The 47,171-nt window shown below is 65.3% G+C and carries 47 protein-coding genes (1 of these 47 only partly in view); 25 read left to right on the plus strand and 22 right to left on the minus strand.

Annotated features, from left to right (window positions below; genetic code table 11):
* On the plus strand, window positions 1–649 hold the 3' portion of the coding sequence (locus AAHS21_RS27390) for a phosphotransferase family protein (protein ID WP_342930652.1). Its footprint begins 311 nt before the window's first position; the window shows 649 of its 960 coding nt (coding positions 312–960); its start codon lies off the left edge, out of view; it ends in the stop codon at window positions 647–649.
* Between the two features lie 7 nt (window positions 650–656).
* Here the strand turns inward: AAHS21_RS27390 and AAHS21_RS27395 are convergent, their stop codons facing one another.
* Complete coding sequence (locus AAHS21_RS27395) at window positions 657–914, minus strand: hypothetical protein (RefSeq protein ID WP_342930653.1); 258 nt, start codon at window positions 912–914, stop codon at window positions 657–659.
* 238 nt (window positions 915–1,152) lie between these two features.
* Here AAHS21_RS27395 and AAHS21_RS27400 point away from each other — a divergent pair, with 238 nt between their 5' ends.
* A complete protein-coding gene (locus AAHS21_RS27400; protein ID WP_342930699.1) occupies window positions 1,153–1,797 on the plus strand; it encodes an MspA family porin in 645 nt (214 codons plus the stop codon).
* A 43-nt stretch (window positions 1,798–1,840) separates the two neighbouring features.
* Window positions 1,841–2,263 (plus strand): nitroreductase family deazaflavin-dependent oxidoreductase, encoded by a 423-nt coding sequence (locus AAHS21_RS27405; RefSeq protein WP_342930700.1) that lies wholly within the window; start codon window positions 1,841–1,843, stop codon window positions 2,261–2,263.
* Window positions 2,264–2,281: 18 nt separating this feature from the next.
* Here AAHS21_RS27405 and AAHS21_RS27410 read toward each other — a convergent pair whose 3' ends face one another.
* From AAHS21_RS27410 to AAHS21_RS27430, 5 genes are all read right to left on the minus strand, one after another.
* The gene (locus AAHS21_RS27410) at window positions 2,282–3,574 is read right to left on the minus strand and encodes an acyl-CoA dehydrogenase family protein (RefSeq protein ID WP_342930654.1); all 1,293 of its coding nucleotides are present in this window, start codon (window positions 3,572–3,574) and stop codon (window positions 2,282–2,284) included.
* 3 nt (window positions 3,575–3,577) lie between these two features.
* On the minus strand, window positions 3,578–4,720 hold the full coding sequence (locus tag AAHS21_RS27415) for a CaiB/BaiF CoA-transferase family protein (protein ID WP_342930655.1): 1,143 nt from the start codon (window positions 4,718–4,720) through the stop codon (window positions 3,578–3,580).
* Complete coding sequence (locus tag AAHS21_RS27420; protein ID WP_342930656.1) at window positions 4,717–5,511, minus strand: enoyl-CoA hydratase/isomerase family protein; 795 nt, start codon at window positions 5,509–5,511, stop codon at window positions 4,717–4,719. The genes AAHS21_RS27415 and AAHS21_RS27420 overlap by 4 nt, the downstream gene beginning before the upstream one ends.
* 7 nt (window positions 5,512–5,518) lie before the next feature.
* Window positions 5,519–6,727 (minus strand): acetyl-CoA C-acetyltransferase, encoded by a 1,209-nt coding sequence (locus tag AAHS21_RS27425; protein ID WP_342930701.1) that lies wholly within the window; start codon window positions 6,725–6,727, stop codon window positions 5,519–5,521.
* 149 nt (window positions 6,728–6,876) lie between these two features.
* A complete protein-coding gene (locus AAHS21_RS27430) occupies window positions 6,877–7,896 on the minus strand; it encodes an AraC family transcriptional regulator (RefSeq protein WP_342930657.1) in 1,020 nt (339 codons plus the stop codon).
* Window positions 7,897–8,183: 287 nt separating this feature from the next.
* Between AAHS21_RS27430 and AAHS21_RS27435 the strand changes: the two genes are divergently transcribed.
* The gene (locus tag AAHS21_RS27435; protein WP_342930658.1) at window positions 8,184–9,365 is read left to right on the plus strand and encodes an acyl-CoA dehydrogenase family protein; all 1,182 of its coding nucleotides are present in this window, start codon (window positions 8,184–8,186) and stop codon (window positions 9,363–9,365) included.
* Between the two features lie 46 nt (window positions 9,366–9,411).
* Window positions 9,412–10,995, plus strand: a complete 1,584-nt coding sequence (locus AAHS21_RS27440) for an AMP-binding protein (protein WP_342930659.1) — start codon at window positions 9,412–9,414, stop codon at window positions 10,993–10,995.
* 37 nt (window positions 10,996–11,032) lie between these two features.
* On the opposite strand, the gene AAHS21_RS27445 is transcribed toward AAHS21_RS27440, so the two are convergent.
* The 4 genes from AAHS21_RS27445 to AAHS21_RS27460 form a co-directional block, all read right to left on the minus strand.
* Window positions 11,033–11,860 carry an oxidoreductase gene (locus AAHS21_RS27445; protein WP_342930660.1) on the minus strand — a complete coding sequence of 276 codons (828 nt, stop codon included), beginning with the start codon at window positions 11,858–11,860 and terminating at the stop codon, window positions 11,033–11,035.
* 173 nt (window positions 11,861–12,033) lie between these two features.
* Complete coding sequence (locus tag AAHS21_RS27450; protein WP_342930661.1) at window positions 12,034–13,557, minus strand: Hsp70 family protein; 1,524 nt, start codon at window positions 13,555–13,557, stop codon at window positions 12,034–12,036.
* Between the two features lie 37 nt (window positions 13,558–13,594).
* The gene (locus AAHS21_RS27455; RefSeq protein WP_342930662.1) at window positions 13,595–15,862 is read right to left on the minus strand and encodes a carbon starvation CstA family protein; all 2,268 of its coding nucleotides are present in this window, start codon (window positions 15,860–15,862) and stop codon (window positions 13,595–13,597) included.
* Between the two features lie 36 nt (window positions 15,863–15,898).
* Complete coding sequence (locus AAHS21_RS27460; protein ID WP_342930663.1) at window positions 15,899–17,428, minus strand: ATP-dependent DNA ligase; 1,530 nt, start codon at window positions 17,426–17,428, stop codon at window positions 15,899–15,901.
* A 112-nt stretch (window positions 17,429–17,540) separates the two neighbouring features.
* Between AAHS21_RS27460 and AAHS21_RS27465 the strand changes: the two genes are divergently transcribed.
* Window positions 17,541–18,299 carry an SDR family NAD(P)-dependent oxidoreductase gene (locus AAHS21_RS27465; protein ID WP_096285790.1) on the plus strand — a complete coding sequence of 253 codons (759 nt, stop codon included), beginning with the start codon at window positions 17,541–17,543 and terminating at the stop codon, window positions 18,297–18,299.
* A 137-nt stretch (window positions 18,300–18,436) separates the two neighbouring features.
* On the plus strand, window positions 18,437–20,602 hold the full coding sequence (locus AAHS21_RS27470) for an acyl-CoA dehydrogenase (RefSeq protein WP_342930664.1): 2,166 nt from the start codon (window positions 18,437–18,439) through the stop codon (window positions 20,600–20,602).
* Window positions 20,603–20,610: 8 nt separating this feature from the next.
* On the opposite strand, the gene AAHS21_RS27475 is transcribed toward AAHS21_RS27470, so the two are convergent.
* Window positions 20,611–21,285 (minus strand): helix-turn-helix domain-containing protein, encoded by a 675-nt coding sequence (locus tag AAHS21_RS27475; RefSeq protein ID WP_342930665.1) that lies wholly within the window; start codon window positions 21,283–21,285, stop codon window positions 20,611–20,613.
* A 153-nt stretch (window positions 21,286–21,438) separates the two neighbouring features.
* On the opposite strand from AAHS21_RS27475, the gene AAHS21_RS27480 reads away from it, so the two are divergent.
* On the plus strand, window positions 21,439–22,263 hold the full coding sequence (locus AAHS21_RS27480; protein WP_342930666.1) for a methyltransferase domain-containing protein: 825 nt from the start codon (window positions 21,439–21,441) through the stop codon (window positions 22,261–22,263).
* Between the two features lie 4 nt (window positions 22,264–22,267).
* On the opposite strand, the gene AAHS21_RS27485 is transcribed toward AAHS21_RS27480, so the two are convergent.
* Entirely contained in the window at window positions 22,268–22,612 is a 345-nt protein-coding gene (locus AAHS21_RS27485; RefSeq protein WP_342930667.1) for an OB-fold domain-containing protein, read from the minus strand.
* Window positions 22,613–22,690: 78 nt separating this feature from the next.
* Here AAHS21_RS27485 and AAHS21_RS27490 point away from each other — a divergent pair, with 78 nt between their 5' ends.
* The 3 genes from AAHS21_RS27490 to AAHS21_RS27500 all read left to right on the plus strand — a co-directional run bounded on the left by AAHS21_RS27490 (window position 22,691) and on the right by AAHS21_RS27500 (window position 26,491).
* On the plus strand, window positions 22,691–23,884 hold the full coding sequence (locus tag AAHS21_RS27490; protein WP_342930668.1) for a thiolase family protein: 1,194 nt from the start codon (window positions 22,691–22,693) through the stop codon (window positions 23,882–23,884).
* A 78-nt stretch (window positions 23,885–23,962) separates the two neighbouring features.
* Entirely contained in the window at window positions 23,963–25,369 is a 1,407-nt protein-coding gene (locus AAHS21_RS27495) for an FCD domain-containing protein (RefSeq protein ID WP_342930669.1), read from the plus strand.
* 156 nt (window positions 25,370–25,525) lie between these two features.
* Window positions 25,526–26,491, plus strand: a complete 966-nt coding sequence (locus tag AAHS21_RS27500) for an anti-sigma factor RsbA family regulatory protein (RefSeq protein ID WP_342930670.1) — start codon at window positions 25,526–25,528, stop codon at window positions 26,489–26,491.
* Window positions 26,492–26,978: 487 nt separating this feature from the next.
* Here the strand turns inward: AAHS21_RS27500 and AAHS21_RS27505 are convergent, their stop codons facing one another.
* From AAHS21_RS27505 to AAHS21_RS27515, 3 genes are all read right to left on the minus strand, one after another.
* Entirely contained in the window at window positions 26,979–27,110 is a 132-nt protein-coding gene (locus tag AAHS21_RS27505; protein WP_342930671.1) for a hypothetical protein, read from the minus strand.
* 106 nt (window positions 27,111–27,216) lie between these two features.
* On the minus strand, window positions 27,217–27,342 hold the full coding sequence (locus tag AAHS21_RS27510) for a hypothetical protein (RefSeq protein ID WP_342930672.1): 126 nt from the start codon (window positions 27,340–27,342) through the stop codon (window positions 27,217–27,219).
* A gap of 195 nt (window positions 27,343–27,537) precedes the next feature.
* Entirely contained in the window at window positions 27,538–27,714 is a 177-nt protein-coding gene (locus AAHS21_RS27515; RefSeq protein ID WP_342930673.1) for a hypothetical protein, read from the minus strand.
* Between the two features lie 481 nt (window positions 27,715–28,195).
* Here AAHS21_RS27515 and AAHS21_RS27520 point away from each other — a divergent pair, with 481 nt between their 5' ends.
* Complete coding sequence (locus AAHS21_RS27520) at window positions 28,196–28,705, plus strand: homocitrate synthase (RefSeq protein WP_342930702.1); 510 nt, start codon at window positions 28,196–28,198, stop codon at window positions 28,703–28,705.
* An 18-nt stretch (window positions 28,706–28,723) separates the two neighbouring features.
* Here AAHS21_RS27520 and AAHS21_RS27525 read toward each other — a convergent pair whose 3' ends face one another.
* Window positions 28,724–30,205: a cytochrome P450 gene (locus AAHS21_RS27525; RefSeq protein WP_342930674.1), complete on the minus strand. Its 1,482-nt coding sequence runs from the start codon at window positions 30,203–30,205 to the stop codon at window positions 28,724–28,726.
* 115 nt (window positions 30,206–30,320) lie between these two features.
* Here AAHS21_RS27525 and AAHS21_RS27530 point away from each other — a divergent pair, with 115 nt between their 5' ends.
* Together AAHS21_RS27530 and AAHS21_RS27535 are read left to right on the plus strand one after the other, a co-directional pair.
* Window positions 30,321–30,962: a TetR/AcrR family transcriptional regulator gene (locus tag AAHS21_RS27530; protein WP_342930675.1), complete on the plus strand. Its 642-nt coding sequence runs from the start codon at window positions 30,321–30,323 to the stop codon at window positions 30,960–30,962.
* Window positions 30,963–30,999: 37 nt separating this feature from the next.
* Window positions 31,000–31,905, plus strand: coding sequence for an SDR family oxidoreductase (locus AAHS21_RS27535; protein ID WP_342930676.1), 906 nt, complete (start codon window positions 31,000–31,002; stop codon window positions 31,903–31,905).
* Here the strand turns inward: AAHS21_RS27535 and AAHS21_RS27540 are convergent.
* Window positions 31,867–32,910 carry a DNA polymerase IV gene (locus AAHS21_RS27540; protein ID WP_342930677.1) on the minus strand — a complete coding sequence of 348 codons (1,044 nt, stop codon included), beginning with the start codon at window positions 32,908–32,910 and terminating at the stop codon, window positions 31,867–31,869. The genes AAHS21_RS27535 and AAHS21_RS27540 overlap by 39 nt on opposite strands.
* A 10-nt stretch (window positions 32,911–32,920) precedes the next feature.
* On the minus strand, window positions 32,921–33,535 hold the full coding sequence (locus AAHS21_RS27545; protein WP_342930678.1) for a helix-turn-helix domain-containing protein: 615 nt from the start codon (window positions 33,533–33,535) through the stop codon (window positions 32,921–32,923).
* Window positions 33,536–33,626: 91 nt separating this feature from the next.
* Here AAHS21_RS27545 and AAHS21_RS27550 point away from each other — a divergent pair, with 91 nt between their 5' ends.
* The 7 genes from AAHS21_RS27550 (at window position 33,627) to AAHS21_RS27580 (ending at window position 40,606) form a co-directional block, all read left to right on the plus strand.
* The gene (locus tag AAHS21_RS27550; protein ID WP_342930679.1) at window positions 33,627–34,184 is read left to right on the plus strand and encodes an NAD(P)H-dependent oxidoreductase; all 558 of its coding nucleotides are present in this window, start codon (window positions 33,627–33,629) and stop codon (window positions 34,182–34,184) included.
* A gap of 518 nt (window positions 34,185–34,702) precedes the next feature.
* Window positions 34,703–34,942, plus strand: a complete 240-nt coding sequence (locus AAHS21_RS27555; RefSeq protein WP_342930680.1) for a redoxin NrdH — start codon at window positions 34,703–34,705, stop codon at window positions 34,940–34,942.
* 35 nt (window positions 34,943–34,977) lie between these two features.
* Entirely contained in the window at window positions 34,978–35,430 is a 453-nt protein-coding gene (gene nrdI / locus AAHS21_RS27560; protein ID WP_342930681.1) for a class Ib ribonucleoside-diphosphate reductase assembly flavoprotein NrdI, read from the plus strand.
* Window positions 35,400–37,565 carry a class 1b ribonucleoside-diphosphate reductase subunit alpha gene (nrdE, locus tag AAHS21_RS27565; protein WP_342930682.1) on the plus strand — a complete coding sequence of 722 codons (2,166 nt, stop codon included), beginning with the start codon at window positions 35,400–35,402 and terminating at the stop codon, window positions 37,563–37,565. The genes nrdI and nrdE overlap by 31 nt, the downstream gene beginning before the upstream one ends.
* A gap of 57 nt (window positions 37,566–37,622) precedes the next feature.
* On the plus strand, window positions 37,623–38,369 hold the full coding sequence (locus tag AAHS21_RS27570; protein WP_342930683.1) for a TetR/AcrR family transcriptional regulator: 747 nt from the start codon (window positions 37,623–37,625) through the stop codon (window positions 38,367–38,369).
* Between the two features lie 156 nt (window positions 38,370–38,525).
* A complete protein-coding gene (locus AAHS21_RS27575; RefSeq protein WP_342930684.1) occupies window positions 38,526–40,076 on the plus strand; it encodes an NAD(P)/FAD-dependent oxidoreductase in 1,551 nt (516 codons plus the stop codon).
* Between the two features lie 71 nt (window positions 40,077–40,147).
* Complete coding sequence (locus AAHS21_RS27580; protein ID WP_342930685.1) at window positions 40,148–40,606, plus strand: universal stress protein; 459 nt, start codon at window positions 40,148–40,150, stop codon at window positions 40,604–40,606.
* 14 nt (window positions 40,607–40,620) lie between these two features.
* Here the strand turns inward: AAHS21_RS27580 and AAHS21_RS27585 are convergent, their stop codons facing one another.
* Complete coding sequence (locus AAHS21_RS27585) at window positions 40,621–41,544, minus strand: SDR family oxidoreductase (RefSeq protein ID WP_342930686.1); 924 nt, start codon at window positions 41,542–41,544, stop codon at window positions 40,621–40,623.
* A gap of 101 nt (window positions 41,545–41,645) precedes the next feature.
* Between AAHS21_RS27585 and AAHS21_RS27590 the strand changes: the two genes are divergently transcribed.
* The gene (locus AAHS21_RS27590; protein WP_342930687.1) at window positions 41,646–42,218 is read left to right on the plus strand and encodes a TetR/AcrR family transcriptional regulator; all 573 of its coding nucleotides are present in this window, start codon (window positions 41,646–41,648) and stop codon (window positions 42,216–42,218) included.
* Window positions 42,219–42,225: 7 nt separating this feature from the next.
* Here AAHS21_RS27590 and AAHS21_RS27595 read toward each other — a convergent pair whose 3' ends face one another.
* Together AAHS21_RS27595 and AAHS21_RS27600 are read right to left on the minus strand one after the other, a co-directional pair.
* Window positions 42,226–42,765 (minus strand): helix-turn-helix domain-containing protein, encoded by a 540-nt coding sequence (locus AAHS21_RS27595; protein WP_342930688.1) that lies wholly within the window; start codon window positions 42,763–42,765, stop codon window positions 42,226–42,228.
* Window positions 42,749–43,195 carry an SRPBCC family protein gene (locus tag AAHS21_RS27600; RefSeq protein WP_342930689.1) on the minus strand — a complete coding sequence of 149 codons (447 nt, stop codon included), beginning with the start codon at window positions 43,193–43,195 and terminating at the stop codon, window positions 42,749–42,751. Before AAHS21_RS27600 ends, AAHS21_RS27595 begins: the two co-directional genes overlap by 17 nt.
* A gap of 152 nt (window positions 43,196–43,347) precedes the next feature.
* Between AAHS21_RS27600 and AAHS21_RS27605 the strand changes: the two genes are divergently transcribed.
* Window positions 43,348–43,944, plus strand: a complete 597-nt coding sequence (locus AAHS21_RS27605) for a hypothetical protein (protein WP_342930690.1) — start codon at window positions 43,348–43,350, stop codon at window positions 43,942–43,944.
* Here the strand turns inward: AAHS21_RS27605 and AAHS21_RS27610 are convergent.
* Complete coding sequence (locus AAHS21_RS27610) at window positions 43,931–45,532, minus strand: NAD(P)/FAD-dependent oxidoreductase (RefSeq protein ID WP_342930691.1); 1,602 nt, start codon at window positions 45,530–45,532, stop codon at window positions 43,931–43,933. The genes AAHS21_RS27605 and AAHS21_RS27610 overlap by 14 nt on opposite strands.
* Window positions 45,533–45,625: 93 nt before the next feature.
* Between AAHS21_RS27610 and AAHS21_RS27615 the strand changes: the two genes are divergently transcribed.
* Window positions 45,626–46,237, plus strand: a complete 612-nt coding sequence (locus AAHS21_RS27615) for a TetR/AcrR family transcriptional regulator (protein ID WP_342930692.1) — start codon at window positions 45,626–45,628, stop codon at window positions 46,235–46,237.
* Window positions 46,234–47,082, plus strand: coding sequence for a hypothetical protein (locus AAHS21_RS27620; protein WP_342930693.1), 849 nt, complete (start codon window positions 46,234–46,236; stop codon window positions 47,080–47,082). Before AAHS21_RS27615 ends, AAHS21_RS27620 begins: the two co-directional genes overlap by 4 nt.
* Window positions 47,083–47,171: the final 89 nt, after the last annotated feature.

Raw genomic sequence — 47,171 nt, forward strand, 5'->3', positions numbered from 1 at the left:
CGAGCCGTTGTTCGACGGTTGCCCGCCCGCACCGGAGCTGGCCGAGCGCTACCGCAACGCGTGCCGAGTCATGGCCGCACTGCACAGCCTCTCGCCGGGTGACCTCGGACTGGGTTCCGAACCGGTCATCGATGCGGTCTCGGAAGTCGAACGCTGGTGTCAGACATTGCAGACCGTCGATGCATCACTGGTACCCGGCTGGAAGGGGGTGCGTGACGCGTTATTGCGTTGCACCCCAACGGCTATTGCGTCTGGCGTGGTACACGGTGACTTTCGGTTGGGCAACCTGATGGCGGCCGGGGCGAGTGTCAACGCGGTGATTGACTGGGAGATTTGGTCGATCGGTGACCCGCGGATCGATGCGGGTTGGTTTCTGATCAACTGCGATCCCGGCACCTATCAACGTGTTTCGGACGCCGCCGGCATGGCGCCGCCGATCGACGAACTCGCCGAGATCTATCAGCAGGAGCTGGGGCATCAAGTCGCCGATCTGGCCTGGTTTCGCGCACTGGCATGTTTCAAGTCGGCGGCGACCTGGTCGTTGATCGTCAAACACAACCGCCGACGCAGGACGCCGCGCGACGAATGGGAAGCCATGGCGCCGACGTTGCCGCGGCTGCTGGAGCGGGCGCGGTCGATGGTGGACTGAGCCTCGGTTAGCGGCACTTGATAAAGATGTTCTGGCAATAGTTTCCGACACCGTCCCAGTTTTTCTCACGTGGGACGCCTCGGTTGGCGGGGTTCGTAAAGAACGATGGAGCGTCGACCGTGTTGAATTGGCCGACCTCAGGGAGCATCGGCGGCTCGGGGTCGGGATCGGTATTGTCCGCCCGCGCCAGCCCGGTGCCGGCCCACAAGGCCAGCACGCTGACCGCGCCGGCAACCAGTCCGCGAGCAGACGAACGAACTCTCATCGCCGCCCTTCTGGTCGTTTGCCGTATGCCACTCCCGCGATTCTAGCGACGCGACTGGCCACGTGCGGCAATGCCAGCGTGCCGCAGCCACATCGCGCATCAATTACGAACACGCAACGACTTTGCTAGGGCGGCCAGCAAATGCCCCTGTGCGCACGGTGCGGTACTTACGGTTTCGCCCGTGGGGACAATCGCCGGCATCGTCCGCAACGCTGCGGTCGTCACGATGTGCGTTGTCATGGCGCTGACCATGTCGCCGCCAACGGCCGCCGATCCCGACGTTCAGCCCGCTAGTGCCGCTACGCCACCAAATGACGGGCTGGTGCCCTCGAATCCTCCCCAAATCGTCAATACCCCGGATGGCTGGCGATTGGGCCTTGGTGCGAAGGACGAGGCTCAGACTCCGGTCGCGCCGTTGACGACCGCAGTCTCGTCCCGCGAGTACATCGCGACCGGAACATTCGTGGGCGACCTGAGCGGGCCGGGGCAGCCACAAGGCATTCTCGAGGCGGGTTACGAGATCGGCTGCGGCATCGACATGAGCACGTCCAACGGCGTCGACCTCGGCGGCAACATGGGTATCGCCCCCGGTCTCAGCCCGACATTTGACACCAGCGGCATGTTGCCGCCTCTTCTCCCGTTCATCACCGTACCGGTGAACGGGTCGATCAACGTCGGGCTCAAGCCCGGCTTCGTGATCGTGGTGCCGGTGTCGAAGAAGCAATTCAAGGGCCCGCACCCATGGATCATGATCGCCAACTTCCACGTCAGGATCGACGGTTGTGTGGGCCAATCGTTCATCCGCTCCTACGCCACGTTGACCCGGGTGACTGACCAATCCGACGTGGTGCTGTCCTACGTCGGCGTCACCAAAGCCGTTTAACCGCTTGCCCGGATACAATCGAACAACTCAATGGGTGGGAGGCATCGTGGCCGACGACGATTTCAACCGTCGCAATATCGAAGAGTTCCGCGCCAACCACGGCCGGCTCGGGGGACAGTTCGAGGGCGCACCGGTACTGCTGTTGCACAGCAAGGGAGCTCGCAGCGGCGAGGAACGAGTGAGTCCGATGATGTATCTGGCCGACGGTCAGCGCTATCTGGTGTTCGCGTCCGCGGCGGGTGCCGACCGCAACCCGGCGTGGTACCACAACCTGGTGGCTCACCCCGACGCGCAGATCGAAGTAGGGGACGACCTCATCGACGTTCGGGCCGTCGAACTGCACGGCGACGAACGCGACCAGACGTATGCCATTCAAGCGTCGCGGTATCCGGGCTTTGCCGACTACGAACGTAAAACCACCCGAACGATTCCCGTTCTCGCGCTGATCCCGCAGCAAGCGCAGTAACGGCGCCCGCACGGTGGTTTAGCGGGGGATACCCGCCAGCTTGTCGGCGAACTTGGCCTCGGCGGCCGCGCGCAGCCGCAGCAGGTGCTCGGAGGGAAACAGATCGGGCGCGGGCTTGCGGTCTTTGAGCAGCATGCGGGCCAGCGTCACCTTGTGCACTTCGGTCGGGCCGTCGGCGAGGCCCAGCACGAAGGACTCCACCAGATATTGCACGAACGGCATCTCATGAGTGGTGCCCAGCGATCCGTGTAGTTGCAGCGCCCGCGCCGACACGTCATGCAGCACCTTCTGCATCATCGCCTTGACCGCGGAAATATCGGCGCGCACCGCCTTATAGTCGTTGAATTGGTCGATTTTCCAGGCGGTTTGAAGTGTCAGCAGCCGGAACGCCTCGATCTCCATCCACGAGTCGGCGATCATCTCCTGCACCAATTGCTTGTTGGAGAGCACTTCGCCCTGGGTGTAGCGCGACACGGCCCGCTCGCAGAGCATGTCGAAGATCCGGCGGACTAAGCCGACCGTGCGCATCGCGTGATGGATGCGCCCGCCGCCGAGACGGGTCTGCGCGACCACGAACGCGCCGCCCCGTGGGCCCAGCATATGATCGGCCGGCACCCGGACATTCTCGTAGCGGACGTAGCCCTCGCGCCCGCCGCCCTGGGGCTGATACCCGAGTCCGACGTCGCGCATCACCTTGATCCCGGGGGTGTCGCCGGGGACGACGAACATCGAATAGCGTTGGTACGGCGGCGCATCGGGGTCGGTCATCGCCATCACGATGATGAACGACGCCATCGAGGCGAACGACGAGAACCACTTCTCCCCGTTGATGATCCAATGCTGCCCGTCGGGCACCGCGGAGGTGGTGAAGACTTTTGGGTCCGCGCCGCCTTGGGGTTCGGTCATCGAGAAGCAGGACACGATCCGGTTGTCCAGCAGCGGTTCAAGATAACGCGATTTGAGCTCGGGCGTGCCGTAGTGTGCGAGGATCTCGCTATTGCCGGAATCGGGTGCCTGCGAACCGAATACGATCGGTGCGCACTCCGAGCGGCCCAGAATCTCGTTGAGCAGGGCCAGTTTCACCTGGCCGTAGCCCGGGCCGCCCAGATGTGGACCCAGGTGCGTGGCCCACAGCCCACGCTGCTTCACGATCTCCTGCAGCGGCGGGATCAGCGCCTGGCGCACCGGATCGTCCAGATCGTGCGACTCCTTGACGATCAGATCGATGGGCTCACACTCGGTACGCACGAAGTCCTCGACCCATTCGAGTTGCTGTGCCCACTGTGGATCAGTCGAGAAATCCCACGACATCTGTTACTCCTTCTTGCTCTGTGCCACCACGCCGGCGCTTTCCAGCTCGGTGATGGCTGTTGCGTCCAATCCCAATTCGCGCAGCACGGCACGCGAGTGATCGCCCGGCAATGACGGCGACGAGGGCGTATCGGGCGTGGTGCGCGAGAACCGCGGAGCTGGTGCGGGCTGAATGACGCCGTCAACGGCGATAAAGGTCTCGCGCGCGGCAAGGTGCGGATGTCGCGGCGCTTCCGATAGCGAAAGTACTGGTGTCGCACAACATCCCGGTGAGTCGAGGAGGATTTCCCACTCGCCGCGTGACATCTCGGCGAAACGGGCGGCCAGCGCGGCGCGGTGCGCGGGCCAGGTGGCTGGTTCGTCGTCGTCCTGCGGAACGTCGACGCCGAGACGATCACAGAGTTCGGCGTAGAACTTCGGTTCCATCGCGCCGACCGCGACGTGCTGTTCGTCCGCGGTGGCATAGGCGCCGTAAAAATGTGCCGCGCCGTCGAGCAGGTTGTCCTGGCGGCGGTCGCGCCAGGTGCCGGCGCGCAGCATCCCGAAATACGGCGCCAGCAGGGTCGCGACGCCGTCGACCATCGCGACGTCGAGCACCTGACCTTCGCCCGACTCGCGGGCCTCGAGAATCGCGCTGAGCAGGCCCACCGCCAGCAGCATTGCGCCGCCGCCGTAGTCGCCAACCAAATTGAGTGGCGGAATGGGTGATTCGGCAGTGCCGATAGCGTGCAGGGCACCCGCGAGCGCAAGGTAGTTGATGTCGTGGCCGGCGTGTCCGGCCAGCGGCCCGTCCTGCCCGTAGCCGGTCATGCGGGCGTACACGAGACGAGGATTGTGCGTCCGCAGTGCGTCGGGGCCGATGCCCAGCCGTTCGGCCACTCCCGGTCGGTACACGTCGACAAAGGCGTCGGCGTCGGCGACCAGCCGGTGCACGAGGTCGCGGCCGCGGGCATCCTTGACGTCGACGGCAACGGACCGCTGGCTCCGGCGGACCGTGTAATCGATGGGCTGTGGGCCGTCCACACCTGCCAGAGCATCGACGCGGACGACATCTGCGCCCAAGTCTCCCAACACCATCCCGCAGAATGGAGCCGGCCCCAGGCCGCCCATCATCACGATGCGGACCCCGCGCAGCGGACCGCTCACTGGGTCTGTCCCGAAGACCACTTTTGCCGGGGTGCGTTCGCCTCGTCGCTGGCGTGCGAGATCACCTGATTGCGGTTCTCCAGTTCCAGCGCCGCGGACAAGCTCGCGGCATCGGTGTTGACTTGCAACGCACGCTTGGTCAGCTGCACGCCTAGTGGCGACAGATCCGCGATCAGCGACGCCAACTCAACCCCGCGGTCGGTCAGCCGATCCGGCTCGACAAGCTCGCTAATCAGCCCGCGCCGATCGGCTTCGGTCGCCGACACGGTGCGTCCGGTGAGCATCCAGTCCGCGGCGACACTGGTCCCGACGATGCGGGGCAGGTGGTAGCTCATGCCCATCTCGGCGCCCGATAAGCCGAGCAGGATCGCGGCGTTGCCGAACGATGCTGTCGTCGAACAGATCCGAATGTCGGAAGCCAGACACAAGGCGAATCCCGCGCCGACACACGGGCCATTGATCGCGGCGATCACCGGCGCGGGCAGCGCACGCAGCCCCTCGGCCAGCGCGGCCATCCGCTCCTGAAAGCGCATCCGGTCCAGTGCGGGTGCGGTGGCCTCGAGCATGCCGGGGCCGAAGTCGCGCAGGTCGATCCCGGCGCAGAAGCCCCGACCGGCGCCGGTGAGAACCATGGCGCGTACCGCGCTGTCTTCAGCCAAATCGCTTAGTGTCTGCATCAATTCGGCTTGCATCTCCTCGTTGATCGCGTTGAGCCGCTCGGGTCGATTCAATCGCAAGACGACGACGCCGTCGCGCGGCCGGTCGAGAACGAGCGTGCCGGGCTTAGTCATATCCGGGTCACACCCGCTCGACGATCGTCGCGGTGCCCATGCCGCCACCGGTGCACATGGTCACCAGTCCTGTTGTCAGGTCCCGACGTTCGAGCTCGTCGAGCACGGTCCCGATCAGCATCGCGCCGGTGGCACCGATCGGGTGGCCCAGCGCGATCGCGCCTCCGTTGACATTGACCCGATCCGGATCGAGGTTGAGGTCGCGGATCGTCTTGAGGGGGACGGCGGCGAACGCTTCGTTGATCTCCCAGAGATCGATGTCCGCCACGGTCATGCCGGCGCGCCGCAGGCAGCGCTGCGCGGCCGGCCCGGGCGCGGTGAGCATGATGATCGGTTCGCTGCCGATCGCGGCGGCGGCCCGGATCTGCGCTCGCGGCTTTACACCGTTGGAGCGCGCCCAGTTCGGCGACGCGAGCAACACGGCACCCGCGCCGTCGACCACCCCGGAGGAGTTACCCGCGTGGTGAACGTGGTCGACGTGGTCGATGCTGGGGTAGCGCTGCAGGCAGATCTCGTCGAACGTGCGGTGCTCACCGTCGACACCGGTGGTGCCCATCGCGGCGAACGCCGGCCGCAGCCGTGCCAGCGACTCCGGGGAGGTGCCTGGGCGCGGGTGCTCGTCGCGGGCGACTGGACCCTCGGGCGTGGCGACTTCGACCAGGGAGCGATCGAATCTTCCCTCGTCGATGGCGGCGGCAGCACGGTTCTGGCTGAGTGCGGCGTAGGCGTCGACGACCTCGCGGGTAAAGCCTTCGAGCGTCGCGATGAGATCAGCCGAAATACCTTGCGGTACTGTCGGATACAGTCCGCGAAAGTCGGCGTTGTTGCCATCGATCGTCGGCACTCCGGCCGTGACGTCCCATCGCGACATCGATTCGACTCCGCCCGCGATCACCAAATCTTCGGCGCCCGCGGCGATCGCGGTTGCCGCGACGGTGACGGCTTGCTGACCGGATCCGCAGAAGCGGTTCAGTGTCATCCCGGGCACGGTCTGCGGCCAGCCGGCCAACAGAACCGATAGGCGTGCGATGTCGTCACCGTGGTCACCGGACAGGATGCCGTTGCCGGCGATCACGTCATCGACGTTCGCGGGGTCGAAACCGGTGCGCTTGGCCAGGGCGGTCAGGCAGGTGGCGAGCAGGGTCTGCGGATGTACGTTGTGCAGTCCGCCGTCGGGGCGGCCCCGTCCGCGCGGCGTACGCACCGCGTCGAGAATCCAGGCGTCGATGTTGGGCTCCGATCGTTGGCGAGGGGGTTCGATGCGGCGAATCCATAGTGATCGTAATTCGTCTCTCGGCTTTGGAGAATAACCCTCTCCAAAAAGGCGAAGCCATTCTCGGCGGGCTTCGGCGATCGGTGCCGTGGCTAGGCCGGAGCGGTGTCGCGCTGCGGCGTGGTGGTGGACCGACCGGCCCGACGCAGCGTGGCCGCCGGCGTTTCGCCGTACCGGCTCGCGTGCGCCGCGGCGAACCGCCCAGGGTTCGAGTATCCCCAGCGCTTGGCGATCGAGGCCACGGTTTCGACCGAAGGATCGGACTCGAGCAGCTCCTGATGCGCACGCCGCAGCCGCACCTGGCGCAGGTACGTCATCGGCGACATGCCCATGTGGCGAATGAAACTCTGCTGCAGTGCGCGCGAGCTGACGTGGCATTCGGCGGCCAGGCAAGCAATCGTCAGCGGCAGATGGGGCTCCGACTCGATGATGTCAACAGCAGGCCGAATGGTATGGGGTGCAACATTTTTGGTTCGTTCCGCGAGTGCCTCCCGGTGCGGGTGGTCCGCGGCGAGCAGCAGTGCATGCAGCAGGCTGTCCACGAAAGGCGTTGCGACCAATGGTTGTGTCAGGGCACTGTCGGTTCGAAAGAGCTCCTGGGCGAACACGGTGAACATGTGCATCCAGCTGCGTGCGGGCCCCTTGGTAGTGACCATGGACGGTGTGAATTCAATCTGTGTGGTCAACGTGCGTCCGAGCGCCTCGCTGAGCGTGTCCTCCAGCGCGTTGCGGCTCACCCGCAATGCGATCATTCGGCAGCCCGCTTGCCAGCGGGGAACGATCAGTTCGCCTTCGGGGAGACAAATCGTGGCAAGACCGGGCGCATGGGTAATCGAAGAGCCGCGCTGTAATAACTCCATTTGTCCGGACGCGAGAATATTGACTTGATAAAACGGCCGGTCGTGCGCGCATCGGATGCGGGCGTCGACGTTGAGGGCCAGGTCAAAGACCGTGATTGGCCCAATCGCACCGACCCGCGGGCTCGGCGAAAACGGCTTGCGACGGTCAAGGGGGCCGAGCGTTTGCAGGCACGGAAATAATTTGGCGACTTGCTTGAAGGCGTCGGTTGTCTTGAGTTCCGCAACCGTAGACGGCTGGCTTTTCTCGTCCATTTCCAACTCCGCTTCTCCCGCATCCGCTCGAGCGGACTCCCCGGGCATTCGCGGCGACTGTGTGTACGGATCGCTTAATGTGTCGGACGTCACATTGATGGAAGCTCGGACCACTTCGGGCCCGCCCAATACCGACCTCGGTGGGGCGCGGAACCCAAGTGCGCGCAGCAAAGTGTCTCAAACGTTGCGCGAACTGTACTGATAAGAGGTATCGCGGCTCTAACGGCTCTAGTCTCGCTGTGAAAGCGTTATCCGACAACGGATTTCGCACACGTGATCGGAGTGGCATGACAACATCGTCAGCGCAGTGTCCCACGGCACACGAGGAACTGTTGGCCGATGCGGTGCGATTGCAGCCGCTACTTCGCGAAAGCACGTTGGCAAGTGAGGCGATGCGCAAGCTGCCGGACGAGGCGATCAACGCATTGACTGAGGCCGGCTTCTTCCGCTTGCTTAAGCCCCGTCGATTCGGGGGTGTGCACGCCCCGCAACGGACGGTGCTCGAGATCGTTGAAACACTCGGCCGGGCAAACGCATCGGCGGCCTGGCTGGTGAGCATCGCTGCCACCGCCGCGGTGGTGGCGCGGCATGGCTCGCAGCAGGCGCAATCCGAGATCTTCAGCGTGCCCGACTCGCGGATCGCCGGTGGGCTGGCTCCCGGCAACGCGCGGCGGGTGGACGGCGGATTCTCGATCAGCGGAAGTTGGCCGTACGCGTCGGGCGCCCCGCATGCCGACTGGGCGTCGGTTGGCGTCGCGGTGCCCGATCACGACGACGGCGGGACGGAAGACTATCTGTGCTTCGTACCGGCGTCCGAAGTGCGGTTGCGCGACACCTGGCACACGGCAGGCATGCGCGGCACCGCGAGCCAGACATTGTTGGCTGAGCAGGTTTTCGTTCCGGAACACCGCGCAATTGCATTAGACACTTTGATCAGCGGGCGGATGTCGGGAAATGAACCCGGGCATCGGATGCCATTGGCGCCGATGGCCGCCCTGCTTCTGGTGGGGCCGTTGCTCGGCCTTGGTCAAGCTGCCGCGGACCTAGTGCTTCAGACGGCTCCATCGAAGTCGTTGTCCAACACATCCTTTGCCCACCAAAGCGATTCGGCGGGCGTGCAGATACAGCTCGCCGAGGCAAAACTCAAGCTGCGGACCGCCAGGCTGCACGCCTTCGAGGTCGCCGATGCGTTGGACGAGGGTGAGATCGTGAACGGTGAGTCGGGATACCCGCTTCGCGCTCAAGCGCGAGCGCAGTGTGGCTACGCCGCCCGTCAAGTGCTTGAGGCGATTCAGACGCTGATCAACGTCCACGGCGCGGGCAGCTTCGCCGATTCTAGTGCAATGCAACAATATTGGCGCGACGCCAACGTCGGAGCGCGCCATGCCGCATTGAATGCGTATGTCGGTTATGAGATCTACGGAAAGTCAATGCTGGGTGTGCCCGAACGCATCGCCCCGCTGGTGTGAAGAGGGAGCAGCCGATCGAGACCGGGCACCTCGATATGGAGGAATCATGAGTTTCGTCAGCCCATTTCCCGACGTCGTCATCCCGGTCGCCGGTGTGTACGAGTACGTGTTCGGCGACCTCGCCGAGGCCGACGCCGATCGGGTAGCCCTGGTCGAGACCGCAACCGGAACCGAAGTGAGCTATCGCGCGCTGGTTACAAGGATCAAGTCCTTCGCCGCCGGGTTGGCGAGGCGCGGCATCGGCGTGGGTGACGTGGTGGCGCTGCTCGCGCCGAACAGTGCGGCGTTCGCGGCCGCGTTGCACGGGATCCTGCGGGCCGGCGCGACGGTGACGCCCATCAATGTCTTGTCCACCGCGGACGAGATCGCACGTCAGGTAACGGATTCGGGTGCGCGACTGTTGATCGCGGCCCCGCGATTGCGGGAGCAGGCCGAGCAGGCGGCTTACGCGGCGGGCTTGTCCAGTGGTGATGTGTCGGTGCTCGATGCTGACGATTTCGTAAACTCAACGGCCAGTAGAGGTCCGGAGGTCGAGTTTGATCCCGCAACACATGTCGCGGTGCTTCCGTTCAGTTCTGGAACCACCGGAAAACCCAAGGGCGTGATGCTCACCCATCGCAATCTCGTCGCCAACGTAGCCCAATTGCACCCAGTGTCCGGCGTGGATCCCGATGAGACACTGATCGCGGTGGTTCCGTTCTTTCACAGCTACGGGTTGACCGGGCTCCTGTGCGCCGCGCTGCGTGACCGGGCGCGGCTGATCGCCATGCCGTCGTTCGACCTGGGCGCGTTCCTGGCCGCCATCGAAAAGTACCGCGTCACCCAGGCTTACATCGCACCGCCGGTGGCCGTCGCGTTAGCCAAAGACCCGCTGGTCGATTCCTTTGACCTGTCTTCCCTGCATACCCTGACATCGGCGGCCGCGCCTCTGGACGAGGAACTGGCCAACGCGGTCGCCCAGCGACTCGACTGCCGCATCGTGCAGGCATACGGGATGACCGAATTGAGTCCGGCCAGCCACCTCATTCCGCTGCAAGGCCGGCATCCGGCAGGTGCCGAGGCACCCGTCAGTTCGTGTGGGTGGACGGTGCCGAACTCGGAGAGCAAGCTTGTCGACATTGAGACGGGGGACGAAATACCAGTCCCCCCATCCGGTTTGAGTGAGCCGGGTGAGCTGTGCTTCCGGGGACCGAACGTGATGGCGGGTTATCTCGGAAACGCCGCCGCGACCGCGGAGATCATCGACGCCGACGGGTTTCTGCATACCGGTGATTTGGCGCGGGTCGATGCCGCGGGCTGTGTGTACATCGTGGACCGGCTCAAGGAGCTGATCAAGTACAAGGGATACCAGGTCGCACCCGCCGAACTCGAGGCGCTGCTGTTGACCCACCCGGGGATCGCCGACGTTGCGGTTGTCGGTGTCGTTCATAATGTTTCGGGCGAGGAGATCCCGAAGGCCTTCGTGGTAAGGCAGGTTGGCACCGCACTCTCCAAAGGAGAGGTCATCGACTTCGTCGCGGCGAAAGTGGCTCCCTACAAGAAGATTCGTCAGGTTGAGTTCGTCGAGAAGATTCCGAAGTCGGCAACGGGCAAGATTCTGCGCAGGGATCTGCGAGCGCGCCAACCGTGACGAGGATGCGAAGGGGCACGCCGCGATCGGCGTTGACTCAATCGAAGTCGGTGCCGCCGGTCAGCTGTTCCCACTTCGCGATCTCACTCGCGCGGGCGTCGGTGGTGTAGCGATACAGGGCCAGCGCGTCGGGGCCCAGGAGCAGGAATGCCGGCGGTTCACCGGATTCGACGGCGGTGACGATCGCCGCGCCGGCTTTGGCTGGGTCACCGGCCTGATTGCCGTGCATCGTGTCGTTTTCCTTGCGACGCTGTCCGGCGGTTCCGGCGTAGTCATCGATGACCGTGGCCGACTGCACGAGCGAGCGTCCGGCGAAGTCGGTTCGAAACGCTCCCGGTTCGACCACCGTCACGGAAATTCCGAGCGGGGCCAGCTCGCCGCGAAGCGCGCCACTCATCCCCTCGAGTGCCGCCTTGGCGGCTGAGTAGTAACCCGATCCCACCGGCATCACCTGGGCGCCGATCGAGGAGATGTTCACAATCGCGCCGCTGCGGCGCGCCCGCATGCCCGGCAGGACGGCCTTGATCGTCGCGACGGCACCAAAGAAGTGCGTCTCGAACAGGGCGCGGACTTCGGTGTCCACACCTTCTTCGACTGCGGCTCGATAGCCGTATCCGGCGTTATTGACCAGCACGTCGATGCCGCCGAACCGCCCCTCGGCCTGCCCGACGGCCGAAGCGATCTGGTCGGGTTTGGTGACGTCCAGCGCGACGGGCAGCACCCGATCCGGCGCGATGTCGGCCAGCTCGGCGACCTTCGTGGCGTCGCGTGCGGTGACGACGGCATTGTGGCCGGTGTCGATGACGGCTTCGGCGAGGGCTCTGCCGAGTCCGGTCGAGCAGCCGGTGATGAGCCAGGTGGGCATGGGCGATCCCCTTCGGTGTCGTGGCGCAATCAGCTCCGGCATCGTTTCTAGCTCAGTCGGTCAGCGCGCGACCCACGATCAACGGATCCGGTTCGCCCACCACCTTGTCGTCGTCTGGCGCGCTGAACCATTCGATCGGCGTCTAGTGGCGCGTAGTCCCGGCCGTCACCCTGTCACGACACCGACGCGATACGTCGCTCCAGGCGATAGGTTCGCATGAATCCGCCCGGTTGCGTCGTGAGAGTCACCTCCACCGCGCCGCTGGGCGCCACGACGTAGCGCTCCTCGACATCTGGCCCGTTCGTGCACCGGCCGACCGGCTGGTGCACGAGGTCGTCGCGGTCGTAGAGCGCGGGGTCGAAGGGAAACAGCACCGGATCATACGGCGTCACGTCCCCGTCGGGGCGGCCGTTGACCAGGCGGCTGCACTCCACGAAGCGGAAGTGCCCGATGTTGTGCGCTGCCCGGTAGGTCCGGCGGACGATGAGCGGCGTCTGGCCGTCGGCGGGCAGCGAGACGTCTTTGCCCACGATCGGATCGAAGACGACGCCGGCGCCGGCTTCGGCCTCGCGGAACACCCCGAAGTGTCGCGAAAAGCGTTCCGACAGAGCGAAACCCGACTCTTTGTCCAGGAAGACGGCAAGGCCGATGGCCGTGGCGGCAAATGGATGAGGGGAGCGTTTCACCCGCTTCTCGCCGAAGGTGCTGCGCAGCATCCGGGAGATCAGGGGGAAGCCGCCGGCCCCGCCCACCACGTAGATGCCGGCGACCTCGGACCACGCCACGTCGCCGCTGCCGTCGCGCAGGATGCGGTTGAGGAGTTCGATGGTGGGCTCGACGAGCGGCGCACAGGCCGCGTAGACGTCGTCGATGCCACACGAAAACGGTGACCGGTCGACCCCGTCATCGATCCCGGACATGTCGACCAGGAAGCGCCTTGTTTGCGGCCCGACGGCCTCCTTGCGAAGCGCACACTCCTCACGCAGCAGGTCGAGCGCGGCGGAGTCCACGTCGTGAAGTTTGGCGCCCTCGGTGACGAGTTGCACAATCGCCTCGTCGAAATCGTCGCCGCCGAGTCGCTGAATGCCCTCGCTGATCACGACCTCGTTGGAGTGCCCGGTCATCTTGAGTAGCGACGCGTCGAAGGTGCCGCCGCCCAGGTCGTAGATGAGCACGTATTCGCGTTTGGCAGTGATGGTGGAGCGGTATCGGTGGGCGTATTCGAGGCTGGCCGCGGACGGCTCGTTCAGCAGTGCGACGACGTGAAAACCCGCCGCCACGAAGGCGTCCAGCGTCAACAGGCGCTGGGCACTGGCGGCATTGGCGGGCACGCTGATGGCAGCCTCGATGGTGTCACCCGTCGTCAGGCTGCCATTCGAGCGCTGCAGAAGATCGCTTTTGAGCTGCGTCAAAAATCCGGTGAGCAAGTCGGTCAACCGGTAGCCGCGGCCGGCCAGCGTCACCTCGGTTTGCGGCCCGGCGTCGTTGAGCAGACGTTTGATCGATCGCAGCACCGACCAATCCGGATCGTGGCGAACAGCCGCGGCGTCGACCCCGAAGCGCAGGTCCCCGGCCGCGTTGGCGGCGATGAGTGACGGCCAGGCATCGACGCCGTCGAACGAGACGACCGGGTAGTTACCCCGGTCGACGAGCGCGACGACAGTGTGGGTGGTGCCGAAGTCGATACCGACTCTCATTCCGCACAATCTTAGTGTGGTGCAGCGAACTTCGGGGCTATCGATTTCCGGCGTGGCGCTCGACGGACGACGCTGCCTGCGGCGTCGCCCATTGCCGTTGCACCTCTCGCTCCGCGGGGGTGGCTATTAGGCCCGACGGCGCGAACTTCTTCGACGGGATCGGTTCGTCCTCGGTCAACGGCCGGCCGCCGCCGCGAATTGCTTTGAGCGCGACGACAATTCCAATGACCAGCACGATGACCACCACGACCGCGAAAAGTATCGACAGCGTGCCCTGGATGAAGGTGTTCCTGATGACCGCGTCGAGCTGATGGACATTCTTGGCCGAACCGAACGCGGTTTTGCCCGCATGCTTGGCTGCCGAGTACTGGAAGTGCTGGGACCAGTAGCCGATCGCCGGGTCGGCGGAGAAGATCTTCTGCCACGACGCGGTCAGGGTGACCGTCAGATCCCACAGCAGCGGGACGCCCGGGATCCACGCCCACTTCAGCAGGCCCTTCTTGACGACGATCACGGTGACGACCGTCAGCGCGATCGCGGCGAGCAGCTGGTTGGCGATCCCGAACAGCGGGAACAGCGTGTTGATGCCGCCGAGAGGATCGGTCACACCCATCAGCAGGATGCTGCCCCATGCCGCCGCCACGATCAGGCTGCAGACCCAGACCCCGGGGCGCCAGCTCGGATTGCGCAGCTTGGCCAGCGGGCCGCCCAGGTTGCCGAGGGCGTCGGAGAGCATGAAGCGCGCGACCCTGGTGCCGGCGTCGACGGCGGTCAGGATGAACAGCGCCTCGAACATGATCGCGAAGTGGTACCAGAACGCCTTGAGGCCGGCGCCGCCGAACGCCCGGTTCAGGACCTCGGACATGCCCACCGCCAGCGTCGGGGCTCCGCCGGTGCGCGACACGATTGACTTTTCACCGACGCCGGCGGCGGTCTGATTGAGCTGGTCCGCGGTCGCCGGTGCCCCGGACAGGCCGAGTCCGTTGACGTAGTGCGCGGCCGTGGCCGCGGTGCCGCCGGTCTGCGCGGCCGGGGCGTTGAGTGCGAAGTACACGTGCTGGTCCAGGATCGCCGCGCTGATCAGCGCCATGATCGCGACGAACGATTCGGTCAGCATGCCGCCGTAGCCGATGAAGCGCATCTGGCTTTCCTTCTCCAGCAGCTTCGGTGTCGTCCCCGAGGAGATCAGCGCATGGAACCCGGACAGCGCGCCGCACGCGATGGTGATGAACAGGAACGGGAACAGCGCGCCGGGAAAGACCGGCCCGTCGCCGGTGTGGGCGAACCGCGAGACGGCGGGCGCCTGAATCAGCGGGTGCGCGAGAAAGATGCCGACGGCCAGCAACGCGATGGCGCCGACCTTCATGAAGGTCGACAGGTAATCGCGCGGTGCCAGCAGCAACCACACCGGTAATACCGACGCCACGAAGCCGTAGCTGATGATCAACCACGACACCGTCACCGCGGACAGGTTCAACCAGGATGCGCCCCAAGAGGTTTCGCTGACCCAATTGCCGGAGGCCACGGCGATCATCAGCAGCACGAAGCCGATCACCGACACCTCGGCCACCTGCCCGGGGCGCAAGAATCGCAGGTAGCAGCCCATGAAGAGGGCGATCGGGATGGTCATCGCGATCGAGAAGACACCCCACGGGCTCTGGGCCAGGCCTCGCACCACCACCAGCGCCAGCACCGCGATGATGATCACCATGATGATGAAGGCGCCGACCAGCGCGGCGGCCCCGCCTGCCCCTCCGAGCTCGTCGCGGGCCATCTGGCCCAGGGACCGGCCCCGGCGCCGCGTGGAGATCCACAGCACCAGGTAGTCCTGGACGGCGCCGGCGAACACCGCGCCGACGATGATCCAGATGCTGCAGGGCAAGTAGCCCATCTGGGTCGCCAGGACCGGGCCGACAAGTGGTCCCGCCCCGGCGATCGCGGCGAAATGATGGCCGAACAGCACCCGACGGTCGGTCGGCACGTAGTCGGTGCCGTCGTCGAAAACTTCGGCGGGCGTGGCGTGGTCGTCGCGCGGGCGGACGATCTTCATCTCGATCAGCCGCGCGTAGAAACGGAATCCGACGATGTAGGTGCAGATCGCGGCGACCACGATCCAGACCGCGTTGACCGTCTCGCCGCGCACGAACGCGACGACGGCCCAGGCGAGGGCGCCGATTGCCGCGATGATCCCGAAGAAGATCTTGTGGCGGAAGCTGATGGGGGAGCGGTCGATGATGGCGACGGGGGGCAGGTCATCGTCCGTGTGGATGTAGCGGACATCCTCGTCGTGCACAGTCACGGTCAAACCCTACGACGACGAGGGGTTTTCCGGCCAGGCGAATCAGTACAGCGCACGGACGTTGTCGATGGTGTCGGCATCGGCCGGACTCTTGTCGTCGCGATAGCGCACGACCCGGGCGAATCGCAGCGCCAGGCCGCCCGGGTAGCGCGTGGACTTCTGCACACCGTCGAGCGCGATTTCGACGACTTGCTCGGGGCGCAATCGGACCACGTAGCCGTCCGTCGATCCGACAGCGAGCTCGCTGAACCGCGCCGTTTGCCAGTCCAGCATGGCGTCGGTCATCCCCTTGAAAGTCTTTCCCACCATGATGAATTCGCCGGTGGCCGAATCGCGTGCGCCCAGATGGATGTTGGACAGTTTTCCGCTCCGGCGCCCCGAACCCCACTCAACGGCGAGCACCACCAGATCCAGGGTGTGGACCGGCTTGACCTTGAGCCAGCCCGCGCCGCGCCGGCCGGCAGCGTAGGGCGCGCCCGGCGCCTTCGCCATCACGCCTTCGTGGCCGGCGGCCAGCGTCGCCTCCAGAAAGGCCGTGGCCGCGGCGGGATCGGAGGTGGCCAACCGATCGACGCGCTGCCGGACCGGTACCAGCGCGTCCAGCGCGGCCAGCCGCTCGATGGTCGGCGCGTCCAGCAGATCGACGCCGTCGCGGTGCAGGACGTCGAAGAAGAACACCGAAAGTGGTTGCGCCGCCTGGGCCGCGGCGACGTCGACCGATCGGCCGAACCGGGAGGCGGTTACTTGGAAGCGGTGCGGCCGGTTGTCGGGCCGCAGCGCGATCGCCTCACCGTCGGCGATGAGGTCGGTGACGGGCAGCGCCAGCGTCGCCTCCACCACCTCGGGCAGCCGGGCGGTGACGTCGTCCAGGCTTCGTGTGTAGACCGTGACGACGTTCCCGGCGCGGTGGATCTGCACTCGCGCGCCGTCCAGCTTGGCCTCGAAAATCGTTGTGCCGCTGTGTCGTTCGAGTGCATCGGCCACGCTGGTGGCGGTCTGTGCCAACATCGGGCCGACCGGTTGGCCCACCTTCAGGGCAAAGGCCTGCAAGGCCACGGCTCCGCCGGACAGGGCGGCGGCCGCCGCCGAGGGCAGATCGCCGCCCAACATCGCCGCGCGCTGGACCGCGGCGGCCGGAATCTCGGCGGCCTTGGCGACCGCGTCGGCCATGATCCCGGCCAGCGCTCCTTGCCGCAGTTCGCCGGACAGCAGGCGCACCAGGAAGGTCTGCTCGGATTCGGTCGCGGCGGCCATCAGCATGGCGAGGAGTTCGGCGCGGCGCGCCTGCGATCCCTTGCCCGAGACCGCGCCGATTTCGGTGAGGCTGGCGTGCACACCTGTCACCGTCAGCCGCGGCTCGGCCGCCGCCGGTGGCCGCGTCCGCAACGATGCCCAGCCCACGCCGATCTGGCGCTGCGGGAGCTCACCGGAAAGCCATGACACAACGATGGCGACCACTTCCGGGTCGGATGCGGCGCGACTGAGCAGGTCGGCGATGCGCGCGACCTTGGTCAGCCGGGACGCCGTGGCGCCGACGTCGCTCGATGTGGCTACCACCTCGAGAAGGAGCACGTTTGTCAGCTTGGCACGGCTCGGTGACAACCCTGCCGAGCGGACACGCTAGCGTTCCTGCGTAACGTTACAGATTGCACACGATCTGACAACCCGAAAAGGAGAGGCCCGGATGGAGATCAATGGGAAGAAGGCCGTCATCATCGGCGGCGCGTCGGGGATGGGTCGGGCCACGGCCGAACTGTTCGCCGAGCGTGGTGCGGACGTCGCCATCTTCGACCGCGAGGGTTCCGACGGTAAAGCCGTTGCCGAAGGCATCAGCGGCGCGTTCTACCCGGTAGATGTCACCGACTACGCAGGCACCGAGGAGACGTTGCAGACTGCGGTCGACAAGCTGGGCGGCCTGCATGTCGTGGTCACCACGGCCGGCGGCGGTATCGCCAAGCGCACGCTGACCAAGTCGGGCCCCCACGACCTCGAATCCTTCCAATCGGTTATCGATCTCAACCTGATCGCCACCTTCAACATCAGCCGGCTGGCCGCCGCGCACATGGCCAAGAACGAGCCCGAGGACGAAGAGCGCGGCGTCATCATCAACACCGCGTCGATCGCCGCATTCGAGGGCCAGATCGGGCAGGTCGCCTACACCGCCGCCAAGGCGGCGATCGCGGGCATGTGCCTGACCATGGCCCGCGACCTGGGCTCGATGGGGATCCGGGCGCTGGCGATCGCCCCGAGCCTCTTCCTCACCGGGCTGACGTCGATGGTTCCCGACGAGATGGCGGCGACGCTGACCCGCGACGCGGCCTTCCCCAAGCGGATGGGCCGGCCCGAGGAGTACGCCAAGCTGGCGTTGGCCATCGTCGACAACCCGATGCTCAACGGCCAGTGCCTGCGCCTGGACGCCGGACAACGCTTCGCGCCCAAGTAGCGACCCCGGTAGGGGCCCGTTAGAAGTCTGAGCGCAATAAGTACACTCTTTAGGCAGCCGCCCCGCTCCCCCTCGGAGCGGGGCCGGCTGACCACCCGGCGACGCTGCGGGGCGGGTACTGGCGCGAGGAGGTCCCCATGGGTATCGCACTTACCGACGACCATCGCGAGCTCGCCGAGGTCGCCCGGTCATTTTTGACTTCACAGAAGGCGCGCCCGGCGGCGCGAGCCCTGCTGGACAGCCCCGACGAGAGTCGGCCCACCTTCTGGCCCGGCATCGTCGAACTCGGCTGGCTCGGCCTGCACATCGACGAGGAACACGGCGGCTCCGGCTACGGACTGCCCGAGTTGGTCGTGGTGATCGAAGAACTCGGTCGCGCCGTCGCCCCGGGCCCGTTCGTCCCGACCGTGATCGCCTCGGCCGTGATCGCCAAAGATGGCTCGGCCGAACAGAAGTCACGGTTATTGTCCGGGCTGGTCGATGGATCCGTCACCGCGGGCATCGGTCTGGACAGCCGGGTGCAGGTCAAAGACGGTGTCGCCGACGGCGAGGCCGGAGTCGTGCTGGGCGCGGGACTGGCCGACCTGCTGCTGATCGCCGCCGGCGACGATGTGCTGCTGCTGGACCGTGGCCGCTCGGGCGTGTCGGTCGAGGTGCCCGACAATCTTGACCCCACTCGCCGTTCCGGGCGCGTACGCCTGAGCAACGTCAGCGTCGGTTCCGACGACATCATCGCGGGCGCACGGGAATCGGCGCTGGCCCGGGCGCGGACCCTGCTCGCCGCCGAGGCGGTGGGCGGAGCAGCCGACTGCGTCGACTCCGCGGTCGACTACGCCAAGGTGCGCCAGCAATTCGGCCGCACCATCGCGACGTTCCAGGCGGTCAAGCACCACTGCGCGAACATGCTCGTCGCCGTGGAGTCAGCGACGGCCGCGGTCTGGGACGCCTCGCGTGCGGCCTCCGAAGACGAGGAGCAATTCCGCCTGGTCTCGGCAGTCGCTGCGGCACTGGCATTTCCGGCCTACGCGCGTAACGCCGAACTCAACATCCAGGTGCACGGCGGCATCGGTTTCACCTGGGAGCATGACGCGCACCTGCATCTGCGCCGGGCACTCGTGGCATCCGCGCTGTTCGGCGGCGACACCCCGGGCCGCGATGTATTCGAACGCACCGCGGCGGGCACCGTCCGGGAAAACAGTCTGGATCTGCCTGCCGAGGCCGAGGAGCTGCGCACCCGGATCCGGGCCGACGCCGCTGAACTCGCCGCCATGGAGAAGGGGGCGCAACGCGACAAGCTGATCGCGACCGGCTACGTGATGCCGCACTGGCCCAAGCCGTGGGGCCTTGCCGCCGACGCGGTGGAGCAGTTGGTCATCGAGGAGGAGTTCAAGGCGGCCGGCATCAAGCGTCCGGACTACGGCATCACCGGCTGGGTGATCCTGACCCTGATCCAGCACGGAACGGATTGGCAGATCGAAAGATTCGTCGAGAAGGCGTTACGCAAAGAGGAGATTTGGTGCCAGCTGTTCTCCGAACCCGAGGCAGGCTCGGACGCAGCGTCGATCAAAACCAAGGCCACTCGCGTCGACGGTGGCTGGAAGATCAACGGGCAAAAGGTGTGGACTAGCGGAGCCCATTACTGCGCGCGCGGCCTGGCCACCGTGCGCACCGACCCCGACGCGCCCAAGCACGCCGGCATCACCACGGTGATCGTCGACATGAAGGCGCCCGAGGTCGAGGTGCGGCCGCTGCGCCAGATCACTGGCGGCTCGGACTTCAACGAGGTGTTCTTCAACGACCTGTTCGTTCCCGACGAGGACGTGGTCGGCACTCCCAACTCGGGGTGGACGGTCGCCCGTGCCACGCTTGGCAACGAGCGGGTCAGCATCGGCGGCAGCGGGTCGTTCTACGAGGGATTGGCGACCGCACTGGTCGAGCTGGCCAAGCAGCACGCAGATCGGTTGGCGGGCGCGGATATTCGGGTCGGCTCCTATCTCGCCAACGAGACCGCGTTGCGGCTGCTGAACCTGCGCCGGGTGGCCCGCAGCGTGGAAGGCGCGGGACCGGGGCCGGAAGGCAACGTGACCAAGCTGAAGTTGGCCGAGCACATGGTGGAGGGCGCCGCGATCATGGCGGCCCTGACCGGTCCCGAGGTCGCGCTGGTGGACGGCGCCGGCGCCGCGCCGGGCCGGCTGATCATGGGCGCACGCGGCATGGCGATAGCCGGGGGCACCTCGGAAGTCACCCGGAACCAGATCGCCGAGCGGATTCTGGGTATGCCGCGCGACCCGCTGATCAACTAGCGGGTCCATCAGGCCGGGCGGGGTACCGCCGCCAACCGTGATTGACCGATCCAGGCCGGCACGGCCCGGCGAGCCCCGGCGCTCCCGTGGATAGTCAGCGAGCCGCTCAGCATGGCGCGCGACCATGAGACGTCGCCGCGCCACAACTCGGTCAGCGTGCGCAGGGTCGTCTCGACCGTCGCGGCGAGCGCATACCCCGGATCGAAATCGCAGACGTCAGAAGCTCCTTCGGACACCATCAGCCACCAGCGCGAGACCTTGAGGGGCACATTGGTGAAGTGGAACGCCACCACTGTGCGCGCCCGCGGCCACTCGTCGATGGAGATCGAGCGATGGATATCCCACATCAACAGGTGTGGATCCAGATCGTCGTCACCAATCTCGGGCATCCAACGGAGCCCCCACTCGCCGAGTGCATCCACCACCGGCGCGAGTTCCCGCCCGCACGGTGTCAGCGCATACGAGGTTCGGCCGTCGACATCAGTGCGCTCGACAACACCGGCACGGCTGAGCGACTTCAGGCGCTTGGACAACAGCGCCGGTGACATCTTCGGCACTCCGCGCCGTAGATCGTTGAAATGCGCACTGCCTTGCAGCAATTCACGCACGACAAGCAGTGTCCACCGTTCATCGAGCAATTCCATCGCCTTGGCGACCGGACAGAACTGACCATAAGTCGTCATCTGGACGCTTCCCTTCACGTGTGTCCAGTACACGCCATACCGGCGGGATTAACTAGTACAAATTGTGTACCTCAAGGGGTTCAGATCTGGCACTGGAATCGGTTCATCGGTCAAGCAGACGATGGTGGCCAACGACCAGAAGGGAAGGCCATCATGACCGCAGCAACGAAACCTGACCGCATCGGCGACGAAAACAAGCACCGGGCGGTGTGGGCTTTGGGGGACTACAGCGCGGTGGCAACCGCGGTCGCGGCGCCATTGGGGCCGATACTGGTGCAGGCGAGCGGGATCGGCGTGGGCGATCGGGTACTCGACGTTGCCGCGGGCAGCGGCAATGTGGCGATACCGGCGGCGGAAAGGGGTGCCGATGTGGTGGCCAGCGATCTGTGCCCCGACCTATTGGACCGTGGTCAAGCGATTGCTCGGACCCGCGGCATCGAGCTGCAATGGCTCGAGGCCAACGCCGAAGCGCTGCCGTGCGATAACGACGGGTTCGACGCGGTGCTGTCCTGCGTCGGCGTGATGTTCGCGCCGCACCACCAGCGTGCTGCGGACGAGTTGGTGCGGGTCTGCCGGCCCGGCGGGACGATCGGGTTGATCAGCTGGACACCGGAAGGATTCGTTGGTGCGATGTTCGCGACGATGCAGCCTTATGTTGCGGCGCCACCACCTGGTGCGCAGCCCGCGACGATGTGGGGCGACGCCGATTACGTGCGTGCCCTGCTCGCAGACCGCGTCGTTGAGTTCAGCGCGCAACGCCTTGTGCTGCAAGTGGATTGCTTCGCCGATGGGGTAGCTTTCCGCGACTTCTTCAAGGCGAATTACGGGCCGACGCTCGCCGCGTACCGCGGTATCGCCGACGAGCCGGAGCGCGTTGTTGCGTTGGACACGCAGTTGGCCGAACTGGGCGACCGACACCTGGTCGGGTCCTCGACGATGGAGTGGGAGTACTTGTTGGTGACTGCGCGCAAGCGCTGATCAACTAGACCGGTGCGAACAACGGCGCCCCGCCGGCGCCCTTGTGCGGCTTGATGCTGACCGGCATCCCGCACGTCACCGAATCCGGTTCGCAGTCAACGATATTAGCGGCAACCCGCAGCCCGGCTTGTTCGGCGAGCTCGACAATGGCGATCACATAGGGGACGGGGATCTCCGGGTTATACGGATGGTGGTTGACCGTGTAGGTGAACACCGTGCCGTGTCCGGAAATCGGGCGCGCGACCAGCGCGGCGCCGCACTCGCGGCAGTCGCCGGTCGCGGGATGCACCCAGCGCGAGCAATCGGCGCAATGCTCGATGAGCAGCTGTGACGTCGACTCGGCTGACACGGGCAATACAGTACACTCTATTGGTTCGGTGCGGGTGCCGTACTGGTTCGATCGGTTCTCCTCTGGCGGGCGGTGCAGATGACGCATTTCGAAAAAGACGCGATCGTGTCCGGTATCGGCATTTCCCGGATCGGCCGACGGACCGGCATCCCGGGGCGAGATCTGACCATGGAGGCGGTGCGCGCTGCCATCACCGACGCCGGCCTGGTGCCCGCCGACATCGACGGCATCGCGACCTTGGGCGATACGCCGGCCGAAGAGGTCACTGCCGAACTGCGTATCGAAGCTGCCGACTGCGGCAGCGGGTTCGGCACCGGCGGGCTGCTGAGTCCGGTGATGTCGGCATGCCGCGCGGTGTCCGAGCGGCGTGCCCGTCACGTCGTGGTGTATCGGACCATCCAGATGCTCGGCGGCACGGTGCCGGTCAAGCAGGGCGACAACGCCCCCGCCCCGCCCCTGGCGCGGATGTTCGAAACACCCGAGGGTGAAGCCAAGCCGGCTGTCGGTGCGATGGACGATGTCAACGATCTGGTTGCGGCCCAAGCGTATTCGGCTGCGAACTGGTTGGCGCTGAACTGTCGCCGGCACATGGAGCTGTACGGCACCACCAAGGAGCAGTTGGGCTGGCTGGCGCTCAACGGCAGACGCAATGCCGCACTGAATCCGCTTGCGGTCTACCGCGAGCCGATGACGATGGCGGACTATCTGGGGGCGCGACTGGTATCGACGCCGTTCGGGCTGCTGGATTGCGACGTGCCCATCGACGGATCGATCGCGGTGGTGGTCTCCAACCTCGAGTACGGGTCTGATTGCCCGCATCGGCCCGTGCGGGTGGAGGCGATCGGCGGGTCCGACGGTGCCGGTGGGTGGTTCCACCGCGACGACTACCCGAAGATGGCGATGTCGGATTCGGCCGCGCAGATGTGGTCGCGCACCGAGTTGAAACCCACCGACCTCGCGGTTGCCCAGCTGTACGACGGTTTCACCTATCTCACCATCGCCTGGCTGGAAGCCCTGGGCGTCTGTGGCGACGGCGAGGCCGGCCCGTTTGTCGAAGGCGGCGGGCGGATCGCCCGCGACGGGCAACTGCCGCTGAACACCTACGGCGGCCAACTTTCGGCCGGGCGCATGCACGGCTACTGGGCACTGCACGAAGGATGCCTGCAGCTGCGCGGCGAGGCGGGCGAGCGGCAGGTGGCGCAGCGTCCCGAGGTCGGCGTGGTTTCCGTCGGCGGGGGTCCGGTCGCGGGCTGCATGCTGCTCACCTGCTGAGAAGGCTTGTGGGAGTGCAGTATTGAGCTTCATGTAAGCCCCGCGCCGCGCGCGGGCGGGACGAAAAAGCTGGCTTCGATGATTGCTCGCGACATCGAGGCGGACATCGTGCGCCGCGGCTGGCCCGTCGGTGAATCGCTGGGTTCCGAACACGGGTTGCAACAGCGCTTTGGCGTGAGCCGGTCGGTGCTGCGGGAGGCAGTTCGGCTCGTCGAACACCATCGGGTGGCCCGGATGCGGCGCGGACCGGGCGGCGGGTTGCTGATCACTGAGCCCGACGCGGGGCCAGCGACCCGCGCCATCGTCATCTATCTCGAGTACCTGGGCACCACGCTGGCCGATCTGCTCAACGCCCGACTGGTCCTCGAGCCGCTGGCGGCCTCGCTCGCGGCCGAACGCATCGACGAGGCCGGCATCGAGCGGCTGCGTGCAGTGCTGCACGCGGAGCAGCAGTGGCGGCCGGGCCTGCCCACGCCGCGCGACGAGTTTCATATCGCGCTGGCGGAGCAGTCGAAAAACCCCGTCCTGCAACTTTTTATCGACGTGTTGATGAGACTCACCACTCGGTACGCCCTGCGGTCACGGACCGACTCGGCCAGTGAGGCCATCGAGGCGCTCGACTACATGCACAACGACCACTCCGACCTCGTTGCCGCGGTGACTGCTGGCGATGCCGCCCGGGCCAAGACGCTGTCCGAGCGACACGTCGAAGCGGTGAATGCCTGGCTTCAAGAGCACCATCCGGGGCGCGGCGGCCGCCCCGGCCGTAGCCGGGGAACCGACGGGCAAGTCCCGCGCGGCAAGTTGGCAGAGGTGGTGGCGGCCGCCATCGGCGACGAAATCGGCTCCGGTGACTGGCAGGTGGGTTCGGTCTTCGGCACCGAAGCGGTCCTGCTGGAGCGCTACCGGGTGAGCCGCGCGGTGCTACGAGAAGCAGTCCGACTGCTCGAATACCACTCGGTCGCCCAGATGCGCCGCGGACCCGGCGGCGGGCTGGTCGTCACCAAGCCGCACGCGCAAGCCAGCATCGACACGATCGCGCTGTACCTGCAATTCCGCAAGCCGAGCCGCGAAGATCTGCGTTGTGTGCGCGACGCCATTGAGATCGACAACGTCGCCAAGGTCGTCAAGCGGCGCACCGAACCCGAGGTGACAGCCTTCCTACACACCCATCGGTCCGCGCTCGGCGCCGCGGTACGCATCGCCGACGAGGTGCGTCAGGCCACGTCGGAGGAAGCGCGGTTCCACATCGAGTTGGCCCAACTGGCCGGCAACGCGCTGCTGGACCTGTTCTTGAGGATCATCATCGAGTTATTTCGCCGGCACTGGTCCAGCACCGGGCAGGAACCACCGGCCCGCGAGGACGTCGTCGCGATCGAGCACGCCCACGCGCGGATTCTCGACGCGATCGCGGCGGGCGACGATAGCTTGGCGCGCTACCGCATTCGGCGTCACCTGGACGCCGCCGCCTCTTGGTGGCTGTGACGAACATCCGCATATCCGAGGCGCCTTTGTGACCACTTTCCTGCATAGGGAACGTGAGCGCTGGGTACTGGGATGGGTAATGGGGCGCGGGGATACGAAAAGGGGAGCCGGTCCGGCAGGGGGTTGGCATTGGTAATGGAAAGCGGGAGCGCCGAAATGATCAGGGGCACGGAGAACGGGCGTCAAGGCTTCGTTCATTCCGCGGTCCTCTTCCACTCGCAACGCGAATACCTGGACGCCGTGGTGCCCTTCGTGCTCGAAGGTCTGGCCACGGACGAGCCGGTACTGGTGGCTGTGCCCGGTGACTATCTGGGCTTGCTACGCGAGGCGCTCGGGGGCGAGGGTTTGACGAACGGGTTGCAATTGGTCGACATCGTCGACGCGGCGCGCAATCCGAGCCGGTTTCTGGCGCTGGAGGGTTCCTTTGTCGAGGACAACGCCGACCGGCGGGCGCGCATCGTCAGCCAGGTCTGCTGGCCGGAGCGCACGGCCGACGAGTTTCTGGCCTGCAAGCAGCACGAGGCGCTGGTCAACAGCGCTTTCGAGGGTCGCCAGTTGACCGCGCTGTGCCTGTACGACGCGGCACGGCTGGACGACGACGTGCTGGCAGGCGCGCATGCGACCCATCCGTTGCTGTGGAAATGCGGTGCGCCGCAACACAGCGCGGACTACGCGCCGGATGACGTGCTGGCACAGTGCAATCAGCCGCTACCGGCTAATCCGGGTGCCGTGACGTATATGGTCCGCGAATCCTCGGACCTGCGCCCGGCGCGGTCCTTCGCGGTCAACTACGCCGGCTGGGTTGGACTATCCCAGGACGGCATCGAAGATCTGCAACTGGTTGCCACCGAACTGGCCACCAACAGCTTGATGTACACCGACGGCGCCTGCCGGCTGGCTTTTTGGCGCGACGACGACCACCTGGTGTGCGAGGCGCGCGACAACGGTCGGCTCGACGATCCGCTGGTCGGACGCCTGGACCCAGGCCCGACCGGCCCGGCCAGCCGGGGATTGTTCCTGGTCAACGCCATTTCGGACCTGGTCCGCACCCACACCGCCAGCACGGGAACGACGATTCAGGCGTATCTGCGGCTGAATTCGTCGCCCGGGCCCGTGAGCTGAAAGAAGAGGCCCGCCAGGAACCGAGGTTCCCGGCGGGCCTCCTGCCCGAACGGTTAGAGACCTAGGCCGCCAAGTACTCCGCCCAAGAGCCCGCCGCTGGAGCCACCAACAAGACCGCCTCCGCCTGCGCCGCCCGCTGCGGTGGAGCACCCTGTCGGCAGTACTAAAACTGCGGCTACCCCGAGGGCGGCTGCGGTGGCTTTCAGCGTTTTCTTGGTGGAGTGCGACTTCATTGTCTTGCCTTTCCGTGAGGGGACAACCTAGCCGTTAATGGCCAATGCAAAGCCCGACTACCCCTTGTTAAACACACGTAAACCACGATTCGTGATCTTTTTCACGACAAGTTTTGTCATATCCACACTGGCACAACGCAATTGAAGAGCTTTCGACGGGCAGCGGGGCTGCAGGCGCAAAAGTATGACGTTCATGCAGGGGAAACCTTCCGGCGGCAACGTGACGGTTGCCGCCGGATCGCCGGTCTTGTCGGTTAGAGGGAGATGGTCAGCCCGCCGTTGCCACCCGTGCCGCCCACCGCTGTCGAGCATCCCGTCGGTACCAGCAACACTGCGATCAGTCCGGCCGCGGCCGCGGCAACTTTGAAAGCGTTCTTGGCGGTCATCGACTTCATCGTCGTTTGCCTTTCATCTGAGGGGACCGGGTAGCCGGTGGCGGCTGAGGCGTCGGAGGGATAGCCGCTATTCGACACGGGTAAACCGGCAGCTCGATCAGTTCTCCGCTGCCGCTGCGCGTACCCATGCCGATGACAATCGCGTCGGCACCAGCAACACTTCGATCAGCCCTCTCACCACTGCCGCCGCGTCAAGCGCCTTCTCGGCTGCCGTCGACTTCATCGTCGTTGCCTTTCGTTCGGGGAAGGGGTTGAGGCGACGACGGGATAACCACTATTGAACACATGTAAACCTGGGAGGTTCGATTGCTTGCCGAGTGCGCGACGGATCGGGTAAGCGATTATCCAGCGCATCGCCGTACGGTATTCGGCGAACGCTACAAAATCGATCGGTTGATGTCGATCGTGGGAGTGCGCGTCAGGGGAGCATGCCCGGAAGGACGCCGCCCACGGAACCGCCGCCCGTCGCGCCGCCGCCGGTCGCCGCGCCTCCGGCTGTCCCTCCGGCGGTCAGCGACCCGCACCCCGTTGCGAACGCCATGAACATCAGCGCGATGGCCGATGTCGCCACTATTTTCTTGCTTCGTGCGGTCATCGGGAACCCTTCGCCTGGCCGGTTTTGAACTTGTGTGCAATATTAGCTGTAGTCAGGTGAACGACCGCCAAACGAGGAAGGAACACATCGCGGCAGTGATGCAGATCCGGGGGGCGGCATCCGGGCGAATTTTCCCTGTACCTGGGCTTCCAGCGAGTCCGCGGTGGCGACGTCGCCGTAGCGCCGACTACGCCCACCCCAGCCTCGCAGGATCGGATGCCGGTAGCTGACGCGATCCGTTCCGGGTAAACGTCAAGAGGCTACCGACCGCCGGTGGGTGCTATATCTATTTGCACTATCGGCGTTCGGCGCCTAATGTCGCGCTCGTGCGTCTTCTGAAGAGTGCCGTAGTAGCCAGCACCCGCAGCGGGGTCTGATCCAGACCGACCCCCCGCTGTGGGTCGGAAGCTACTACCGTCGGTCGCTCCTTTGACCAGAGAAGACCGACACCGTGACTCTTACCCAGCCTCTTTCCCGGCCGATCTCCCTTCCGGAGCACGCTCGTGCCCGCGTTCCCGCTCGCCGGCGTGACGCCAACGCATGGTTCGGCGATCATTTCGGGGTTGCCGTGCCGCGCGGCTTGCGCGACCAGGCCAGCGCGATGACGTGGGAAAACTTCGTCTCGACCTACGGTCAGACCGCGGGCCCGCTGCGGCTGGGGCAGTGGGTGTGCGCCGACACCGACCGACCGACCGGGCGGCTCGGTCCGCAAGCCCGCAATTTCCGGGCGACGATCGCCGTCGGTGACTGCCTGCGCACCTCGACCGCTGCCGCCAGTGGGCCGATCGCCGCCCTGACCGCGATGCTGCACGAGCGCGGGATCGCCATCGAGACGTTGAAGTTTCACCAGATGGCTTCGAACGGATGCACCGCCACCTTCATCTGCGGCAGCGACGGCATCCGCACCGAATGGGCGGTCGGCCTGTCGCAGGACCCGACTCAGTCGGCGTTGAGCGCGTTGATCGCGTGCGCCAACCGGCTCATGGCCTGAGCACGCGGGTACGCGAGTTTACAGCGGGCGCAACACAATTGGCATGCCGTCCTTCGGTACCGGCATGCCGCCGTAGTCCCACTCGCACTTGTAACCCGGGCGGGGCGGTTCCAGCCGGTAGCGGCGCAGCAGCCGGTGCAGGATCGTTTTGATCTCCAACTGCCCGAACGTCATTCCGATGCACTTGTGGGCGCCCCCGCCGAAGGGTGTGAACGCATAGCGGTGCCGTTTGTGCTCGTTGCGCGGCTCGGTGAACCGCTCCGGGTCGAATTTCAGTGGGTCCGTCCACAATTCGGGCAGCCGGTGATTCATGCCCGGATAGGCGATGACGTTGGTGCCTTTGGGGATGTAGTAGCCCAGCAGTTCGGTGTCGCGCACGGTCTGCCGCATGGCCCACTGCACCGGGGTCACCAGGCGGATCGACTCGTTCATCACCAAATCGAGTGACTCCAGCTTCTCCAGCGACTCGATGTCGACCGGCCCGTCGCCCAGCCGGTCCGACTCCTCGCGGCAGCGCTGTTGCCACTGCGGGTGCTGGGCCAGGTTGTAGGCCATCGTCGTCACCGTCGACGTCGAGGTGTCGTGGGCGGCCATCATCAGGAAGATCATGTGGTTGACGATGTCTTCGTCGGAGAACCTGTTTCCGTCCTCGTCCTCGGTGCGGCACAACACCGACAGCAGGTCGTCGCCCTCGGTGGCTCGCTGCTCCTTGACCCGCTCGCGGAAGTAGTTCTCCAGCAGCTCGCGTGCCTTGAGCCCGCGCCACCAGGTGAACGGCGGCACGGGGGTGCGGATGATGGCATTGCCGGCGCGGGTGGTGATCGCGAACGCGTTGTTGACCTTGGTCACCAGCTCGTGGTCGGTGCCCGGCTCGTGGCCCATGAACACCATCGACGCGATGTTGAGCGTCAGATCCTTCATCGCCGGGTAGAGCAGGAACCGCGCGTCGTTGGCCACCCAGTCGTTGGAGACCGTCTGCGAGATGACCTTGTCCATCTGCTCGACGTAGCTGACCAGCCGGGAGCGAACGAAGGCCTCCTGCATGATCCGCCGGTGAAACATGTGCTCTTCGAAGTCGAGCAGCATCAGTCCGCGGTGGAAGAACGGGCCGATGACCGGCACCCAGCCCTGTTGCGAGTAGTCCTTGTTGCGGTTGGAGTAGACGACCTGGGCGGCGTCCGGGCCCAGGGCGGCGATGCCCGGCAGCACCGGTGAATCCCCGAAGACCACCGGACCTTTGGTGTTATAGAGGTGCATCAGATAGTCGGGCCCACCCCGCAGCATCTCGATGATGTGCCCGATCACGGGCAGACCCGCGTCGCCGACGGCCGCCTTGAGGCCACTGCCCGGCGGAGGGTCGGCCAGCTTCCGCTCGGGGAACTGGGTGTTCAGCAGCTTGCGCTCGACCATCCCCATGCCGGGGAAGTTGTTGATCGACGGTGTGAACCGGCGTTTCGCCTGGTCGAGCAGGTAGTGCGGCGTGCTGATGGTGGCGGGCATGGACGCTCCTTTGCGGACCCAGGGGCAGGTGACATCGGTCACTGTTCTTAACCTTCGACAAAAAGTTGACGGCTGTCAAGTTTGCTTTTGGGACGGTGTGGTGCAAGGTCAGGGGATGAGCAGCCACGCGGAGCCGGGCGAGCCGGCAACGCGGCGACGCGGCGACAAGCACCGGCAGGCGATCATGGCTGCGGTGCGGGAACTGCTGCAGGAACGGCCGTTTGCGGAGCTGTCGGTCAGCACCATCAGCTTGCGAGCCGGGGTGGGGCGGTCCGGGTTCTACTTCTACTTCGACTCCAAGTACGCGGTGCTCGCTCAGATCGTCGCCGAGGCCACCCAGGAGCTCGAAGAACTCACCCAGTTCTTCGCTCCCCGTCAGCCCGACGAGTCGCCCGAGCAGTTCGCCAAGCGCATGGTGGGAAGCGCCGCCGCCGTCTACGCGCACAACGACCCGGTGATGGCGGCCTGCAACGCCGCCCGGTATACCGACGTCGAGATCCGGGGCATCCTCGAGCAGCAGTTCGAGGTCGTCGTGGGTGAGATCGTCGCGATCGTCGATGCCGAGATGAAGGCGGGGACCGCCAATCCGATCAGCGATGACATCCCGACACTGGTGCGCACCCTGACCGGTACGACGGCGCTAATGCTCACCGGTGATCCGGCCTTCATCGGCCGCGCCGACGACGACATCGACCGCCGCGTCCGGCTGCTCGAGCAGTTGTGGCTGAACTCGTTGTGGGGCGGCCGCCGCGGGTAACCGCGGATCAGGCGTTACCGACGGTATCGTCATCATCATGGCGCAGAGGGGATCCGCGCGGTATTTCGCGGGAAAGCGCAGTCTGATCACCGGCGCGGCCAGCGGCATCGGCCGGGCGACGGCGTTGCGGCTGGCGGCGCAGGGCGCCGAGTTGTTCCTGACGGATCGCGATGCCGACGGGCTGGCCCAGACCGTGGCCGACGCCCGCGCCCTGGGCGCGCAAGTGTCGGCGCATCGGGTGCTGGACATCTCCGACTACGACGAGGTGGCCGCGTTCGCCGCCGATATCCATGCCGCGCATCCGAGCATGGACGTCGTGATGAATATCGCCGGAGTATCGGCCTGGGGGACCGTCGACCGGCTGAGTCACGAGCAGTGGACCAAGATGGTCGCGATCAATCTGATGGGTCCGATTCACGTCATCGAGACATTCGTGCCGTCGATGGTGGCGGCCCGCCGCGGTGGGCATGTGGTCAATGTGTCGTCGGCGGCCGGGCTGGTCGCACTGCCGTGGCACGCCGCCTACAGCGCCAGCAAGTACGGTTTGCGCGGTCTGTCGGAGGTATTGCGCTTCGACCTGGCCCGGCACCGCATCGGGGTCTCGGTCGTGGTGCCCGGCGCGGTCAAGACGCCGCTGGTCGACACGGTCGAAATCGCCGGCGTCGACCGCGAAGACCCCAAGGTGAGTCGCTGGGTCGACCGCTTCAGCCGTCATGCGGTGTCGCCGGAAAGGGCTGCCGAGAAGATCCTGGCCGGAGTGTCGAAGAACAGGTACCTGATCTACACGTCGCAGGACATCCGCGCGCTGTACGCGTTCAAACGATTGGCGTGGTGGCCCTACAGCGTGGCGATGCGCCAGGTGAACGTCATCTTCACCCGGGCGCTGCGGCCGGCCCCGGCGCAATTAGGCCGGCATCACCAATTCGAGCCGGACCCCGAGTAGCCGGACCGGGCGGTCGAGGTCGAACAGATCCAGGACGCGCAGCGCCGCCGCGACGATGACATCGGCCTCGGTGGTGGGCGCCGGCAGCTTGCGAATTTTGGTGCGAGTGTAGAACGTCGCGGTGCGCACGGTGACCGCCACCCGCGTGACGATGCGTTGCGCCGCGACGATTTCATCGAGCGCACGTCGTGCCAATTCTGTTACCGCCGAGTCCATTTCGGATCGGTCGGTGAGGTCGCGAGGGAACGTGACGACGTGGCTGCGCGAGCGCGGGATCCACGGCTCGGCGCTGACCTCGGTATCCCCGCCGCCCTTGGCGAGCAGCAGCAGCCACAGGCCGGTACGCGGTCCGAAGGTGGACGTCAAAAGCTCGGCGTCACAATGAGCCAGCTCTCGTATCATCGTGATATCCAGCGCCGCAAGCTTTTTCGCCGTCTTGAGGCCCACGCCCCACAGTGCGTCGACCGGCCGATCGGCCATTACGTCCATCCAGTTGGCGTCGGTGAGGGTGAAGACGCCGTCGGGCTTCCCGAAGCCGGTGGCCACCTTGGCTCGTTGTTTGTTGTCGCTGATGCCGACCGAACAAGACAGCCCGGTTTCCGAAAAGACAACGGTGCGAATCTGTTCCGCGACTTCGGCGGGATCGGCCGCCGTGACTGACACGTAGGCCTCGTCCCAGCCCCACACCTCGACCGGGTGCCCCAGATCGCGCAGCAGCCCCATCACCTCCTCGGAGGCCTCGTCGTAGGCGGCCGGGTCCGACGGCAAGAAGGTGGCGTCCGGGCAGCGCCGAGCCGCAGTACGCAACGGCATGCCCGCATGTACCCCGAACTCGCGGGCTTGATACGAGGCGCAGGTGACGACCTTGCGTGGTTCGGTGGGATCGCCGCTGCCGCCGACGATGACGGGCAACCCGGCGAGCTCGGGATGGCGGCGCAGCTCGACCGAGGCCAGAAACTGGTCGAGATCGACGTGCAGGACCCAGCTCGTCGTCGGCGAGGCCATGTCGGTTAGGTCACCGCCCACACAGCTTGCGCGCCAGGCTTTCCCACGTATCGCCCAGGCTCTCAAGCGTGTGGCCGCCGTAATTCAGTTGGTGCTCAACGTAATCCACGTCGAGCAGGGCCAGTAACGCATCGGTCTGCACGTCGAGATCACCGCTGGTGTCGGCCGTCTGCAACAGCACTCGCACGTGCGTGCGCTGTACCGACGCGGCGCCGGCGTGGCGGGTCAGCGGATCGCCCTTGGCTGCCGACAGCAACGCATGGTGGGTGTGCACGAAGCACAGGCGCTCGCGACCGAACGCCACCAGCCGATCCATCGGCGCGGCGTCGGGACCCAGCGGCGGGGGGCCGAACAGGAAGGCCTGCTGGCTGGCGCGTTCGTCCTCGTCGAGCAGCACCATCATCAGGCCAGCCCGGGTACCGAACCGGCGGAACAGCGTGCCCTTGCCGACGCCGGCAGCCGCCGCGACGTCGTCCATCGTGACCGCATCCGCGCCGCGTTTGGCGACCAGGCGGCGTGCTGCCTGCAGTAACAGCTCGCGGTTGCGTGCCGCGTCACCCCGCTCCTGTGGCAGCTCCCGCGGGGCCGACACGGGCAACTCACCCAACCTCTCGACACCGCTCACCACTGCACTTTAACGCGGCCGGAATAAAACGGACTATAGTCCGCTTAAGCCGTGCAAGGATGTAGACCATCAACCGAAGGGGAGCGAAACAGTGTCAGAAGTCAAAGTCTTGGCGTTGGTAGGCAGCTTGCGGGCGGCGTCGGTAAATCGCCAGATCGCCGAGCTGGCGGTTCACGTGGCTCCGGACGATGTCACGGTGACCGTGTTCGAAGGGTTGGGCGATCTGCCGTTCTACAACGAGGAGATCGACGACGCGATGAACGCCGAGGCGGACGCGCTGGCCCCGGTGGCCGCGCTGCGTGCCGCGGCCGCGGATGCGGATGCGGCGCTGATCGTCACTCCGGAGTACAACGGCAGCTACCCGGCAGTCGTCAAGAACGCGATCGACTGGCTGTCGCGCCCGTTCGGCGACGGCGCGCTCAAGGACAAGCCGCTGGCGGTCATCGGCGGGGCTTTCGGCCGCTACGGCGGCGTCTGGGCACACGACGACACCCGCAAGTCGTTCGGTATCGCCGGCGCGCGGGTGGTCGAGGCGATCAAACTGTCGGTGCCGTTCGCAACTTTGGAGGGCAAAGCGCCCGCCGAGCACGCCGAACTGGTGGCCAATGTGCGGGATGCGGTCGGCAAGCTCGCGGCCGAAGTCGGCTGAATTGGCTCCTGAATTGGCAGAAATCAACAAGCCGTTCACCCGGTGACCAGCAGCGTTCGGGAAAGTTAATAGCTAAAGCCGCCAGCCGTGTGCTGGCGGCTTTGCTAGCGGCGGGTGGGCGCGCCGACGGCGCTCGCGTTGTCGGTGGGCGCTGCTATACCTCTACCCATGGGTGCCTCAACCGGTGTTTGTGATCTGCGACACGCCGGGGCGTGTTCCGCGCGGCAGGGCTTACGACCAGGGAATTTCAGAATTGTTATTCAGAACATCTTGTATCTGCAGATCTTGTCAGCCACTAGGTGTAGTGTTTGGCGAGCCGGCAGATCCCAGGTTCACCAAGCCAGCCCGGCACGGTGAACCTCTCGGAATCGGCTTCGTCAGGTCGTCAGAGCTGACAGCCGCAGACGGGAATCTTGGGGCTTGACGGATCGCTGAACAACACGGCGATGCAGTGCCCCAAGTAGTTGCCAGTCCATAGCAAATTTTCCGACCTTCTTCCCCGCAGAGGAGCGGCTTCAATGAGCATCACCGTGTACACCAAGCCGGCATGTGTGCAGTGCAGCGCCACCTACAAGGCTCTCGAAAAGCAGGGCCTGGCGTTCGAGAAGGTCGACATCAGCCTGGACACCGAAGCGCGCGACTACGTGATGGCATTGGGCTATCTGCAGGCGCCCGTCGTGGTGGCAGGAAACGACCACTGGTCGGGCTTCCGGCCGGATCGCATCAAGGCGCTTGCTGGAGCCGCGCTCAGCGCCTAGTGCAGTAGATGAGCAAGTGAGGAGGTTGCGGTGCCATGGATAGCACGCAGCGCAACCTGGTCTATTTTTCGTCGGTGTCGGAGAACACCCACCGCTTCGTGCAGAAGCTGGGTGTTCCCGCCACGCGAATCCCGCTGCACGGCCGCATCGAGGTCGACGAACCGTACGTATTGATACTGCCCACGTACGGCGGCGGGAAGGCCACGCCTGACATCAACAACGGCGGCTATGTCCCTAAGCAGGTCATCGCCTTTTTGAACAACGAGCACAACAGGTCGTTGATCCGCGGCGTCATCGCCGCGGGCAACAACAACTTCGGTGCCGAATTCGCCTATGCGGGCAACGTGGTTTCCCGCAAATGCGGCGTGCCCTACCTCTACCGCTTCGAACTGATGGGTACCCCGGACGACGTGGAAGCCGTTCGCGCGGGCTTGGAAGAATTCTGGAAGGACCAGACGTGTCACCAACCGTCACTGCAGAGCCTGTAACCACCGGCGCCCACGCGTTGCCGGGGGAGACCGACTACCACGCGCTCAACGCGATGCTGAATCTGTACGACAAAGACGGCAAGATTCAGTTCGACAAGGACCGCGAGGCCGCGCATCAGTATTTCCTGCAGCACGTCAACCAGAACACGGTCTTCTTCCACAATCAGGACGAGAAGCTCGACTATCTGATCAAGGAGAACTACTACGAGCGCGAGGTGCTCGACCAGTACAGCCGCAACTTCGTCAAGACGCTGCTGGACCGGGCCTATGCCAAGAAGTTCCGGTTCCCGACCTTCCTCGGGGCCTTCAAGTACTACACCTCGTACACGCTGAAGACGTTCGACGGAAAGCGCTACCTCGAGCGCTTCGAGGACCGCGTCGTGATGGTCGCGCTCACGCTGGCCTCCGGCGACAACGCGCTGGCCGAGAAGCTCGTCGACGAGATCATCGACGGCCGGTTCCAGCCGGCGACCCCGACGTTTTTGAACTCGGGCAAGAAGCAGCGCGGCGAGCCGGTGAGCTGCTTTTTGCTGCGCATCGAGGACAACATGGAGTCGATTGGGCGTTCGATCAACTCCGCACTGCAGCTGTCCAAGCGTGGTGGGGGAGTTGCGTTGTTGCTGAGCAACATTCGCGAACACGGCGCTCCGATCAAGAACATCGAGAACCAATCCTCGGGCGTCATCCCGATCATGAAACTGCTTGAGGACTCGTTCTCCTACGCCAATCAACTGGGTGCGCGTCAAGGTGCGGGGGCGGTGTACCTGCACGCGCACCACCCGGACATCTACCGGTTCCTGGACACCAAGCGCGAGAACGCCGACGAGAAGATCCGGATCAAGACGCTGAGCCTCGGTGTGGTGATTCCCGACATCACCTTCGAGCTCGCCAAGAAGAACGAGGACATGTACCTGTTCTCGCCGTATGACGTCGAGCGGGTTTACGGTGTGCCGTTCGCCGACATCTCGGTGACCGAGAAGTACTACGAGATGGTCGATGACGCGCGCATCCGCAAGACCAAGATCAAGGCGCGCGAATTCTTCCAGACGCTGGCCGAGCTGCAGTTCGAGTCCGGCTACCCGTACATCATGTACGAGGACACCGTGAACCGGGCCAACCCGATCGAGGGCAAGATCACGCACTCGAACTTGTGCTCGGAGATTCTGCAGGTCTCCACGCCGTCGTTGTTCAACGAAGACCTGTCGTATGCCAAAGTGGGCAAGGACATTTCGTGCAACCTCGGTTCGCTGAACATCGCGAAGGCCATGGACTCGCCGGACTTCGCCCAGACCATCGAGGTGGCGATCCGGGCGTTGACCGCGGTGAGCGACCAGACACACATCTGGTCGGTGCCGTCAATCGAGCAGGGCAACAACGAATCCCACGCGATCGGGCTGGGGCAGATGAATCTGCACGGCTATTTGGCTCGCGAGCGCATCTTGTACGGCTCCGAAGAAGGTGTCGACTTCACCAACATGTACTTCTACACCGTGCTCTACCACGCACTGCGGGCGTCGAATCGGATTGCGATCGAACGCGGTAGCAAGTTCGGTGGTTTCGACAAGTCCAAGTACGCCTCGGGTGAGTTCTTCGACAAGTACACCGAACAGGTTTGGGAGCCGGCCACCGCCCGGGTGCGGGAGCTGTTCGCCGAGGCGGGCATCCGCATCCCGACGCAAGAGGACTGGCAGCGGCTCAAGGAATCGGTGCAACAGCACGGTATCTACAACCAGAACCTGCAGGCCGTGCCGCCGACGGGGTCGATCTCCTACATCAACCACTCGACGAGTTCTATTCACCCGGTGGCGTCCAAGATCGAGATCCGTAAGGAAGGCAAGATCGGGCGGGTCTATTACCCGGCGCCGTATCTGACCAACGACAACCTGGAGTACTACCAGGACGCCTACGAGATCGGCTACGAGAAGATCATCGACACCTATGCCGCGGCCACCCAGCACGTGGACCAGGGCCTGTCGCTGACGCTGTTCTTCAAGGACACCGCCACCACCCGCGACGTGAACAAGGCGCAGATCTACGCCTGGCGCAAGGGAATCAAGACGCTGTACTACATCCGGCTGCGGCAGATGGCCCTGGAAGGAACCGAGGTCGAGGGCTGCGTCTCCTGCATGCTGTAAGCCATTCGGCCCGCAGTCTGCGCAGGTCAGCGGGCCCGGCGCGGTATGGTGCTTGATGTGGTGAGAGTGCCCCGACCTGCCAGACCCCACCCGAGCGTGAAGCCGGGGGCCAAGGTCGACGCGCGCAGCGAGCGTTGGCGCGAACATCGCAAGAAGGTACGCGGCGAAATCGTCGAGGCGGCGTTTCGCGCGATCGACCGCCTCGGTCCCGAACTGAGTGTGCGGGAGATCGCCGAAGAGGCCGGCACCGCCAAGCCGAAGATCTACCGCCACTTCCATGACAAGTCCGACCTGTTCCAGGCGATCGGCGAGCGCCTGCGTGACATGTTGTGGGCGGCGATCTTCCCCTCGATCGACCTGGCCACCGACTCGGCCCGCGAGATCGTCCGGCGCAGCGTCGACGAGTACGTCGACCTGGTCGACAAGCATCCCAACGTGCTGCGCGTGTTCATTTCGGCGCGCTCCGGAGCGACCACCGAGTCGACGGTGCGCACCCTCAACGAGGGCCGTCAGATCACGCTGACCATTGCCGACATGTTCGACAACGAACTCAAGGACTTCAAGCTCGACCACGCCGCCTTCGAACTGGCCGCACACGCGGCCTTCGGATCAGCCGCGTCGTCCACCGAGTGGTGGCTGGGCGAACCCGGCAGCCCGCGACGCATGCCGCGCGATCAGTTTGTCGCCCACCTGACCACGATCATGATGGGGGTCATCGTCGGCACCGCCGAGGCGCTGGGCATCGCGGTCGACCCTGATCAGCCGGTGCACAGCGCCGTGCGGAGTAACCCCGCGGCCAGCTGAGGACTAAAGGCCCGTTGACATCAGCAGGGCTTTCGTCAAGACTCGGTCTCAATCGATACCGTCGGTACCGGGTATCTGCGTTAGCCACCCCAGAGTAAACATGGGGTGCGGCGGCAAACGCGCGAGCCGATAAGCCAATAGAAGGACCGATCCACTGTGACCGATGCATTGACACAAGCCGAACCGACGTCACCGGTGCAGCCGGTGCATACCCGCGCGCTGATCATCGGGACCGGGTTCTCCGGGCTGGGCATGGGCATCAAGCTGCAGCAGCAGGGCGTGGACTTCGTGATCCTGGAGAAAGCCGATGACGTCGGCGGAACCTGGCGCGACAACAGCTACCCCGGGTGCGCCTGCGACATCCCGTCGCACCTGTACTCATTCTCGTTCGAGCCCAAGCCGGACTGGAAAAACCCGTTCTCCTACCAGCCCGAGATCTGGGACTATCTCAAGGGCGTCACCGAGAAGTACGGGCTGCGCCGCTACATCGAGTTCAATTCACTGGTCGATCGCGGACATTGGGACGACGACGAACACCGCTGGCACGTGTTCACCACCGATGGACGCGAATACGTCGCCCAGTTCCTGATCTCGGGTGCCGGCGCGCTGCACATCCCGTCGATCCCCGAGATCGAGGGTCGCGACGAATTCCGCGGTCCCGCTTTCCATTCCGCCGAGTGGGACCACAGCGTCGACCTCACCGGCAAGCGGGTGGCAATGATCGGGACCGGCGCCAGCGCGATCCAAATCGTCCCCGAGATCGTCGGGCAGGTCGGCGAGCTTCAGCTTTACCAACGCACCCCGCCGTGGGTGGTCCCGCGGTCGAACCCGGATCTGCCGGTTGCGCTGCGCCGGGCGATGGAGAACGTGCCCGGGCTGCGCGCGCTGGTGCGGCTGGCCATCTACTGGGGACAGGAGGCGCTGGCATTCGGCATGACGAAGCGCCCGAACGCGCTGAAATTCATTGAGGCGTACTGCAAATACAACATCCGCCGCTCGGTCAAGGACCGCGAGCTGCGCCGCAAGCTGATCCCGAACTACCGCATCGGTTGCAAGCGAATTCTGAACTCGTCGACGTACTACCGTGCGGTCGCCGACCCGAAGACCGAACTGATCACCGACCGCATCACCCGGATCACGCCCGACGGGATCGTGACGGCCGATGGCACCGAACGGCCGGTCGACGTAATCGTCTATGGCACCGGCTTTCACGTCACCGACTCCTACACCTATGTCCAGATCAAGGGACGCCACGGTGAGGACCTGGTCGACCGCTGGAACCGTGAGGGCATCGGTGCGCACCGGGGCATCACCGTCGCCGATATGCCCAACCTGTTCTTCCTGTTGGGTCCCAACACCGGGCTGGGGCACAACTCGGTGGTGTTCATGATCGAGTCCCAGATCCGCTACGTCGCCGACGCGATCAAGAAGTGCGACAAATTCGGCGCGCAGGCGCTGGCGCCGACCCGCGCGGCGCAGGACACGTTCAACGACGAGTTGCAGGAGCAGCTCAAGGGATCGGTGTGGAACAGCGGAGGTTGCAGCAGCTGGTATCTCGACGAGCACGGCAAGAACACCGTGCTGTGGGGCGGCTACACCTGGCAGTACTGGCGTTCCACCCACTCGGTCAAGCCCGACGAATATCAGTTTTTCGGCGTGCGCAGCGGGTCACGCGCACAGCGCTCCGCGGTCTGCGCGCCGCGCTGAGCCCGCCGCGCAGACATAACCGCAGTTCAGGACTCCCAAAACCGGAGGGCAGGCTTTAGACTCGGAGGTTTATGAGCGCGTATCAGACCGTCGTGGTCGGCACCGATGGATCGGACTCGTCGCTGCGCGCGGTCGACCGCGCGGCCGCGATCGCCGCGGACGATGGTGCGAAATTGATTGTTGCGACGGCACATCCCCCCGTCGCTGAGGAACGCGGTCGCTACGCCATCCCGCCGGGCAGCGATCACGGTCAGGACTACCGGACGGTGGGCCAGGCCCCCTATTACGCGATCCTGCACAACGCCAGGGAGCGTGCGCACCAAGCCGGCGCCAAGAACGTGGAGGAGAAGGCGATCGTCGGTGCGCCCATCACCGCGCTGGTGCAGCTCGCCGAGGACGTCGGTGCCGACCTGCTGGTCGTCGGCAACGTCGGGCTCGCCAGCGTCGCGGGGCGGCTGTTGGGATCGGTCCCCTCCGAAGTCTCCCGCCGGGCCAAGATGGACGTCCTGATCGTCCACACCTCCGACTAGCGCGTCGTTCGGCCTCAACCTCCGACCGAAGTCGTTGCGGCGCTTGCCCGTTCGGTTGACTGCTTTGCAAAGGACCGAAGGTTCAAGCCCACGATCCGGTCCAGGACCCGGTCTGAGACGACGCGGCTGACCCGCACCAGGATCGCGGCGTCACGCCCGATCGTGTAGCGAGTCCGCGGGCGAGAAGCGGTCGCCGCCTTGGCGATGACTGTTGCGGCATGCTCGGCCGAAACGCCGACCTCGCCGAATGATCGGGCCTGTGCGGTGACGGCGGCGGCGAGATCGCCATACCGGGCGAGTTGGGTGTCGGTCATGTTGGCCACCAGCTCTTCGGCGGTGGCGATGCCACGCTCGGCCATTTCGGTCTTGACCGCGCCGGGTTCGACGACGACCACTTTGATGCCCAGTTCGGCGACCTCACGCCGCAGCGCGTCACTGACCGCCTCGAGGGCGAACTTCGAACCGGCGTAGGCACCGTAAGTCGGCAAGACCACCTTCCCGCCAACGGAACTGATGTTCACGACGGTTCCGGAGCCGAGCAGTAGAGCAGGCAACAGCGCCTGGGTCATCGCGACGTGACCGAACAGATTCACCTCGAATTGTTGGCGCCACTGCTTCAGCGGCAGCGCTTCGACCGGCGCGTTGATGGCGATGCCGGCATTGTTGATCAACGCGCGCAACGGGCGATGCAGTGGATCGTGGGCGACCCGGTCGGCAATCGCGGCGACGTCGGACTCAACGGTGATGTCGAGGATGTGCGGCTCCAGGCTCGGCAGGCCTTCGGCCTTCAGTGCATCGGCGTCGGCCTCGCGTCTTACGCCGGCGAGAACATGAAAACCTCTGCGGGCCAACTCTTTAGCTGTCGCCGCTCCGATGCCTGTCGAGGCGCCGGTGACGACGATGAGTTCGTGGCGGTCGGTGCGATTCGCGGAATTCATGACGGTCTCCATCCGGTGGCAAGCTTTGAGTTGACGTTGTCAACTGAACGTAAGCGTCTGAGTTGACATTGTCAACTCAAAGGCTGGCTTATGCTCGGCGGGTGACGACACGGGCGGAGAGTGCTGCGGCGACACGTCGCTCGCTGATCGAGGCGGCGGGCGTGTTGCTCGACCTCGGCGGAATCGAAGCGGTCACGCTGCGCGAAGTCGGTGCGCGGGCTGGTGTTTCGCACTCGGCGGCGTATCGCCACTTCGCCGACAAGGAATCTCTGCTGGCGGTGGTGGCCATGAACGCGTTGAGCGAATTGGGTGACTCGCTCGAGGCATTGGTCAACAGCGACGATTCACCAGAGGAGTCGTTGCGCACCGGGTTGCTCTCGTTGATCGACATCGGCCGCACCCGTCCACATCTGTATCGGCTGATGTTCACCCCGCCGGCGGGTGACCCGACTGAAGCGATGCGGGTGGCCCAACGCGCGCAGGATCTGTTTTTGGACATCGTGGGTCGCATCACTGGTCCGCAGCAGGCGAGCCGCTATGCAGCCCTGTTGTTGACCAGCGCCCACGGGATCACGGGTTTGGACCTGAGCGGTCACATGGATTTGGACAAGTGGCACACCGATGCCGAGGAGCTTGTCGACACGCTCATCTCGGTGTTGCCCAAAGCGAAGTGACTTCGCCTCAGCGGCGCAACAGGATTGCGAACGCCTTCGCGGCCGCAGCCACGCCGGCGTCGTCGTTGGTGGCCACCAGGTCCAGCAGCAGCCCCCGGGTGACGGCCAGGCCGAGCCGGGCCATTGCCGGATCGAACGCGTCGCCTGCCACTGCCTCGACCGCGGTCAGCCAGCCGTCGACGGCACCGGGAATCATTCGGGCGAAGGGCTTTTCGCCCTGGGCGGCACGCGCGTAACACTCGAAGAACAGGCGCTCCAGCCGGCGCAGCTCGGGGCGCTGCAGGTCGGCCCACATCGCGGCAAAGCCGTTGGCGGCGTCCGCCGGCAACTCGGGGAGCAGCCCCATCTGGCGTTGCTCGACCTCTTCGACGACCGCCAGTAGCAGGTCCTCTCGAGACCCGAAGTGGTGCAGCAACATTCGATGACTGGTGCCGACAGCGCCGGCTATCTCGCGCAGGGAGCGGTCGCCGATGCCGCCGTCGGCGAATTCGTCGATCAGCGCGTCGAGGAGCTGCCGGCGCCGCGCCAGGTCAGGGGTGCGGGCCATGGGCCCGGCTGAGCTGCTCCGACCGGGCCTTGAGTCCGTGGGCTTCCAGTTCGAGAAAGCGCTTGGTCTTCCTGGCCATCAGCCGCCCGACAACCGCGCCGACGACGCCGCCCTGGTCGAGCTGCTGGCGCACCAGGGTGCGGCCGCCCGGCTGACCGATGACATCGTGGCGAGCGCTGACCAGCACCCCGGGGGAGCGGTGCACCCACGTCCAGGATGACCCCGGGTCGAGCTCGGTAACCTGCCAGACCAGCTTTTGCATGCCGGGCTGCTTGATCGCGAACCGGTTGCCGATGGCCAGGACGGGTCCATCCAGCCCGGTAAGCGAGGTCACGGACGCGGTCCAGTCCGGCCAGTGCTCGACATCGGTGAAGACATCCCATACCAACTGCGGCGCGGCATCGATCTCGATGCTGTCTTCATTAAACATGTACCAGATGGTACATAAAACAGGATGTCCTGCCTAGGTCACCCGACTTTTTCGGCCGATCGAATGAGTAGTGCACTACGCTATCGGGCTTGCTGGCCGCGAGATAAATCTTTTCCACACAACGGATTACACCTCACGAGAGGAGCAACACAATGTCGGACGTCATTGCGGCAGCTTCGCTGCCGAAGACGATGGTGGCTCGCCTGCGCGAACTCGAGGAGCGCCCTGGCATGCAGGTGAACCGCATTCCGGTGCTGACCACAACAGTCGGTCAACGCGAGATTCTCGACACCGTGGGCGACGCGGTGCCGGAATTGGATGCTGTCCCCCTTGCCACGCTCGCTGTGCTGAGTCCGGCCCGGCCCGCGGTCGACGCAGTCGCGTGGCTCGACTTCGAGACCGTCGCCTACTACACGGCCGGCGCCAACGCATTCGCGTCGGTTGGGACGTTCACGGGCAACCCGCAGTTCCAGCCCTATCTGCGGCTCACACTGGCGAAGGCGCCGACGGGGCGCGGGGTCCTGGTCACCTGTCGGGCGACAAGCATCGCGGTAGGACCGCACTACCCGGGGTACTACCGCGTGGAAGGCCCTGGGGTGGCAGCCAATTTCGAGGACAACGCCAGACCCACCACGTTCACGTTCGTCGTCCCGGCCGGTGGTAACGGTCCTGTCGAAATCAAGATCTACACCGACGCCGACAGAATTGCGCTCTGGGCTTTCTACGACTGCACGATCACCCAGATGTAGTCGAGGCCGGTCTTGCCGCGACCCGTGCGTTGAGGTGCTCGAGTGCCGCTTCGGCGCCGTTCCACCCGGGGATGCCGGTGACTCCCGGGCCCGGATGAGTGCACTGGCCGCAGAGGAAGAGCCCGTCGACCGGGGTGGCGAATTTGTCGGCTCCCTCCACGACGCGACCGGTCCACAGCTGGTTGGGCTGCAACAACCCATGCGAGTAGTCGCCGGCGTGTGCGCTGAATGTGCTGCCGAAGTAGCGATTGGAGAAGACGACTCGGTTGGTCACCGAGTCGGCGAACCCGGGCGCGAACTTGTCGAAGATCCCGACGCAGGTGTCGGCGTATTGCTCTTTCCAGCTTCGGTTTTCGTCGGCGTCGAGCCCGGTGGGGAAGTAGGGCGTGAAAATCGTTGCGCTGTGTTTGCCTTCGGGCGCCAGCGACGAGTCGACCATGCTCGGGATGTAGAGGTAGGTGGGAGGTGCATCGGGCAGCATGCCCTTGCGGTACTGCTCCCACGCGTCGCTGATGTATTCCGGCGACGGCGCGTAAGCGACTGTCGGACACCACTGCCCGTTGTCCTGCAGATAGGGCTGCAGGCGCTCGATCCATTGCGGCGCTTGATCGATGGTGAGATGGGCCTGGATGTATCCCAGGTTGAAGTTGATCTCCTTGATCTTGCGGATGTAGTCGGGCGGAAAGTTCTGCGCACCGGCCAGATTCACGAAGGTGGTGTATGGGTCCAGCGACGACAGCACCGCATCGGCGGAAATCTTTGTGCCATCCCGTAATTGGACCCCGATAGCACGTCCGTTCTCGACCAGGATCTCCTTGACGTGCTGCTTGCACTGCACCTCGGCGCCCAGCGACTCCGCGCGCCGGCACAGCGCGGTGCTCAACGCGCCGATGCCGCCGCGCGGCATGATGTATTCGACGTTGCCGCCGCCGATCAGGTAGTGGTACAGCGTCGATGCGTTCGAGCCCGGTGTCCAGGGTCCGCCGTCGAACGCGTCGATCGACATCGCGGCCAGCGAGCCCTGAATGCAGCGCCCCTGGTCGGGTGCAAGGAATCGCCGGACGGTGTCCATCGTGCTGCCGTACCACATCTGGGCGAAGTCGTGCCGGTCCGCAGGCGTGGGCTGCGAAGCGATCACTTCGATGATGTCCAGCGGCGGACCGAACGCCGAGTCGACGAAGTAGGGCGCGAATCTTCCTATGTGCGCGAACAATCCGCCGAGCGCGGTTGCGACGTCGGCCCCGTGATCCTCGAGGAGATGGCGCCCCATCCGCTCCAGGTCGTTGTACATGACGAACGGGGTGTCTTCGGCATCGCCGAAGGTGCACGTCGACGTCCACTGATCCATCAGCTCGAAGCCCCACTTCGTGAGCTCCAACCGGTCGGTCATCTCCTGGCGCCAGATCAACACGGCCCAGGCGCCGACGCTGTGCTTGTACCCATCGAAGAGTTCGCGGGTCGCGGCCATGCCGCCGAGGAAGTGGGCGCGTTCCAGGACAAGCACTTTCGCACCGTTCTTCGCCAGCACATTCGCGGCGACTAATCCGTTGTGACCTGCTCCGATGATGATCGCGTCATAGTCGGCCATGCTGACTCCTCGCTGAGTGATCCCGGGCTCCACGCACCATGTCATACCTGACATAGTTGCGTCAATGCTGACATTTGGTGTCTGCTTGTCGGTGTGGAATCTCGTAGTCAGCGGACGCGACAGGCCTTGATCCAGGCGGCGATGAAGCGCTTCGTCGCCGATGGCGTGCACCAGACGAGCGTGTCCGACATCGCCGCCGATGTCGGAGTCACCGAGCGCACGTTTTATCGGCACTTCCCGTCCAAGCACGCGGTGATCTTCGCCGACTACGACATCGGCTTCGAATGGTTCGCCCGCGCACTGGCTTTGCGCCCGCACGGTGAACCCATCACCGCCTCGGTCCGAAAAGCGGTGGACGCCTTCCCTTTTGACTTCGCAATGGTCCGCGAGGCCGCCACAATCCGGTCGCGTGACCTCGACCAGGACATCATCACCACGCACATCGGGCGGATGCGCGATCAGGTCGCCGACGAGATCAGCCGGTTCATCCACACGCGATCGAAGCCGACCGGCCTGGCCGTTGAAAGCGCCATGATCGCCGACATCGCGGCACACAGCCTGGCAACGGCGGTTTTCGCCTCGCTGGAGGCGTGGATGAGCAAAGGCGGCGAGGATATCGATGAGCTGAGCCGGTTGACCGACATCGCGCTGAGCGCGCTGGAAGACGGGCTCACACATACCTTGCGCGAAGCCGGATTGGATTGACCAACGAAATCGCTTGCCGCGCAACAGCCGCGCAACACCGCCGGATTGATGCGGTCCGCTCGGGGTACCTGAAAATCGTGCAGCTGATCCGCAAGCTCCCATCGCAGGCCGCCGCATGTCTGGTGACCGTGATGATGGCAGCCTGCGGCCACGATGCCGCCGCGCCGACATCCGCCGGATCCACGACCACCGGCATGCTGCCGCCGGGGGTAGCGACCGAAGGCAGCCGCCCACCCGCGACCGGGCTACCGCCGGCGGCCGAACCGCTCAAGGGACCGCCCCTTCCCCCCGACGGGCTCGTCGGGCGGACCATCCCGGTGGGGCACGAGCCCGAAGGCGTGGTCGTGGACGCGTCAACGCGAACCGTCGCGGTCGCGACGCGCGATCCTAATGAACTGGTGCTGATCGATGCGGACTCGGGCGACATCACCGGCCGGGTTCCGCTGCCTGGCACGGTCCGGCATCTGCAGCTCGCCACGGCCGGCGGCACGGTGCTGGTTCCGGTCGAGACCGCCAATGCATTGGTGCAAGTCGGCTTGCCGCACGGGAAGGCATCGCCGCCCATCGTCACCGGCACCGCGCCGCATGATGCGGCCGAGGCGACCAATGGCACTGTCTTCGTCGCCAACGAACTCGGCGGCACGGTGGCGGTGTTACGGGAAAACAAAATCGTCAAGGTCTTCACCGACAGTGTGCAGCCGGCCGGCACGGCGGCAGCCGGGACCGCGGTGGGCGTGCTCGACGTGCGGAAGAACGACCTGACCGTGTACGACGCGGAGCGGTTGACCATTGTGGGATCCACGCGGGCCGGCGCGGGTCCGACTCATCTGGTCGTTGACCTGTGATGTCGCGAGACATCGAGGACAGATGTCTCGCGACATAGTGAACACCCTCAGTTGTTGGTTGGGGGTGTTTTCTGTTTTTGGGGTTGGTA

Origin of the sequence: Mycobacterium sp. 050272, assembly GCF_039023525.1 — a bacterium.
In the GTDB taxonomy this organism is placed as follows: domain Bacteria; phylum Actinomycetota; class Actinomycetes; order Mycobacteriales; family Mycobacteriaceae; genus Mycobacterium.

Coding starts and splice junctions, on each gene's coding strand:
- AAHS21_RS27395 (WP_342930653.1), bottom strand. CDS start 914: ATGAGAGTTCGTTCGTCTGCTCGCGGACTGGTTGCCGGCGCGGTCAGC.
- AAHS21_RS27400 (WP_342930699.1), top strand. CDS start 1,153: ATGGCGCTGACCATGTCGCCGCCAACGGCCGCCGATCCCGACGTTCAG.
- AAHS21_RS27410 (WP_342930654.1), bottom strand. CDS start 3,574: ATGTCGTGGGATTTCTCGACTGATCCACAGTGGGCACAGCAACTCGAA.
- AAHS21_RS27420 (WP_342930656.1), bottom strand. CDS start 5,511: ATGACTAAGCCCGGCACGCTCGTTCTCGACCGGCCGCGCGACGGCGTC.
- AAHS21_RS27430 (WP_342930657.1), bottom strand. CDS start 7,896: ATGGACGAGAAAAGCCAGCCGTCTACGGTTGCGGAACTCAAGACAACC.
- AAHS21_RS27435 (WP_342930658.1), top strand. CDS start 8,184: ATGACAACATCGTCAGCGCAGTGTCCCACGGCACACGAGGAACTGTTG.
- AAHS21_RS27440 (WP_342930659.1), top strand. CDS start 9,412: ATGAGTTTCGTCAGCCCATTTCCCGACGTCGTCATCCCGGTCGCCGGT.
- AAHS21_RS27445 (WP_342930660.1), bottom strand. CDS start 11,860: ATGCCCACCTGGCTCATCACCGGCTGCTCGACCGGACTCGGCAGAGCC.
- AAHS21_RS27450 (WP_342930661.1), bottom strand. CDS start 13,557: ATGAGAGTCGGTATCGACTTCGGCACCACCCACACTGTCGTCGCGCTC.
- AAHS21_RS27465 (WP_096285790.1), top strand. CDS start 17,541: ATGGAGATCAATGGGAAGAAGGCCGTCATCATCGGCGGCGCGTCGGGG.
- AAHS21_RS27470 (WP_342930664.1), top strand. CDS start 18,437: ATGGGTATCGCACTTACCGACGACCATCGCGAGCTCGCCGAGGTCGCC.
- AAHS21_RS27475 (WP_342930665.1), bottom strand. CDS start 21,285: ATGACGACTTATGGTCAGTTCTGTCCGGTCGCCAAGGCGATGGAATTG.
- AAHS21_RS27480 (WP_342930666.1), top strand. CDS start 21,439: ATGACCGCAGCAACGAAACCTGACCGCATCGGCGACGAAAACAAGCAC.
- AAHS21_RS27490 (WP_342930668.1), top strand. CDS start 22,691: ATGACGCATTTCGAAAAAGACGCGATCGTGTCCGGTATCGGCATTTCC.
- AAHS21_RS27495 (WP_342930669.1), top strand. CDS start 23,963: ATGATTGCTCGCGACATCGAGGCGGACATCGTGCGCCGCGGCTGGCCC.
- AAHS21_RS27500 (WP_342930670.1), top strand. CDS start 25,526: ATGATCAGGGGCACGGAGAACGGGCGTCAAGGCTTCGTTCATTCCGCG.
- AAHS21_RS27505 (WP_342930671.1), bottom strand. CDS start 27,110: ATGACCGCCAAGAACGCTTTCAAAGTTGCCGCGGCCGCGGCCGGACTG.
- AAHS21_RS27510 (WP_342930672.1), bottom strand. CDS start 27,342: ATGAAGTCGACGGCAGCCGAGAAGGCGCTTGACGCGGCGGCAGTGGTG.
- AAHS21_RS27515 (WP_342930673.1), bottom strand. CDS start 27,714: ATGACCGCACGAAGCAAGAAAATAGTGGCGACATCGGCCATCGCGCTG.
- AAHS21_RS27525 (WP_342930674.1), bottom strand. CDS start 30,205: ATGCCCGCCACCATCAGCACGCCGCACTACCTGCTCGACCAGGCGAAA.
- AAHS21_RS27530 (WP_342930675.1), top strand. CDS start 30,321: ATGAGCAGCCACGCGGAGCCGGGCGAGCCGGCAACGCGGCGACGCGGC.
- AAHS21_RS27535 (WP_342930676.1), top strand. CDS start 31,000: ATGGCGCAGAGGGGATCCGCGCGGTATTTCGCGGGAAAGCGCAGTCTG.
- AAHS21_RS27540 (WP_342930677.1), bottom strand. CDS start 32,910: ATGGCCTCGCCGACGACGAGCTGGGTCCTGCACGTCGATCTCGACCAG.
- AAHS21_RS27555 (WP_342930680.1), top strand. CDS start 34,703: ATGAGCATCACCGTGTACACCAAGCCGGCATGTGTGCAGTGCAGCGCC.
- nrdI (WP_342930681.1), top strand. CDS start 34,978: ATGGATAGCACGCAGCGCAACCTGGTCTATTTTTCGTCGGTGTCGGAG.
- AAHS21_RS27580 (WP_342930685.1), top strand. CDS start 40,148: ATGAGCGCGTATCAGACCGTCGTGGTCGGCACCGATGGATCGGACTCG.
- AAHS21_RS27585 (WP_342930686.1), bottom strand. CDS start 41,544: ATGAATTCCGCGAATCGCACCGACCGCCACGAACTCATCGTCGTCACC.
- AAHS21_RS27595 (WP_342930688.1), bottom strand. CDS start 42,765: ATGGCCCGCACCCCTGACCTGGCGCGGCGCCGGCAGCTCCTCGACGCG.
- AAHS21_RS27600 (WP_342930689.1), bottom strand. CDS start 43,195: ATGTTTAATGAAGACAGCATCGAGATCGATGCCGCGCCGCAGTTGGTA.
- AAHS21_RS27605 (WP_342930690.1), top strand. CDS start 43,348: ATGTCGGACGTCATTGCGGCAGCTTCGCTGCCGAAGACGATGGTGGCT.
- AAHS21_RS27610 (WP_342930691.1), bottom strand. CDS start 45,532: ATGGCCGACTATGACGCGATCATCATCGGAGCAGGTCACAACGGATTA.